The organism is Clostridium sediminicola (assembly GCF_050402865.1).
GTDB lineage: Bacteria > Bacillota > Clostridia > Clostridiales > Clostridiaceae > Clostridium_AF > Clostridium_AF sediminicola.
The window spans coordinates 346,030-403,700 of record NZ_BAABMF010000003.1 but is presented as its reverse complement, the minus strand read 5'-3'; the positions used below and the strand labels follow the sequence as shown (position 1 = coordinate 403,700).

Below are 57,671 nucleotides of genomic sequence, written 5' to 3'. Positions count from 1 at the left end.
AACTATAGAAAAAAATAAAGTTAAATGGAATGAGAAAAATTGTATTAATTGTGACAATTGTTTAAAAACTTGTGATATTAATAGTTCACCAAAAGCCAAGATATTAGAATTAAATGAAGTGATTCAAGAAATAAAAAAAATAAAACCTTTTATTTCTGGGATAACTGTATCAGGTGGAGAATGTACTTTGCAAATTCCTTTTTTGATTGAATTATTTAAAGAAGTAAAAGGATTAGGACTAACTACCTATATAGATACTAATGGATCGATACCATTATGGGAAGAGAAAGAATTGATTTCTGTAACGGACATGTTTATGGTTGACCTAAAATCATTTAATTTAAAAGAACATAAAATGCTTACGGGGATGAGTAACGAGATAGTTATTAAAAATATTAAGTATCTAGCATCTATAAATAAACTATATGAAGTAAGGACAGTTATTGTACCAAAAGTGCTAGACAATAGTTTTAATGTTGGAGAAATTAGCAAATTAATAGTTTCTTTAGATTCTAATATAAGATATAAAATTATTAAATATAGATCAATGGGAGTTAGAATAGAATTAATTAATAGCTATACCCCTTCAGATGAAATGATGAACGAGTTAAGATGTATCGCTCATGATAATGGATGTGAAAATATAGTATTAGTATAAAAATAAAAAGATACATACACATTAGGTATGTATCTTTTTATTTTTAAGGATGTTCATTTACTAATTATAATTTTGAAAATGCAATTTTAACAGAAATTTTTTCAAGGAGAGTTCCAAAAACTGTTCTTCCTCCTATAGTATCAGTTCCAGATAATTTTCGGCAGAGCTCAGATATTTCAATAGAATCAATAGTATATTTTTTAGTGTCAGTATAACAACAGCTAATTTTATCTTCGAAAGGGATATCATCAACTATCTCTTTATCATTGTTGTTAAAATCTTTATACTTTATTTTCTTCTCAATTATACCTTTTATTATGGTCTCTTTATCTTTATCAGTTGAGAAAATGATTTTTGGTTTAGTTTTAAATTTATGCTCTATATTAGTAATTTCTATTGCTGGAGGAGTTAAGTATAAAATATGGTTTATTTCCGTTTTACAACAATTTTTATTATTCATAAAAATTCACCTCATTTAGTATAAATATATTTATAAATTTCGTACTTTTATATATTTTATAATATTCTAAATATAGAGATGGTGATAGTATTATATTAATTTGTAGCTAAATTTTTTATAAGTTTTATAAAAAGATTATGGTATAATTGATAAGAAAGATATGTATGAATTATAATGAGGTGAAATTATGCAATATAAAGAATATGGAAAAACAGGCAAAAAGGTTTCAGTTATAGGATTTGGAGGTATGCGTTTCAGAAAAGAGGATTATAATGAATCTTTAGAAAAATCAGCTGAAGTAGTAAGATATGCAAGTAGTTTAGGTATCAACTATTTTGATACTGCACCTATGTATTGCCATGATAAAAGTGAAGAAATTATGGGGGCTGCATTTAAGAAAATGCCTAATCCATTTTATGTATCAACAAAAAGTAATGTAAATAGTGAACCAACTGCAGATGATTTAAGAAGAAGAGTTGAAAAATCACTAATGAGATTAGGTGTAGATAAAATAAATTTTATGCATATGTGGTGTATTCTAAATTTAGACCATTATAAAAAAGTTATTGCGAAAGGTGGTCCTTACGAAGGAGCGCTGAAATTAAAAGAAGAAGGACTTATTGACCATATTACATTTTCAACTCATGCTAGTGGTGAAGAAATAGAAGCTATGGTTAAAGATGGAAGATGGGAAGGGGTAACTCTTGGATACAATGCTACTAATTTTGCATTTAGACAAAAAGGAATCAAAGCGGCTTATGAGCAAGGGTTAGGAGTTGTTACAATGAATCCTCTTGGTGGAGGAATAATCCCTCAAAATCCTGATTTTTATTCTTTTATCAAAGAGAATGAAGAAGACACTTTAGCACAAGCAGCATTAAAATTCAATGTTTCTCATAAAGAAATTACTATAGCGTTAGCTGGTATGGGAACTATAGAAGAAGTAAAAGAGAATGTAAAAGCTGGAGATTCAATAAAAGTATTTACTGAAGAAAAGTTAAGATTAATGGAGAACCATTTGAATAATTCTTTGGATTCTCTCTGCACAGGTTGTGGTTACTGCAAAGGATGTCCAGTAGGAATTGATATTCCTAAATATATGGACGCATATAATATGTTTATTTTGAAGAAAGAAGATAAAAGCATAGAGGACAGGTTAAAATGGCATTGGGGATTAAAGATAAATGGGGCTGCTGATTGTATCGCTTGTGGTAAATGTGAAAAACTGTGTACTCAACACTTACCAATTATTGAAAGGTTAAAACATATAGCTAATATTAAAAAAGATGTGTAAATTCTCACATCTTTTTATTTTCTTAATAAATAATTAATAATTCTAATATATAATGTATTTAAAAATGGTATATTGGAAAAAGTATGTAACTTTCAATTAAGTAAAGTGAGGTTATCCCATGGTAAACAATAATAACAGAAGCTTAAAACATAGAATAGATAAAATGATTTCAGTAGTAAATTTTTCTAGTTTATTACTAATGTTAATTGCATTTATGATTGCACTAGGAATAATTTTTAAAATTTCAAGTGGTATTATTGTAGAATATGCTGCCTATCAAATGAAGTATAAAATAGAAAGAGAATTAAATATAGCAAAGGCAAAGGGGATATATTTAGATAATAGTAATAGTAGAGATATTTATTTTAAGAACTTATTTAAAAGGGTTGGTTTTTCATTTGAATTTTTTGGTGATAAAAAGCATGATTTTAGTATTAATGAAAATAGTGAATTTAAATTAATTGAGAAAGAATTACCAACTCTGAGTATTCATTATAAAATTTCAAAAAATGGAGAGCTTATATATGACTCTGGAATTTCAAATAAAAAGGATAATTTTAAATATAAAACTGTAGATGAAAATAGATTTATAAAAAATATAAATACTACGGTGAAAACTATAATTTATAATGAAGATGAGTCAGAACTAGTAACACTAGAAGTTAAGCTAAATTCTTCCATAATTTATGGAGGATATATAGGGTTATTAACTATATGCATATTTTTATTTATATTAACATTATTAATAACCAAATTAGTATTTTTTAGATTAAGTGGTGCCATTATAAAACCATTGTCAGATTTAGATAAAAAGATGCAAGATTTAGCTAATGGAAATATAGAAGCAGCAATAAAAACTGAAATAAAATTTGATAAACCTGTATATGAAGTAGAGAGTTTGGCAAATAGCACAAATAAGATAATGTCTAGAATGAACGAATACATAGAAAGATTAGGAAATCAAAACAAAGAATTGGAATTTCAAAATTTAACTTTGCACGAAAATGAAAAAGTTTTAAAAGATACTAATAAAACCTTAGATAATAAAAATTCTCAGTTAACTAATATTTTAGATAATGTTGAACAAGGGATATTAAGTTTTAAAAAAGATTTAGTTATTCATCGTGAATACAGCTCTGTATGTAAAAAAATCTTTAATGAGTGTATTGGTGCTCAAAAATTATCTTCTATAATTTATCCTGAAAATGATACTATGCAGGAATTTATTGATGATTTATTAGGAAAAATTTTTACTATAGATAAAGAACAGCAAGGAATATATTTGACGTTATTACCAGAAGAAATATTAATAAACAATGAAATCTTAAGTTTATCATATAAAGTTGTTAAAGATGAGAATGATGAAGACATTATAATGACTATAATTACAGATATAACTGAAAAAAAATTATTGCAAAAGGAAAGAGATAAGGAACACGATACTTTGAAAATGGTAGTTAAAACAATACTAAATAGAGATGATTTTAGAGAACTTGTATTTGATTTTGAGAATTTTGCCTCCAAATCATTTGATAGGATACCAAAAGAAAAATATGAAGAAACTCTTAGAGAAATTCATACATTTAAGGGTAATTTCAGTCAGTACGAAATGGTCAATCTTATTTCAAAATTAGACGAGTTAGAAAGTAAATTATACGAAAAAAATGGTTTGTTTTATATAAAAGATATTGATAATAAACAACTAAAAGCTTGGTTAATGGAGGATTTAGGGATTATCGAAGCTTATGCAGGTGAGAACTTTATAAAGGATGAGGAATTTTGTTATGTAAAGAAAGAGCAACTTTTGGAAATTGAAAAAAAAGTTAAAGAAACATTATCTACGAAAGAATGTAGAGTAATTTTACCTCTTATTAAAAGTCTAAGGTATAAATCACTGAAAGATCTTTTGAGAACCTATACAGATTATATTATTAAACTAAGTGAGAGGTTAGGTAAGAATGTAGCACCATTAGTTATTGAAGGTGATGATGTATTAGTTGATAGTAATTATTATCAGGATGTGTTAAAATCTATGGTACATATATTTAGAAATTGTGTTGATCATGGGTTAGAATGTGAAGATACGAGATTAGAGATGGGCAAAGATTTGTTAGGAAACATAAGGTGCAATATTACTGATTTAGGTGATAGTTTTTTAATAGAGATTTCTGATGATGGTAAAGGGATTGATTTAAAAGAGATAAAAGAAAGAGTTTTAAAAATTGGCTTATATAATGATGAAGAATTCAATAAGTTAAAACAAAGTCAAAAATTAGAACTCATATATGAACATGGAATAACTACTAAAAAAAATGCAACATATGTATCAGGTAGAGGGGTTGGAATGGCAGCAGTAAAACAATGCATAGAAAATATTAATGGGAAAATAAAAGTTGAAAGTACTGAAAATGAAGGTACAAGATTTATTATTACTCTTCCAAAAGTTTATGATAAAGAAAATGTCACTGTTACTGCTGAAGACTTTATGAAAGAAGTAATGAAAAAAAGTAAAGAAATAATACTAGGTCAAACTGGGATAGAATTTGATTTGAGCGAAATAGAAACAAAGAATATGGTAACATTAGATAAAATTACAGCTTTGATAAGTTTAAAAGGCAATTTTAATTCTATAATGATGGTAAGTGTTAATGAATGCATGGCTAAAGAGTTTGTTAAGGGATTTATATTTGATAGAATTGAAGAAGATGATATAGTAGAATATATAGATGACGTAATTGGAGAAATTTCAAATACTATTTTAGGATCATCTTTTGGTAAATTTAATAACACAAATAGTAAATTCAGTATTGGATTGCCAGCAGTTTTATCTAATAGTGATGGCTATGTTAAATATGCTCAATCAGAAATATTATCATTTAAATTAAATTATAAGAAATATCAATTTAATATCCATATGTTATTAATAAATGATGAAGTTACTGGAAATAATGAAGTGGAGGATTTATAAATGGCTAAAATATTGATAGTAGATGATTCTACTGTAATGAGAAAAAATTTATACTCAATTTTTACAAAGAATGGTCATGATGTTGTGGGCGAAGCAAAGGATGGGGTACAAGCTTTGGCATTACATCAAGAGTTAAAACCAGATTTGATTACTATGGATATTACAATGCCGAAAATGAATGGTGTAGAGGCTGTTAAGAAGATTATAAACAATGACAAAAATGCCATGATAGTAATAATTAGTGCACTTAATCAAAAACAAATGGTATTTCAAGCTTTAAATAATGGAGCAAAGCATTATGTTACAAAGCCTATAGAACCAAGCAAGTTATTGGGTGTTATTAATGAAGTTCTTGATGATAGTATGTTTGTTGATGAAATAAAATTAAATAAAAAAGAGGAATCTTTAGAAACAAAGAACGGATTTGTAATTGAAAATATAAATGGAAAATTTATAGTAAAATTCAATGAATATTTAAATAATAAGAATTTAAACCAGCTACATTTAGCGATTAAAGGATTATTGTTTATTAAACCTCTTTATGTAACTTTTGACTTTGAAAAAGCTAATGAAATACCTAAAGATATTATGGATAATATTAATGAATTGAGCAATAGCATTTTAGAAGCTGGCGGATTTGTGGAAATATCACAGATATAATCATACTAATTTAATAGAGCAGGAGGATCCATAAATGAGCGATTGTATATTTTTGATGACTCTAAATAATAAGAGAGAATCAAAAATAAGAGAATATACATTTAATAGATATCAGGTTTATTCTATTGATAAGAATAGTCTAATGATGGAATTATATAAAAGAAGTCCAAGAGCGTTAATTGTAGATTTAGATAGTTATGAAGATAGTACTTTAGAAATGATACAGTCTACTGTGTCTATTGATTATTTGCCAGTGATATACATATATGATAGATTTAATGATATTAACGACTTATTGAAACACGAAATAGTTGTACATATAAACGAACTTGAAGGTACACTAGTAGCTTTACTTAAGCAGTCAAGTATATTTAAGAGTAAATATGATAATGTAATGGAAAGTTACAATGCTATAGATCTAATTAATGGAGAATTCAAATCATTTTTTAAGGATTATGTTTATGAGGAAGATGATACTAACAAAATGATTAAAAAATCTTTGGATTTAGTTTTTGCTAATAACCTATTTTTAAATAATAAACCTGAAATTATATGGGTATTAACTGCTCAAAATAATGGCTATGACACAATTAAATTTCAAATGAGTAATGGTGAATATACAGAAAAACTATGTTTCAAAATAGATAAAAATGATTTTTTTAACTTCGATATTTATGGAAGCAATGGTTTTAGTAGAAATTATAACATAAATGAATTATCGGATATAAGTATCAATGATAGAAATTTTCCAAATGCTATAAAAAGAAATATTTCAGAAATAAAAAATTTTACAGGATTTACAATTGGGAAAATTATTCTTATCGGTATGAACTATGATAATCCTGTTTCAAATTATGACATAGGAATTATAAAGGCATTAGCAATTAATTTTGATTTGTTAGAAAGTATTAAATCTCAAATGAATGAACTTGAGGGAGCATTTGAGTACACAACAAATGCTTTAGCTAGAGCAGCAGAAGTTAATGATGATATAACTGGGCAACATATTAAACGAGTTAATACTTTTGCAAAACGGATAGCTGAAGGATTGGGTATGAATAAAGAATTTGTAAAACATATTTATAATTCATCACAAATGCATGATGTAGGTAAAATTTATGTGGAAAAAGAGATATTAACAAAACCAGGAAAGCTTTCAAAAGAAGAATTTGAAAAAATAAAAATGCATACAGTATTTGGTGAGAAGATAGTTGGAGATTCAGAATACCTAAAAATGTCAGCTGAAATTGCTAGAAGTCATCATGAGAGATATGATGGAACTGGGTACCCTGATGGAAAAAAAGGTGAAGAAATTCCTATAGCTGCTCGTATAGTTTTTTTGGCGGATATATATGATGCATTGAGAAGTGAACGGAGTTATAAACCACCTTTTTCTCATGAAAAAGCTTACCAAATCATAACTAAAGGCGATGGTAGAGTTAATCCGGAGCACTTTGATCCTAATGTGCTAGAAACATTCAAGAAAGCACATTTAGACTTTAAATATATTTATGAAGAATTAGGTGATTAAAATTAATTTTTCAAGGGAGATAACGATGAACTGGAAAATCAAAAAATTCAATGAATTAACTACTATAGAGCTTTATAACGTACTTAAAGAAAGAATTAATATTTTTGTGGTTGAACAAGATTGTCCTTATTCAGAATGTGATGATAAAGATTTAGAAGGGTATCACATCTATTGTGAGGATAAGGGAGAAATTATAGCTTATGCTCGTATTCTACCAAGAGGAATTGCTTACAAAGAACTGTCTATGGGGAGAATATTAGTAAGAAAAGATCATCGAGGTGAAAATCTTGGATATGATTTGATGAAGAGAGCTTTAATATATATTGAAACTGAACTTGATGAAACTGAAGTAAAAATATCAGCTCAAAAATATGCTGAAGGTTTTTATAATAGGCTAGGATTTAAAACAATTTCAGAAGTATATTTAGAAGATGAAATACCTCATATAAAAATGTTATATAAAAAGCAACCACCTAAGCAATAAAATTGCCCTTAGGTGGTTCTTTATTTTATGGACGTTGAAGCATAGAATGTAATAAAAAAGTATTGTGTTTTAAACAAAAAAGGAGGTTCTTATGCAAATAGGGGTTATTATGGGAGGAGATTCTACCGAAAGAGATATTTCTTTAATGACTGGGGAAGAAATTATAAAGAATTTAGATAAGAGTAAATATGAGGTTTTACCTATTCCGATAAATACTAGGTTTCAATTAATTGATCAGGTAAGAGATTTGAGTTTTGCATTTATTGCTTTGCATGGGGAATTTGGAGAGGATGGAAGAATACAAGCTATTTTAGAAACAATGAATGTACCATATACAGGATGTGGGGTTCTTTCAAGTGCTTTATGTATGAATAAAATCATGAGTAAAAAATTATTTAGGTATAGTGGAATAAAAACTCCAAAATGGATAAATATTAGCTTGGAAAATTTTAAATCTTATAAAAACAAAGATTCTTTTATAAAAGATAATGGGTTAGTAGGACTTAGGTATCCAGTTGTAATAAAGCCCAATAAGGGTGGGTCTAGTATAGGAATTTTTATTGGTAAAAATAAAAAAGAATTATTGAATTATATTTCTTTAGCATTTGAATACGATAAAGATGTCATTGTTGAAGAGTTTATTAATGGTGAAGAAATTACAGTCAGCATGTTAAATGGGGAAATGCTACCGATAATTGAAATTAAGCCTAAAGCTAATTTTTTTAATTATGAATCTAAATATGATAATGATGGTGCAGAAGAAAAAATTATTGAATTACCAAATGATTTAAATAATAAGGTTAAAAATATATCAAAAACTCTATGGGAACAATTTGATTTGCATGTATATGCAAGAATTGATATGATAATTTGTGAGGAAGAGGTTAATGTGCTAGAAATCAACACATTACCTGGTTTGACGCAAAACAGTCTAATACCTAAAAGTGCAAAAGCAGCTGGTCTCGATTTTCAACAATTATTGGATAAGATCATAGAATACTCTTTACAGATAAATAGATAAAATTTTAGAAATTGAGGTACCGTATGATATTTAATTTAAAAATAAATAATAAAGAAAAAAAATATTTGCAAATTTATACTCAAATTAAAAACATGATAATTAGCAATATGCTTGTAGTAAATAGTAAACTTCCATCCACAAGGGAACTCTCTAAAATTTTATGTGTAAGTAGAAATTGTGTTATGTCTGCTTATGAATTATTGGAGGATGAAGGATTAATATACACGATTAAAGGAAAAGGCTCCTATGTTAATGTAGTAAACAAAGGTAATGAAAAAGCATCTTTATGGGAAATATCTTGGAAAACAAAATTAACAGATTATGCTGAAATGGCAGAAAAGCTTGATATTATGAAAAATGAATCGATATATAAAAAAGGGATGATATCTTTTAAGACTATTGCTCCGGACGAAACGTTGTTCGATATAGAAGAACTAAAAAAATCTTTTTCTAATGTAGTATCTTTGGAAAGAGGTAAACTGCTTAATTACGGATATGCTCAAGGATATAAAAAACTTATAGATTTCTTGCTAAGATATATGAAATCTAAAGGAGTTAATACAGCAGATAAAAGTATACTTATTACTAATGGTTTTACTGAAGGATTTGATATGGTATTAACTACAATTTTAAAAGAAGGGGATAAAATTTTATGTGAAAATCCTACTCATAATACAGCATTAAAAATTATGAAATTGCATAAATTAAATACTTTAGGTATTGATTCGATACCTGATGGGCTAGATATTAGCGATTTAGAACAAAAAATAAATAGTAATGATATCAAAGCTAGTTTTTTTATACCCTCCTATCATAATCCTACAGGTCAAGTAATGCCGTATGATAAGAGAAAAAAACTTTATAAAATACTAAAACAGAATAATATACCAATAATTGAAGATGGTTTCAATGAAGAATTACAAATGAAAAGTGATCATATCGCACCTTTAGCAGCTATTAGTGATAAAGATAATTCTGTTATATACATTGGAAGTTTATCAAAAATTTTATTTCCAGGAATTAGAATAGGGTGGATTTTAGCTGATAAAGAACTAATAAATATTATGGAAAGTGTGAAAAGAAGTAGAAATATCCATACATCATCTTTAGATCAAGCTATACTTTATGATTATCTCGAAAACGGCAACTTTGAAAAATATGTAAAGAAAATTAGGAATATTTATAGTGAGAAATATAAACTTATCATGAAGTTAGTGAAAGAACATATTCCATACAAATGTATAACTGGAGATGGAGGCCTTTATATTTTTATTAAACTAAAAGGTATTTCTTCACGAGAATTATTAGCTAAGTGTATGAATAAAGGAGTGATTTTTACACCGGGAGATATTTTTTACACAGACTCACTAGATAATAAAAAAGCTGGATGGGATACCTTAAGGCTTGGATTTTCAAGATTAACTATAGAAGAGATTGAAAGAGGAATAAAAATTATAGGTAAGTGTATACACGAAGAATAAGTGTTAATAAACAATAAACCAGCACTCTATTTAGTACTGGTTCTTTTATAAATTCTAATTTTAGGGGGATAGAATTTTAATTGTTAATTGAATTATAATACTGTAGTGTGACATCTATGTGTTAAAAATGTTTCTAAATTGTTAACAAAAATAAGTGTTATTGTCATATTTCATTTTATTGATTATTTCTTATAACGGTTAATACTTCATTCATTTTTTCATAAGTCATCATTCCTTGGATAGAACCCAATAAAATACCTTCCTCATCAACAAAGTAAGACGTAGGGTAAGCTGATACAAGGTAAGTACTTGCTAACTTTGCATCTTTATCAAGAAGTACTGGGAAAGTATACCCACCTTTTTTTATGTATTTCTCAACGGTATTTTTACTTTCCTTTACATCTACTGCAAGTACAATTAAATCATCATTCTCATTGTTGAATTTTTCTAAATCAGGCATTTCTTTATCGCAATATTTACACCAAGTTGCCCAGAAATTTATAAGTACTATCTTTCCTCTATAATCTTTTAAAGATGTAGCTTTTCCAGATAAATTCTCAAGAGTAAAGTTTGGAGCTTCCTCTCCAACTTTAAGTTCTACACTAGAATCTATTTGTACTTTTACTTCTTCAGTAGAGTTATTAGTTTTTTTACTGTTCTGGATAGTATTATTGCCAGAAGAGGAGCAACTTGTTGTAAAGGTAACTAAAGTTAATAAAATAATTAAAATTGGTAATAGACTAGATTTTTTTTTATTCATTTTTGCATACCTCCTAATTAAGTTTAAATATTTAAATAAGTAATCTACTAATATTTACAATTTTATCAAAAAATACTAATATTCCAAAAAGTATCATTATAACCCCACTGATTTTATGAATATATGATGTATACTTGCCTGATTTAGAAATTATTATACTGAATGAATTAATAAATACTGCTGTAAGTATAAATGGAATAGCCATACCAATAGAGTACATTAACAATAATGAAATTCCTTTTGATAATGTAGCAGTAGCACCCGCATAAACTAAAATAGATGCTAAAACTGGTCCAAAACAAGGTGACCAACCAGCTGCAAATGCCATACCCATAATAATTGAACCAAACCAATTATTGATTCTTTCGTTTACTTTGAAACGTTTTTCCATGTTTAAAAACTTCAATTTAATTACACCTAACATATTTAGTCCAAAAAATATAATTAATAGGCCGCTGATTTTTGTAAAAACTATTTTATTTCTTATAAGTATTTTTCCAAGGAAACTAGCGGAAGTTCCCATTATCATAAAAATCAAGGTAAATCCAATAACAAATCCTAAAGCTCTTGATAATGCTAGAAGTTTTTTCTTTTTAAGTTCATTTTCGATACTAACATTAGTAATATACATTATATATACAGGCATTAATGGTAGTAAACATGGTGAAAAAAATGATAGGAAGCCAGCTCCTAATGCAATTGAGTATGAAACATCGTTTAAGCCCATAGTTTTTCCTCCTAATATGTTGGGAATTTATTGTGACGCTTTATTTATACATTAATTATTTACTATAAATTAAAAGTCAACAAGAAAATACCTTTGCGGGGTATAAGTAAATAATAACTATTCTCATGTGATTTGTCAATGAAAAAATATTATTTGATTGCTATAAAAACTCTAACATGGTAATTGAACTAGGTTGTTCCAAGGAATGATATAACATGTATCATATATGTTATAATAAATATAATAATAAATGAAGGAGTGATTTTGATGAGCAAAAAAAGTAAATTCAAAAAAGGCTTTTCTTTTACAGTCAGTGTTGACCCTCTCAATACTCGAAAATTTGATACTGACGAAATTGGAAGAGGAGTAGGTATTCATAAAGCAAAGAAAGGAAAGGGATCATATGTTAGAAAAGCTAAGCATCAAAAGCCATACGAGCATTAGAATAATTCTAAAAAACAAGGTATTGGATAAAAATAACTATAAGCAGAGGTTATGTAAGGTTTGTGACGGACATACATCTGCTTATTATTTTATAAATGATTATTAAATCTAAATCCAATTAAAGATAGAGTTTTGTACCAATTCTTCTATCATATTCTGACCAAGTTCCTTGAGGAACATCTTTTTTTATTTGAGTGATTTTATTCATTGTAGCATCTATATAATCTGCATAATGAACAATGTACGATTCTTCCATATTTAAATTTCTTGGAGAGCCATACTCCATTTTTCCATGATGTTGAATAATGCATCCTTTTATTCTTTCTATAAAATTTTCGCTATATAAATCTGGCTGAGCTTTAAACGCTTCTTCAACCATAGAAACAGCGATAACTATGTGTCCTTCAATTTCTCCACGCAAAGTATAAGAGAATGGGCCATCAACAAAGAGTTCTTCAATTTTACCTATGTCATGAAGCTTAGCACCAAGTACTGCAATTTCTCTATTGTTAGATTTATATCTATCCGCTAAAATTGTTGATAAATACATTACATTTAATGTATGCTCAGCCAAACCACCCCTATAGTTATGATGCTGACTTACACCACCAATACCTTTTTTGAATTTCATTAAAAAATCTGGATTCTTAAAAAAATAGTCATTTAGAGTTTTACATTCTTTACTGTTAATTTCTCTATTTGTAATATAATCAATCTCATTCATAATTTCTACTAGAGGTCTTTCAATACAGGGTAGATAATCTTCTACATCATATTCTAATATTTTTTTATAGGTCTCAACAACAAAAATCCTATCCCAAATACCTACTAGGGTGAGCACATCACCTACTATTAATTCATCTTTTTCATCTACTATTTCGCATTTTATATCTCCAGTTTTATCTCCAAAGTATGCTATGGTTTTTTCGTTTTCTCTAAAAACTTTTTTCATTAACATTAATGAAATATTTCTTTTCTCACCTTTCTTAATATCTTTAGAAAATAAATTCTTCATAATAATCATACCTCCATATATAGAGCTTTTTTGTTAAACTCTAAATTAACTTTATTTTTTGATATACTCACTCGAATATTCATTAATTTCAATTGAATATATTGGCATTTAATAATTTTCAGTAAATAGTAAATAATAGTAATTATAAAACTTAAGGTGGTGACTTATATGGATGAAGCTTTAGTTGTTTGTTTTAGGGGAATCATAGGATTTTTCACACTTTTAATTTTTGCAAGGGCATTAGGAAAGCAACAATTAGGTGAAATTTCTTATTTTGATTATATACTAGGGATTACCATAGGTTCATTTGCCGCTAATCTTACTATTGATTTAAGTAGTGCAGCATGGCCACATTGGATTGGCTTATTTACATGGACTGTTATGGGTATTTTAATGCAGTTTATTTCCTTAAAATCAAAGAAGGCAGCTGACTATATTAACGATCATCCAATAATTGTTATACATAACGGAAAAGTATTGGCAAAGAATTTAAAAGAAGTTAAGTTTACTTTTAGTGAGCTTTTAGAGCAACTTAGAATTAAGGATATATTTGATATAAATGAAGTTAAATTTGCAATAATTGAGGCAAACGGGCAAGTTTCAATTTTAAAACAAGAGGATTTTAAAAACATTATTCTTTCCATGAACATACCCAAAAATGATTGTAGTATTAATAATGGTTTAATTTTTAGTGGGATAGTTATCAATGATAATTTATCTAAGGTTAATATTGATGAACAATGGCTTTTAAATAACTTAAAGAAGCAGAAAGTAAATAACTATTCTGAAGTGTTTTATGCATTTATGGATTCTAATAACAAATTAAAGCTAAGTTTGTATAAAGATAATATTATTAGTAACAAAAATATATTTAAGTGAAGATCAAGGTGATTTCAAATGAAAATAATAAAGCAGTTTTTAATACCATCCTTAATTTTAATTTTATTTGTATTGGCAATGAATTCAGGACAAATTTTAAAAAGATCTTTTAATAATAAAGATGATGTAAATATGGCTTTAGATAATATTGAGAATGATCTAAAAAATGAACAATGGCAACAAGCTCAAGATAATTTACAAAACCTAAACATTGCATGGGTAAAAGTACTAAAGAGGATTCAATTCAGTGTAGAAAAAGATGAAGTTGATAAAATTAACGTGAATATATCAAGAATTCAAGGTGCAATTATCGCTCGAGATAAAACAGCAGCTATTATAGAATTGAGTGAAATGAAAGGTCATTGGGATAATTTAGGTAATTAATTCAAAAAACTTTTATTATTGTGATATTTACTGTGGTTTAACGGTTCTGTATTATGCTAGAATATTATTTAAGATGACTAATTGATTGGATGTGGGGATATGAAAAGATGCGAATGGTGTTTAGGTAGTGAACTTTACATTAAATATCACGATGAGGAGTGGGGAAAACCAATTTATGATGACCAGATTCATTTTGAATTTATGGTATTAGAATCTGCCCAAGCAGGATTAAGCTGGTCAACGATTTTGAATAAAAGGGAAAATTACAAAATAGCTTATGATAATTTTAACCCCGAAATAGTAAAAGAATACGATGAAAAAAAAATAGAAGAATTAATCAATAATAAGGGAATAGTTAGAAATCGTAAAAAGATTGAATCATCTATAAATAATGCAAAAGTGTTTATTGAAATTCAGAAGGAATTCGGAAGTTTTACTAATTATATCTGGGGATTTACAGATTTTAAGCCTGTGATAAACTCATGGACAAACCTTAAAGAATTACCGGCTAAAACAGAATTAAGTCAGAGAATAGCTAAAGACCTTAAGAAAAGAGGTTGTAAATTCTTAGGACCAACGATAATTTATTCCCATTTGCAAGCAACAGGAATAGTTAATGATCATTTGGTTAATTGTCTTAGATATAATGAAGTACAAAAATACTATAAAAGTAAAAAAGAAATTTCAAAATAACTAAAAAAAGGACTATAAGTTTTACTAAATGAAAACCTATAGTCCTTTTTATTGTAAGAAATGGACTAATTCCATTTTTCAATGATTTTCTAGTTATATTTGCCTTTATTTTTTATGGAACATTGGAACAGTACTGCCTGCATAAGGCATAATAATAATTTTTGAATCGTTATTTTTATTATCTAGTCCAGCTTTTTTTAGGGCAGATCCAAATGAATTTACAGCTTGCATTCCCATAGGTTCAACCTTTTCTGGGCTAATAGATGATAATAATATAACGTTATTATCTTTTATAGCTTCAATTGCAGCATAAAATATATAACCAGGTATATTAAAGTTGTTACGTAGTTCATTATCTAGATCACCTCTTTTTAGAGGTTCAACCCAGTTGAAAAATGCATCGGCACCTGCACCGTCTCTACATTCAGCAAGTAATATCAATGTTCCACCGTTTTTTAAAGCTCTAACAGCATTAAATAGCGATTTTGTTGATTGATATAAATTGATATCTTTAGGGTAACCACCACAACTAGCTATTACTACATCAGCTTTTTCATTAATAGTAACTCCAAAATTTTCATCAGTCCACTTGCAACCTTCTTCCCAAGCAGTAAGCCAATTTCCAGCAACAAGTTTAATTATTTCACCTTTAGTATTAACAATACTATTTACAAGGAATTCTGGATTAATCATTTTTGCAGCCTCTATCATGTCCAAACTAAGTGGATTTCCTTTTAAAACACCTGCTCCTATTAGTGGATTTGAATGAGGATTTTTAGGGTCTAAAGAATGTAAATGGTTTTGATTAATTGTTTTACGTCCAGCAACTCCAGGTAGTATTGATTTTCTACCGCCACCAAAACCAGCCATAAGATGGTGAACAATTCCTCCCGTTAATATAACTTTTCTATCCACGACAAGTTTATTAATTTCTACATCTGTTCCTCTTGAAGTTTGACCAATAAATACAAGGTTCTCATCACAATTATGTTCTATAATTTCAATCCTGTTATAGATATCGGTGCCAACAATTTTACTTAATTCATTATTAGTTTGACTACGATGAGTTCCATTAGCAATAATAATTATAATATCAGCATCAGAAATACCATTTTTATTTAGTCTAGCTACAATATGAGGTAAAAACTTAGAAGTTTGAATCCATGCTCTTGTTATATCACTTACTACTATTGCTACTTTATCTTTTTTTAAAAATATTTCATCAAATGATTTGGAATCTATAGGGTTATCTAGTAAATAATTTATTTCTTTTTCAATATCTTTTATTAGTTCAACTTCTTTTGATTCTAAAACTTGTATAACATTATTTTCATTTAGACTCATTTCAATTTTTTCTTCGCCATATTTAACAGTATACAATTTTTCCATAAGAAGCCCTCCTTTTTTATTTTCTAACTAATAGATGTTTTGTTATTCAGCTAATTCAGAAACGTTACTAACAGGTATAGAATCAATTAAAAAAGTTAATAAAAATACAGAAACACAAACTATCCATTCAAGATATATAACATGTGGTAAAATCCTAATAGCAGGTACAAATTGCCATAACACTAATACTATTATACCAGCTATAGTTGTATTAAAAGCAGAACTTTTTTTACATAAGTTCGGAGCAAATAATGTAAATAATACTGTGACTGTAAAAGCAGTTGTTAAACTTAGTCCTATCAATAATGTTTTTAAAATTCCAACTACATTAAATGCTAGTATGAAAGTAAATCCACCAAGAGCTAAGATAGATAGTTTATTAACTAAATTTAATTGCTTATCGTCGACGGTTGGGTTAATAAATCTTTTATATATATCTTGTGATAATAAAGTAGCAGACCCTAAGAGTAAACTACAAGCAGTTGAAACGTCAGCTGCCCATAAAGCGGCAAGTGTTATACCGGACAATATTGGGTTTAAAGATAAAATGATTTGTGGAAGAGCTAGAGTTGCATTAATATCTGGAAATGCAGCTTTAGCAGCTATCCCCATAAGTGCTGATAAAAACCCTATAGGTATCATTAATAAACCACCTATTATAAAGCCATTTTTTGCTGATTTTAAATCTTTAGCACTACATGCTATTTGAACAGTACCTTGAAGAGAAAGAGTTTGGGTCATCATAACAGCAAACCATCCCAAAATAACTACCATTCCAAGCCCCTTTGTAAGACTGAAATATGGTACAGTATCAGGAAGTTTAGTAGTTATAGTAGATAAGCCGCCTCCTTTAAATACAATAACTATAGTAGAAATAATAATCCCTACGTATATTAAAGTAACATTTAAAACATTTGTAAGTCCAGCAGTCATCATCCCACCAATTGAAGTAATGCCAATAAATACTACAGCACTAAATATAATTCCCGTTTTAAATGTGAAAATATTAGGAAGTAATGATGCTAGCATGGCGCCACCTGCAACATATTGAAGTGAAGTAATGACAATTTGAATAATAATTTGGCCAACAACACAAGCAATTCTACTTTTTTTATCATAAAACTTTTCAAAAAGTTCAGGAACTGTAGCAACATTTAGTTTTCTATATTTACTAGCTGCAACAAACCCCATTAAAATTGCTCCAGCAGCCCACGCTACATTGTACCATCCAGCAGCAAGCCCTACCCCAAAAGCTCGCTCTGAAACTCCTATAGTTGATGCACCACCAACAGCTAATCCCGTGATTGTAACAGCAACCAAAGGAGTAGTTAATTTTCTACCAGCCAAGATAAAATTGTCACTGCCTTTACCAGCTAATTTTTTTGCATAAAAACTTATAGCAAATAAAGCAATAACATAAATAATTACGATTAATAGTTGAATATTCATTTAATAGCCCCCTTAACAAATAAGTATAATTATGCATAATTATACATAAAAACAAGTTGGATAGCAACCATTATTATAGAAATGTTGTTTAAAGTAACGAAATAGTTTATTATATATAAAGAAGATGATTAAATCGTAAGATTGTAGAAAAAAATAGAAATGGAGGTAATGTATTAATTATGTACATACCTATTGAATATAAAGACTTAAAAAAAACTGATGATTATTTACTTGTTGATGTGCGAACTCCATCAGAGTATGAAGAAGCTACTATTAAAGGTGCAATTAACATACCTATTTTCAATGATGAGGAAAGAGAACTAATAGGTACAATATATGTACAGGAAAGTGTGGAAAAGGCAAAAAAAATAGGGATTGAATTCGCAGCAAAGCAATTGCCTACAATTTATCAAAAAATAATTGAAATAAAAAAAAGTCGCCAGAAAATAATATTCTTTTGTGCACGTGGAGGAATGAGAAGTGGTGTATTGACGTCAATTATCTCTGAAATGGGTATTGATGCTACAAGATTAAAAGGCGGATATAAAGCTTATAGAAACTTTGTTTTATCACAGTTACCTAAATTGAATGAAGACACAGATTATATTGTACTTCATGGTAATACTGGAGTTGGTAAAACAGAAATACTGAAAAAATTAAAAATTAAGGGATATAATGTTTTAGATCTTGAAGGTGATGCAAATCATAGAGGATCTTTGTTAGGTCATGTTGGACTAGGTAAAACAAATAGCCAGAAACAATTTGAGACAAATGTGTTTGATGCTTTAAGTAATATAAAAGGAAATTATGTGTTTGTTGAGGCTGAGAGTAGTAGAATTGGAAGTGTAAGTGTTCCTAAATATATATTAGATAAAATGAAATTAGGGAAGCATATTTATTTAGAGGCAGATATTGACTTTAGGACAAAGGTAATTCTAAATGAGTATACAAGGGATACAAATACAAATTGTGAAATTATTAAGTGCCTAGAAAAATTAAATAAATATATTTCTAATGAAAATATTGAAAGATATAAAATGATGATTAACAGTAATAATTATGAAGATGTCTCAAAAGAATTAATGGTAAATTATTATGATCCACTTTATATGAAAAGTGCGAAAAGATACCAATATGATATGGAAATTCAAGTAAATAGTTTTGATGATACGATTAAAAGAATTGAAGAGTATTTCAAAAATCTTTAAAGGAGTTAAATATGAATATTCAAATTTTCGGAATAAAAAAATGTTTTGATACTAAAAAAGCGCAAAGATATTTTAAAGAGAGACGAATTAAATTTCAATTTATTGATTTAAATGAAAAAGCATTAAGTAAAGGAGAATTACAAAGCGTTAAGGCTGCAGTGGGATTAAATAATTTGATTAATACTAAAGCTAAAGAATTTGAAAAATCTAATTTACAACATATAAGAAGCGAGGGTGTTAAAGAAGAGATACTTTTAAACAATCCTAAATTATATAAAACACCTATAGTTCGTAATGGTAAAAAGGCTACAGTTGGTTATGAGCCTGAAGTTTGGAAAGAATGGGAATAAATATTTTGAGTATTTTTTGACCATATAGTAAATAATATATTTAGATATAGTAGAGTATTCATTGAAAATAAGGGGCTGTTAAATAAAATGTATACTGGTATGGTTAAATGGTTTGATAATGATAGAGGATATGGTTTTATTTCTGCAAATGATGGAAGAGATGTTTATGTTCATCATGCTCAAGTTAAAGAAAAAACCAACGATAAAGATTTACATGAAGGAGAAGAAGTATCTTTTGATGTAGTAGAAAAAGAAAAGGGACCTATGGCAATAAATGTACAAAAACTGTGATTATCTTTAGTCACAGTTTTTTAGTATAGTTTTATTAATTAAAATGAGAAAAATAATCATGATATACATAAATTGGTTGATGACATTACTAATATATGCTAAAATTTAGTTTGGTTATTCTTGAAAAAGATCTAAAATATAGTAGTGATTAATGTATATTTATATTTGAGTCATTTAATAAATTTGTAGATATAAGAATTAGGGGGATTTATGAGTAATAAGAATGTGCAAAACAAAATGGGAACGATGTCAATACCGAAATTAATGATTACAATGTCACTACCAGCTATATTTGCAATGTTAGTTCAAGCCACATATAATGTTGTGGATAGTATGTTTGTTGCTAGAGTTAGTAAGGATGCGTTAACGGCAGTATCACTTGCTTTTCCAATACAATTAATTATCATTGCTCTTTTTGTTGGTTTGGGGATAGGGATTAATTCACTTATATCAAGAAAATTAGGAGAAAATGATACTGAAGCAGCATCAAATGTAGCCGAGCATGGATTTTTATTATCTGTTATCTTGTATTTAATATTATTAATAATAGGAATTTTCTTTGCAGCTAAATTCTTTCCGCTTTTTACTGAAAATAAAAATGTTATTAATTTAGGAACTCATTATATTAAAATTATTATGATTTTTTCTTTTGGTAGAATATTAGCTCAAGCAGGAATGAGTATTCTTCAAGGAACAGGAGATATGATGAATCCAATGAAAGCTCAGTTAATTGGAGCTATTACAAATATTATTTTAGATCCAATATTTATATTCGGATATTTTGGTATCCCTGCAATGGGAGTAAAAGGTGCGGCTATTGCTACAGTATTAGGACAAATTTTGTCAATGATATATATAATAGTTGTAGTTTTTACCAAAGAACATCATGTGAAATTAAATATGAAGAATTTTAAATACGATAGTAATATTTTTAAAGGTATTGTCTTAGTAGGATTACCAGCAGCAATAATGCAAGCAATTGCATCTGTTATGCTTACAGGTTTAAATCTTATTTTAGCTAGTTTTGGAGATACTCCATTAACGGTTCTCGGAGTTTACTATAAACTTCAATCATTTGTCTTTATGCCTATTTTTGGTTTAGCGCAAGGTACTATGCCAATTATTGGATTCAACTATGGATCAAAAAATAAAGAACGATTAGCTGGTGCACTGAAGCTTGGCGCAATTGCTGCATTCTTGTATATGTTTCTAGGATTAATAGTTTTTCAGGTTATACCAGTACAACTATTAGTATTATTCAAGAGTTCTGATGAAATGATAAAAATTGGAGTAAAAGCTTTAAGAACTATTAGTTTATGTTTTCCTTTTGCAGCAATTTCAATTATGTGTAGTACCGCTTTTCAAGGAATGGGAAAAGCTCATGTTAGTATGATTGTTTCAATCTTACGACAATTAGTGGTATTACTTCCAGTAGCATTTATTCTTTCAAAGGCATTTGGATTAGACGGTGTATGGTATGCGTTTTTAATTTCAGAGTTGGTTAGTTTTACAGTAGTATTAATTATCTTTAAAAGCATGTATAAAAATCAAATGTCAGAGTGGTAAGAATAAAAGTTTATACATTTGGAAGAATTTATTTTTATCAATTACTGTAAAATACAACTCTTATCTGATAAAATTATAGTTAACAAGTAAATTAAAAGTTTATTACCTTTGTAATTGCAAGATTATTTAAATTACTTTAACTGACATAACCGTAGTATATTATTTAATAATTCAATCGTTGAATAGGAGGTATATCTATGGAGAAGAAAGTATCTAAATTAGTAAGAGTTATTGGAAAAAATATAATTGAGAAAATGGATGAAATAGATAAAGTAAATGAAGTATTATATGAATACATTGATTATTTAGATAATGTGTATGCAAAAGACTTTACAACAACAACTTATGAAATTCATGAAAAATTACCTTATTATTGTGTAAAAAGCGAAATGTTTATTAAATATTACAAACTTGAATATCTTTCTGCTCTTGTAAAGATGTCTCTACAAAAAGGAATTGATATTGATGATAATGTAATAAATTTTATTGAACATGAATTTTTTGAAATTGAAAATTTATTATATAGATGTATTGAGGGATCAGCTAGAGTATGGCTTATAAGAGAATTATATTATCTTGAGAATAATCTTATAATCAAAGGTAGGCATACCTCAAAGGAAATTCACGAATTTTTATATAACTTATATAAAGGAACACGAAAACGCTTTAAAACCAGTTTATATGATGACACAGTAAATTTTGAAAATAAGACAGATATTTATTTGTATATTAGAACTAGATATAACTTTAGAAAAATCATAAAATCGGGAATGCCAATAAGAGCAAAAATTAATTTATTGGTTAATTTAAGCCACAATAATGGAATTTTGGCTGATAAAATGATGCGTGATTGTAGTGCTGAAAAACTTTTAAGTGATTTAAGTAAGGGATATTTTATAAAAGAAATAGAACGAGAATTTTTTCTTCTTACTAAAATACGTTTTGATTATATGGGAACGAAGATTCATGAAAATGAAAAAATTAAGTTTTGATTATTAATTTGTTATTCTGAAAAATACATATTGATTAAACTATATATAATAAAACAGCTTGCGTATCAACCTTTTAGGGTAAACGTAAGCTGTTTTATTATATTGAAAAGATAAATTATTAGATAAATAATAATTTGACATCAAAGCAAATTAAAGAGTATTGATGAATAAATATTAAAATAAGAATTCAATAGCAAAAGGGTGAATATATGAAATTTTTAATTAATGTTATAAAACTTTTATATGACCGGTGGGATTTTTTTGCGGAATTATTTCTACAGCATATTATTTTATCGTTAACTGCAATTTTAATCATTAGTATTATAGGTATAGGACTTGGAATTTACATTACTAGAAAAGAAAAAATGGCAAATATGGTTCTAGCAATAGCCAATATGGTATATACTATACCGTCAATTGCTTTATTCGGGTTCTTAGTTTCAATTACAGGAATAGGTAATAAAAGTGCTTTGATTGCAATAGTTTTATATGGAGTATTACCTATTATAAGAAATACCTATGTAGGTATCAATGAGGTTGATTCACAAATAATTGAATCTGCTATCGGAATGGGAAGTACAGATAGGCAATTGTTACTTAAAGTTCAACTACCGATGGCACTACCTGTAATAATAGCTGGTTTTAGGACAATGGTTGTAATGACAATTGCTTTATGTGGAATTGCTTCATTTATTGGAGCTGGTGGTTTGGGGGTTTCTATTTGGCGAGGTATTACAACAAATTTTGCGGAAATGACTTTTGCAGGGAGTATCCTGGTGGCATTGCTTGCAATAATATCAGATTTGATTTTAGGATTATTTGAAAAAAAAATCAGAGTTAAAATTTTAGGAAATGAAAAGAATGGAGTTGTGATGGATGTTTAGAAAAATATCAATAATGTTAATTGCTTTAATTATGTCAATTTCACTATTTAGCTGTAATAAGAATAACAACAAACTTGTAATTGCTTCAAAACCGCATTCAGAACAATATATTTTAGCTGAAATAATTACTCAACTTATTGAAGCGAATACTGATATTAAAGTAGAGCAAAAGCTTGGAATTGGAGGTGGAACTTCAAATATTCACCCTGCTATGGTAAAGGGAGAAATAGATATTTATCCTGAATATACCGGGACAGGATTGTTGTTTGTTTTAAAGCAAGAGTTAATTAGTGACCCAAATTTGTTATATGAAAAGGTAAAGAAAGATTATTTGGAAGAATATGGTATAGAATGGCTTGATTTATATGGATTTAATAATACTTTTGCAATAGCTGTAAAAAAATCTGTTGCTGAAGAATATGATTTGGAAACATATTCTGATTTAGCTAAAGTAAGTGAAAATTTGACTTTAGGTGCTGAATATGATTTTTATGAAAGAGAAGATGGAATGCCAGGGTTATCCAAAATGTATGGATTTAAATTTAAAGATAAAAAAGAAATTGATATTGGTTTGAAGTATGATGCTATCGGATCAGATGAAGTAGACATTATAAATGTATTTTCTACTGATGGTTTGTTGAAAAAATACAATTTAAAAGTATTAAAAGATGATAAAAACTTTTTTCCTGCTTACCAGGCAGCAACATTAATAAGAAAAGAAACTTTAGAAAAATATCCTGAATTAAAAGAAATATTAAATAAATTATCAAATCAGATTAGTGACGATGAAATGATTCGAATGAATTATTTAGTAGAAAAAGAAAATAAAGATCCTAAGGATGTTGCAAAAGAATTTCTTGAAAAGAAAGGATTGCTTTAATGGAGATTATAAAATTTGAAAATGTAACCAAAACTTATGGGAATGAAAAGCCTGTAATCAATAATTTGAATCTTTCCATTAATAGAGGTGAATTTGTAACATTAATAGGACCGTCAGGCTGTGGTAAAACTACAATATTAAAATTAATTAATGGATTGATAAAACCACAAAGTGGGAATATTTTTGTTAAGGGTAAAGAAATAAATAAATGGAATACAATTGAGTTAAGAAGAAGTGTAGGATATGTAATTCAACATATAGGTCTGTTCCCTCATATGACTGTTGGAGAAAATATTAGCTATGTTTTAAATATAAAAAATACGCCTAGAAGCATTAGAGAAGAAAAAGCAAAAGAACTTATAAAACTTGTTAGATTAGAAGCGGAACATCTGCATAAATATCCTAGAGAATTAAGTGGAGGACAGAGGCAAAGAGTTGGTGTAGCAAGAGCTCTTGCAGCGGATCCAGATATTATTTTGATGGATGAACCTTTAGGTGCTGTAGATGAGATATCTAGAAGAGCTTTACAAGATGAGTTATTAAGAATATACAATAAACTAAAGAAGACAATTATATTTGTGACTCATGACATTGGCGAAGCTACAAAATTAGGAACAAAGATAATACTATTTAATAATGGCAAAATTGAACAAGAGGGTTCAAAAGAAGAAATGCTCTTTTCTCCAAAAACAGATTTTGTTAAAGAATTTTTTGGTCAGAAGAATTTTGCAGCCTATTTAAATATTTCACATGTATATGAAATGTGTAAAGAAATAACTGAAAAAGAAAAAAAATATTTTGCTAATAGAAATGTACCATTTTTGAATATGAATTCTACATTAATGGAAGGGATTAGAGTCATGTTTGATTATGGGGTAGAGAGAATTGCTGTAAAAGACAAAAATGGAGTTATTATCGGTGAATTCTCTTTAGTATCAGCATACGAGAAAATCAATAACTTTAATAAAAATGCATCTTAACAATAAAACCATCATCCGTAAATCGATGATGGTTTTATTCTATCTTTTAAGGCTTATTTAATTTGAATGATAATTTCACCTTCAATTGCTGGTATTATAAATTCAACACCTGTAGTTATCTTATTATAAGTTATTTCCTTATCATTAAAAGTGATTTTTCTTATATTTTGATTATTAACTTTTATTTTGAAATTCTCATAGTAATTCTCGTAGCCAGTATGGGGAGTATCTATTTTGATAACTAAGTTCTTATCATAAATCATATTGAACCTGTATAAATTATATTCTCCTTCTTTATAATTATAGCTGCTATTATCATCTTGGTAGTGAGTGTATTCTCCATATCCTGGATAAACATCTAAGATTAAATCTTTGATTTCTTTTTCTCCAATATAATTTAGTTCTGGGTAATTTGGAATAATACTACCTTCCTTTATATAAATTGGACAGGTATCTAGTTTGGCATTTTTAATAATATGTTCCTGTCCTTTTATATTTTCTCCAGTCCAATAGTCTATCCAATTACCTTTTGGTAAATATAACGCTCTGAAATTTTTTCCTTGTTCTACAATTGGTGCCACTAGAATATTTTCGCCAAATAGGAATTCATCATTTAGCTCATGTACATTCTTGTCATTAGTATAGTGTAGAACTAAAGGTCTCATAGGAGGTAAACCAGTGGATTCGCATTGTTTCATTAAATCATATAGATAAGGGATAAACTTATATCTAAGTTTTACATATTTTCTATAGATTTTCAAAGTTTCTTCATCAAAAGCCCAAGGTTCTTGATCTCTAGTAACAACTGCTGAATGGTTTCTAAATAAAGGGGAGAAACAACCTAATTGTACCCATCTAGAAAGAAGTTCTGCTGTACAGTCTGATATAAAACCACCTACATCAGTACCTGAAAATGCCATTCCGCTTATTCCGAGATTTAAAAGCATTGGGACTGCCATTCTTAAATGCTCCCAAGAACTCTGGTTATCTCCTGTCCATACTGTGGAGTATTTCTGTGAGCCTGAATAACAAGCTCTAGTAATAACAAAAGGACGTTTATTTGTATATTTCTTTATTCCTTCAAAGGTAGCTTTTGACATAAGATGACCGTATACATTGTGTACTTCTCTGTGGTCAGTCTCCCTTCCTTCATTTTTGAATTGAACATCATCTGGTAAAGGACCGTTAAAACTTGCAGGTTCATTCATATCGTTCCAAATTCCTGAAACACCTGAATCAATCATGAGTGACTGCTTATCTGCCCACCAATTTCTAACTGAGTTATCTGAGAAATCTGGGAAAGCTGAATCGCCAGGCCAAACTTTGTTAATATAGGTTACTCCATCTTTGTCAGTAGCAAAAAACTTATTTTTCATACCTTCATCATAAACAGAATATCCCTTAGCTTTTTTTACACCGGGGTCGATTATAGTAACAACTTTAAAGCCGTTATTATAAAGGTCATTTGTAATTTCTTTTGGATTAGGGAATTTATTTTTATCCCAAGTAAATACTTTAAAATTATCCATATAATCTATGTCTAAATGTAGTACATCACAAGGAATATCCATTGCTCTAAAATTATTAGCAATCTCCATAAGTCTTTCTTTTGAATCATAAGTATATCTACTTTGTTGGTACCCTAATGTCCACATTTGAGGTAAAGGAGTTTTTCCAGTTAAATCAGTATATCTAGTAACAACTTTATTAAATTCTGGTCCTGCGATAAAATAATAATCTAAATTTCCATCATCAGCTCCAAAATAATAGTAATTTGAATTCTCTTTTCCCATATCAAAGTAGGTTTTAAAGGTATTATCAAAGAATATACCGAAAGCATTATTTTCTCTTAATGTTATAAAAAACGGGATAGATTTATATAGAGTTTTATGACTTTCAACGTGAGGACTAGCATCATCAGTATTCCACATAGTATATTCATAGCCTTTTTTATTTAGATGACCAGTTTTTTCACCAAGACCATAAAATTTTTCATCATTATACATCTTTTTAATTATTTCAATCTTATGAGAAGTACTTCTATCTTCAGATTTATGTCCTTCTTGTTCAAATAAATAAGAGTCACCTCTTCTAATAAATGGTTTCCTGTTATCTCTATAGTCTTCACATAAAATGTCTCCAACTTTATTATAAAAATCTACTTTAAAATTGTCATATATTCGTATAATCAATTCATTTGTACATAATTCTAAATATTCATTGCATTGTTTAAAATCAATTGTACATTTTTCACGAGTTAAATCTTCGATTGCTCTTGAATAGTGTTCTTTATATTTTAAAGGAGAAAAGACATTTACTACATAAGGATTTATAACATCAATTATTCCTAAGCCATTTTCAAAGTTAACACTAAGTTTAGTGTTTTCTCTAGTGTAATTTACTATTTTTCCAAACATTTTTAACCTCCAGTTTAAAGTTTATATCTAGTTATTTATAATTTTTTATCTTATAATAACATTATAAACGCTTAAACTCTAGAAAACTTTCTCTATTTTCACCTATAATAACACTATTATGACAATATTTTAACTAGAAAGGAAAGGTTCTTATGAATCAGAGAATTATTGATTTAGAAGAAAATAAGGTGCATGGATCACCAATGTTACCACTTTTTATATATTTAGATATGCATTTAAAAGAGCAAGAAGAAATATACTGCCATTGGCATAAAGAAGTAGAAATAATTTATGTAGAAAAAGGTTCAATTGATTTTAGTATAGAGATGAAAAAAATAAGTATTACTGAGGGGCAATGTGTATTTATTAATAGAGAATCTCTACATTACGGAAAAGTTGTAGGTATTGAAGAATCTATTCATCATGCAATTGTATTCAATTTAGATTTTCTAAGTAGTGCAATTTATGATTATTGCCAAAGTAAATATTTAGATCCAATCATAAATGGAAAAGCCTTATTCCCGTATACAGTAAACAATTATATTGAATGGGGTGGAGAGGTTATAGAAGAAATAAAATCAATTATAAAATGCTATAGAGAGTTGAAAGCAGGATGGGAAATTGGGATAAAAGCTTCTTTATTAAGAATAGTTTCAATTTTAGCAGGTAATGATGGATTTGTAATTAAAAGTACTACAAATGAAGATGTTAAAGAATATAAAATAAATTTAATAAAAAAAATTATTAATTATATACACCAAAATTACAAAAGTAAAATTTACATTGATTCACTAGCTAAGGTTGCTAATATGAATACACAGTATTTTTGTAGATTTTTTAAAACTCAAACAGGAAAAACGCCTATAGATTATATAAATCAATATAGAATAGAACAGGCTACGAAGATTTTGCAAAATGAAGACAGAAAAATTATGGATGTTTGTTATGAAGTAGGATTTGAGAATTTTAGTTATTTTATAAGAAAATTTAAGGAGTATAAAAATTGTACACCTGCAAAGTTTAGAAAATTAAATAGTTGATTCATGGACAAAATCACTAAAACTAGCACAAAATTGTTATCAAATTGAAATAATTATTGTTGAAAGGTATAATTAATAATCATAAGTATAGACATTCTAAACTATGAAATAGTAAATTATATTAAAAGAGGTAATAATGAATGAAGATGATATATAAAAGCTTTATAATAATACTAACAATTTTATTAGTGCTATCTGTGGGTATTTCTATAACCTATTCCAGGATATTAGATAAGTTTATTATACAATCCCAAGGAGAGGTGATTCCTAAAGAAAATCCTAATTATCATTTTAGTGTTATATTGAATAATAAAGAAGAGCAGTATTGGAAAGACATAAAAAGTGGAATTGAGGAAGCTTCCTTAGAATTTCTATCAGCTGTTGAAATAAATTTTACTGAGGATAATAGTGATTATGAAGATACACTAAAGTATATGGATATAGCTATTAATTCAGATGTAGATGGGATTATAACCAAAGGTTTTAGTGGGGATGAATTCATAAAACTTGTAGAGAAAGCTGACAATAAAGGAATTCCTGTTATAACTATAGATACTGATGCCCCACTTAGTAAAAGAAAGGTGTTTGTAGGAACTAACGGGTTTGAGATTGGAACTAAAGAAGGAAAACTGTTAGTTGATGCTACAAAAGGTACTGCTAGTGTTGCTTTTATACAAGATAAGAGCAAAGGAGAAAATCAAAATAAAACACAAATAGATGGTTTTAAAGACGCTGTTAAAAATAAGGAAATAGAAATAAGAATGTTGGAAAATTCTAGTTTAGATATTCTTAGCGTAAAAAAAATAGCCCAACGAATTATTATTGATCATCCAGAAGTTAATGTTATAGTTTGCTCAGATGCTAACGATACTATGGGAGTTGCACAAGTTATTGTAGATTATAACAAAGTTGGGGATGTAAAAATTATTGGATATGATAGTTTAGATGAAATTTTTAATTATGTTGCAAAAGGTGTAATATATGGAACAGTGATTCCAGATCCAAAGATGATTGGATATGAAAGTATAAAATCAGCATATGAAATAATGGAGAATGGAAGAACCTCTTCTTATGTTCATACAGATGTAGACATTGTTACAGGAAAGACGTTAAATGAATATAAAGAAAATATTGCAAAAGGAAAGGAAAATAAGAATGATTAAACCTTTCATAAATATTTTTAAAATTAATACTATACGAAAAAAAATGCTGATTTTTTCTTTGATGTTAACATTTATTATGTTGGTCACATCAGTTTACACTTTTTATAATGCTAGTAACTTTATGAATAAAATGGATCACATGTTTACCAATAATGAAATTTTTAGAAGTTTATCAAATAAAATTGAAATAATGGATGAAGATTTATTAAATTATCTTTCAACAAAAAATACAAATAGCCTTGATTCTTATTATAAAAATAGAGATTTGCTATCTAAAGAATTAAATAACCTTAGTAGAGATGTATCTTATGATAAAAATTCTCTTTTATTAAAGGATATAGCAAATATGGTTGATGAGTATCTCATTGTTGCTGATTCAGCAATAAATGCTAAGAGAGCAAGAAATATTACTAAATATAATCAGTATTATGAAGAAGCAAATAAAATTTCAGGTTATATTGAATTTTATATTAATAAATTAAATTTAAGTCAGTTTAATGATAATACTACTAAGTATTTTCAAATGTCGACTACACTAAAAAAGCTTCAGATTTTAAATATGCTAATTATAGTATTGATGTTCTTAATAAGTATTGTATTAATTTTTTGGTTTACAAGAAAAGTATCAGTTCCTATAGTAAGACTTGCTAATAACGCTGAAGAAATTTCTAAAGGTAATTTTCAGGTAGAGGATATCTATGTGGAGACTCATGATGAAATAAAGATTTTAGCCGATACTTTTAACAAGATGAAGAACAATATACATGAGTACATTGAAGAAATGAAAAGCCAAGTAGAGATGGAAGCAAAGCTTAAAGATGAAAAAATGGAAAATTTAAAGATGAAAAATATGCTGAAAAATGCGCAAATAAGAGCTCTTCAATCCCAAATAAACCCTCATTTTCTATTTAACACATTAAATGCGGGAGTACAACTTGCAATGATGGAGGATGCAGAAAGAACGGGAATTTTTCTGGAAAAAATGTCTAGTCTGTTTAGGTATAATCTAAAAAAGATGGATGAACCAGTAACATTAAAAGAAGAATTAGATAATCTCAAAACATATGTTTATTTATTAGAAACTAGATTTGGCGATATGATTCAATTTAACTTTGATGTTGAAGAAGGTGAAGTTGATGTTGAGATGCCAGTTATGATAATTCAACCAATTATTGAAAATGCATGTATTCATGGTATTGGAGATTTAGAGAGTGGAGGAATTATTAATTTAATTGTTAGAAAACATGAAGAATTTGTATCTGTAATAATTGAGGATAACGGAAAAGGAATGGATGAAAATACAAGGTTTAATATATTGAATGGTGTTAAAAATGATTATCAAAAAAAGAAAAAGAAAATTGGACATACGACGGGAATTGGATTAACTAATGTAATACAAAGACTCAGGGTGTTTTTTGACAGTGTAGATATAATAGAAATCGAATCTAAGATAAATATTGGTACAAAAATAATACTTAAATTACCATTTAATATAACGGAAGAAGCTATAGAGGAAGGAGATATATGATGTATAGTTTAATGGTTGCTGATGATGAAAAAATAGTTATTGATGCGGTTAAATATATTATTGATAAAAATTTTAATGATATAAATATTATTGAAACTGCAAGAAGCGGAAGAGAAGCAATTGAAAAGGCAGAATTTAATAAGCCTGAGATTGTATTAATGGATATTAGAATGCCCGGAATAAATGGTATTGATGCTATACGTGAGATAAAAAAAAGGAACCCTAATACATTATTTATTATTATTTCTGCCTATGAACAATTTCAATTTGCAAAAGAAGCTGTTAAATTAGGGGTAATAGAGTACCTTTTGAAACCATTAAGTAAGAAAAATTTGATAAGTGCAATAGAAAAAGCTACTGACATTGTAGAGAAAGATAGGCAAAAACGTAAACATGAACTTGATAATATTGAAAAATTTGAAAATCTATTGCCATTTTTAGAACATGCATTTATATACTCTATTTTATTAGGGGAAGACTATTCAAATGGATTAGAGAAATATAAAAAAGTCTTAGAATTGGACGAGGAAGGTGGTTATATAATTGTTATAAGTTTAGAGGATAGAGAATTTTCTTATGCGGAAGAAAAATTTTATCAGTTTTTTAGAAATATAATGAAATATAAAGGAAAATCGTTAATAGGACCTCTTATGATAAATAGGATTGTTTTATTTATACCTACCTTAGTGAAAGATGAATATTCTCAACGTCTTGAAGCAATGGAAATAGGTAAATACATTTATAAAAAAATTAATGAATATAATGAGAAATTTAAAACACTTATTGGAATAGGAAGCTACAAAAAGTTTGAAAATATAACATTTTCTTATGAAGAGGCACTTAAAGCGATGCATATTGGTAAAAACAAAGATGTTGTTCATATAAAAGATGTAATGAATATGGATGCAACTTCCTTTGAATATCCTAAAGACCAAGAAAAAAAGTTGATGGATAAATGTATCACAGGAGATAGTGAGGAAGCTTTGTTTTCATTTAAAAAATTGTATCAGTGGATAATTTCAAAGGATGACAATTTTGAACAGGGTAGAAATAAGATAATGGAAGTAATGGTAATGCTTCATAGATCTATTTTTGATAGTGTATTGCCAGAAACAGAAATTAAAAAATTCGATAACTTTTTAGGAAATATGTTAGCATTAAAAGACTTTCCTTCTTTAGAAATATGGTGTAGAGAACGAATAATTCATATTTGTAATATTATTAATAATAGCCAAGAGAAAAAAATAAATAAAGTAATACTGATTGCTAAACAATTTATTGAAGATAACTATTCTAGAGAAATAACGTTAGAAGAAGTATCTAAGATGGCTTGTGTTAGTCCTCATTATTTTAGTAGATTGTTTAAAGAAGAAACTAAACAGAACTTTATTGAGTATTTAACTTTAATGCGGATAGATAAAGCTAAAGAACTAATGAAAAAAGGAAGAATGAGTATTAAAGAGATTTGTTATGAAATAGGATATAGTGATCCTAATTATTTTAGCAGACTTTTTAAGAAAGTTGAGAAAATGACACCTACGGAATATATAAAGAATTTATAATAATTAGTGGGGGTAATTATGTTTAATGAAAAAAGGAAACGTTTAAATGTATTAGTTGCTATAGTAATCATAGCTATTATCTGTAGTATTATATTTAGTATGAAAAAAGTGAAAAACAATATTTCAAAAAATGATAACAAAGTTATTATTGGGCTTTCTATAGATTCATTAGCTATTGAAAGATGGCAAAGAGACAGGGATATTTTTGTTGCTAAGGCAAAAGAATTGGGAGCTGATGTGATTGTTCAGAATTCAAACGGTAATAGCGATGAGCAATTAAAGCAGGTAAATTATTTAATGGATCAGAATATTGATGTTTTAGTTGTAATCCCTAATGATGCAGATGCGCTGACTTCCATTGTAAAGACTGCAAAAAATAAAGGTATAAAGGTAATTTCTTATGATAGACTGGTTAAAAATGCTGATGTAGATTTGTATATATCATTTGACAATGTAAAAGTTGGGGAATTAATGGCTAAATCTTTAGTTAAAAAGGCACCAGAAGGGAATTATATTATTATTAATGGATCAGAAGAAGATTATAATACTTATTTTATGAATAAAGGATTTAAAAACGTTCTAGACCCTTATATTAATAAAGGAAAAATTGCAATTGTGAAGGAAGTATGGGCATCTGGATGGAGAGAAGAAGTTGCATATAAAGCTGTGGAAGAAGCACTTTCAAGTGGAACAAAAATAGATGCTATTTTATGTGGAAATGATAGGTTAGCAGAATCAGCTATTGAAGCTCTTGCCGAAAAGAGGCTAGCAGGAAAGGTATTTGTTGCTGGTCAAGATGCTACACTTTCAGCTTGTCAAAGAATTGTTGAAGATTCACAACATATGACAGTATATAAACCAATCCAAAAACTTGCTCAAAAAGCTGCAGAGATTTCAGTTGGAGTTGCCAATAGTAAAATTTTGGATGTAAATGATAACTTAGAAAATGGACAGCACACAGTGTTATATCATAAGGAAGATGTTTATGCTGTTACTAAAGAAAATATGATGGAAGTAATAATAGAAGGTAAATTTCATAATGAAGAAGATGTTTATATGAGAAAGTAAAATTAAGTAGCACATTATTGTTATAAACAAAATGTAAGAGAATCTTTGCTAATAAAGGGCAGAGATTTTTTTTAAAGTTTTTTATGTTTGATTTTGTCAATAAAGTACTATATCAAATTTTTGTTATGTTAAAGTAGTTAATTTTAGCAAGAATCGTAGCAATTCAATCTAGAGATATTTTATGTAAACCATTGTATTATATAGTTACAACGTTTACAGAAACAGAAAAGTTTCCGTAAAACTTAATTTGACAGTTGTTTAACTACCTGTCAATAAAAAAATATAGGGGGAATTAAGAATGAAAAAAACAAAAATTTTAGCATTTATGATGACAGCAGTTATGTCGGTTGCATTATTAGGTGGATGTGCTTCTAAGAATACAGCACCTGCTGATGATAGTGCAAAAGCTGATGATAAGATAGTTGTTGGATTATCTTTACCGACACAACAAGAAGAAAGATGGGTTAGAGACAAAGTTCAAATGGAATCAGAAGCTGAAAGACTTGGAATAGATTTGAAAGTTCAAGTTAGTAACAATGATGTTGCACAACAAGCATCTCAAGTAGAAAACTTGATAGCTCAAGGTATTGATGTATTAATTCTTGCACCCCAAGATGCTAGTGCTGCTGCAGCAAGTGTTGAAAAAGCACATGAAGCAGGAATTAAAGTTATTTCTTATGATAGATTAATCATGGATACTGATATAGATTTATACCTTTCATTTGATAATGTGAAAGTTGGAGAATTACAAGGTGAATATATTACTAAACAAGTACCTAAAGGAAAGTACATTGTTATGTCAGGAGCTCCTACAGATAACAATGCAAAATTATTTAAAGAAGGAGCTATGAAATTTATTCAACCTTTAGTTGATAGTGGAGATATTACTATAGTTGCTGATCAAGCTGTAAATGATTGGAATCCAGAAAATGCTTTGAAAATAGTTGAAAATGCTTTAACTGCAAATGATAATGATATACAAGCTATCTTAGCACCTAATGATGGTACAGCTGGTGGAGCTATTGTTGCATTGACTGCTCAAGGATTGGATAGTAAAGTGCCAATAACTGGTCAAGATTCAGAACTTGCTGCTGCTCAAAGAATAGTTGAAGGAACACAATCAATGACAATATTTAAAGATACTAGAGAATTAGGAACAGCTGCTATTGAAGCTGCAGTAAAAATTGCTAAAGGTGAAGCTTTAGAAACTAATGGTGCTGTTGTTAACAATAATAAAATGGATGTACAATCTTTGTTATTAACTCCTTATGTTGTAGATAAAAATAATATTGATGAAAAATTAATTGAAAGTGGATACTTAAATAAAGATGACGTTTATAAAAAATAAACTGTCCAAATAGAGGTGAGAGGAATAGTAAATACTGTTCCTCTACCCACATATATGGAGTTTATATGAGAGGTGAAATTAAAAAGTGTATGAAAATATTTTAGAAATGAAAAATATTACAAAAGAATTTCCAGGTGTAAAAGCTTTGGATAATGTAAATTTCAAAGTAAAGAAAGGCGAAATACATGCACTTGTTGGGGAAAATGGAGCGGGAAAATCTACTTTGATGAAGATTTTAAGTGGTGTACATCCAACATCAAGCTGTAGTGGAGAAATTATAGTAAAAGGGAAAAAACAAAAATTTGATGGAATAAAAGATTCAGAAAAAGTTGGGATTGCAATTATTTATCAAGAGTTAGCTTTGATAAAGCAGATGAATATTGCAGAAAATATTTATTTAGGAAATGAATTTGTTGAAAGAGGTAGCATCAATTGGGATAAGACTTTTATGCAAACACAAAAGGTACTAAAAGAAGTTAAATTAAATGATAGCCCCGATACAAAAATTGTACAACTTGGAATTGGTAAACAACAGTTAATTGAGATTGCTAAAGCTATTTCAAAAGAAGCTGATATATTGATATTAGATGAACCAACTGCTGCTTTAAATGAAACTGACAGTGAGAATTTACTTCAAATTATTAAAGAACTTAGAGAAAAAGGTGTTACATGTATTTATATTTCTCATAAACTTAATGAGGTTATAGAAATTGCTGATTCTGTAACTGTCTTAAGAGATGGTAATACTATTTGTACTAGAGATATGCATGGTGATGAAAAATTATCAGAGGATGATATAATTTCTCTGATGGTAGGTAGAAAATTAACCCAAAGATTCCCTCGAAAAGAGCATACTCCTAAGGACGTTGTTCTTGAAGTTAAAGATTGGAATGTATATAATCCTGAACTTCCAGATAAGAAAATCTTAGATAATATAAGTTTCAAAGCAAGAAAAGGGGAAATACTTGGTATTTCAGGACTTATGGGTGCTGGTAGAACAGAACTAATAATGAGTATTATAGGTGCATATGGTGTTAATATCTCTGGAGAGATAAAAATAGATGGTAAAAAAGTTAAAATTAAAAATCCTAAAGAAGCTATAAAAAACAAAATATGTTATCTTAGTGAGGATAGAAAAGGAAAAGGTCTTGTTTTAACAACTGACATTAAAAAGAATATTTCAATGGCAAGCTTAGAAAAAATTACAAACATTAGTGGAATTAATGAAAATGAAGAAATCAAAATAGCAAATAAATATGTAGAACAAATTAGAATAAAGACACCTTCCATAGAGCAAAAGGTTAAGAATTTAAGTGGAGGAAACCAACAGAAAGTTGCTTTAGCAAAATGGTTAATGGCAGAACCTAAGGTATTGATATTAGATGAGCCTACAAGGGGAATTGACGTAGGTGCAAAGTTTGAAATATATAATATTATGAATGATTTAGTTGATCAAGGCGTCTGCATCATAATGATATCTTCGGAACTTCCAGAAATAATGGGTATGAGCGATCGAATTCTTGTAATGCATGAAGGTAAGATTACAGGAAACATTGAATGGAAGGATGCTACACAGGAAAAGGTAATGTTTTATGCTACGGGAGGTAAATAATATGGTAGAGTTAAATGCTAAAACAAATAAGAGTAATTCAGCATCACTATTAGGTTTTGTAAAGAATCAACTTAAAACAAATATTAAACAATATACAATGTTTATTGCATTGATAGTAATAGGACTTATATTTACAGGATTAACAAGTGGAACATTTTTAACATCAAGAAATTTATCCAATTTATTGTTACAAACGGCTACTATTGCTGTTCTAGCTTGTGGTATGGTATTTGTTATAGTAGGTGGACATATTGATCTTTCAGTAGGTTCAGTTGCAGGGTTTACAGGTGCTATTGCTGCAGTATTACAGGTCAAGATGGGTTGGGGAACTGTTCCAACAATACTAGTAACAATGGGAGTTGGTTTGTTAGTTGGAATATGGCAAGGATATTGGATAGCATATAAAGAAGTTCCAGCATTTATAGTAACTCTCGCAGGAATGTTGATTTTCAGAGGTGCTGTAACTGGAGTAACAAATGGTGCTACAATAGCTCCAATGAATGATAGCTTTAAAGCTATTGGACAATCATATATACCAAGACTATTTTTACAAGATGCAGCTTTTCATGATACAACATTAATAATTGGAATAGTTTCAATAATTTTATATGTTGTCTTCGAAATGAGAAAGAGAAAAACTAGAGAAGAGTACGGTTTTGATATTCTTCCAATGAATATCCAAGTAGCAAAAATGATTATGGTTTCAACATTAATAGGAGCATTTTTCATGATAATGGTATTATATATGGGAATTCCATATTCTATAGTACTTGTTATAGGTTTAGTTTTCTTATATTCCTATTTATCAAATAAAACAACTTTAGGAAGGCATATATATGCTTTGGGTGGAAACAAAGAAGCAGCTAAACTTTCTGGTATAAATATCAAGCAAAGAACAATGATGATATTTGTTTCTATGGGAATTCTATCATCCATTGCAGGTATTGTATTTACGGCAAGACTTAATTCTGCAACAGCTTCAGCTGGAAACTTATTTGAACTAGATGCTATAGCAGCTTGCTTTATTGGTGGAACCTCTGCTATGGGTGGTGAAGGAACTGTAATAGGTGCAATTATTGGTGCCTTAGTTATGGCTACAATAAATAATGGAATGAGTTTAATGAATGTGCCTACAACTTATCAATTTATGGTTAAAGGTTTAATTCTTCTTTTAGCTGTTTGGATAGATATAACATCTAGAAAGAAAAATGCATAATTAAAAATTCATTTGTTTACTTAACAAAAGAACTACCAGAAACTTTGGGTAGTTCTTTTGAGATTAATTTTAATAAAATGTTAATTTTCCAATTTTCGATAGATTTGATATAATAGCCTTATTGATTACAACTTGATAGGAGAATTCTCATGGATAAGAAGGCTATAAAATTCGCAATTAAAAATGGATTTTTGCATATTTTCAGTGCAAACTTTATTAATAAAATTATTCAATTTGGTACAACTATTATTTTGGTTAGGATATTATCTAAATCAGAATATGGAAGTTATACATATGCAATAAATATTCTCAGTATGTTTTTGCTCATAAAGGGTATGGGAGTTACTCCAGGAATATTACAGTATTGTAGTGAAACTGAAGATAGAGAGAAAAAACTTAGATTTTTTAAATATGGAACAAAAATAGGTGTGCTTGCAAATGGAATTATTGCTTTAGCTATATTTATTTATACACAGTTTTTTGTATTGCCAATAGAAGGGAGTACAGAGATACTTCGAATGCTTTTTTTATGTCCTCTTATTTCTATTATATTTGAGTGTTTTAATGTGTTTTATCGTGCTGACTATAAAAATAAAGAATTTTCAATTTTATCAGTTACTAATGGGTTTGTTTTATTCTTAGGTACTATAACATTGGGTATGTATTTTGGAGTAAATGGTGTAGTTTTTGCAAGATATTTTGCTTTTATTATTTCTGTATTAGTTGCAGTATACTTCTTCAAAGAATATTTAAATGAATACAAAAGTGTCCAGGAACCACCAAGGCAGAGTAAAAATAAATTTTTGAAATATTCTATTACATGTGCATTTACTAATGCTATATCACAAATGTTATTCTTAATAGATACTTTTTTGGTTGGATTGGTACTTAAGGATGAAACAGTTGTTGCAGCATATAAATCAGCCACACTGGTACCTTTTAATATGTTGTTTATACCTACTTCAGTTATAGTATTTGTATATCCTTACTTCGCAAAAAATTATAATAATAAAAAATGGATTCGTGAAAAATTATTTGCACTAGAAAAATACTTGTTAATATTTAATATACTAATATCTTCAATTTTAATTATTTTTGCTAAACCATTTATACTTATTTTATTTGGTGAAAATTATCTTGATTCAATAGTTCCTTTTAGGATACTTATGTTTGGGTATATTATAGCTGGTTCTTTTAGAGCACCTGCAGGAAATATACTTGCAAGCATAAAGAAAGTGAAAGTTAATTTCTATAATGCAATAATTACTGGTATAGCAAATGTTATATTGGATATAGCGCTTATTTATAGATATGGATCAAATGGTGCTGCAATAGCAACTGTATTAGTGTTTTTTATTACTTCAGTTATTTCAAACGGATATTTATATAGGTATTTAAATGATTAGGAATAAACAGTAACAGTAACTTAAAATTAAAAGATAGACCTAAAAGATTCTACTAAGAATTTTTTAGGTCTAGAATGCGTATACATAGTAGAGTGAATTATTTTTTGGAGGTATTTATGTCACATTTAATTGACAGAGAATATAAGGATGAAACACCTTTGAATACTATTAATAATATACGCAAAATTCTTTCTGATATTGGACTTTTAACAATTGAAAGTAATTGGAAAAATTCTGCAAATGGGTTCTATTCAGTTTCGGTATCTATTGAAGGAACAAGCATTTCTTCAAATGGAAAAGGTACTACTGCTGAATTTGCATTAGCAAGTGCTTATGGAGAACTGATGGAAAGACTACAAAATATGGCATATTTTAGGTTATCCAATGATATGAGCGATGAGGATAATAAGTATGGAGGTTTCTACTATGCACCGGATGAAAAGTTTTTTTCTGTTTCCGATTTTTTAAATTGTGGAGAAGAATGGATTGACGCACAAAAGGATAATATTGGAAGTAAACGTGAATGCACATCTTTGATGAAAAAATGGTTAGGAGTATCATATGAAAAAGTACCTTGTGATTTTGTTACACTTCCATACTATAATTTGATTACTAGTAAAATATCTCATATACCTATAAAGATGATTTCTAAAATGTATATGTCTAATGGAATGTGTGCTGGAAATACTTCAGAAGAAGCTCTGGTTCAAGGGATTTCTGAAATTTTTGAAAGAGTGGTAAATAAAGCTATTGTCAATGATAAAATAGTACCTCCTACTATTCCAGAGGAGTATCTAGCTAAATTTAAAGGAGTATATCTTAAAATAAAACAAATTGAGTCAAAAGGAAATTTTAAAGTTATTGTTAAAGATTGTTCACTCGAAAAAAATTACCCTGTAGTAGCTGTTATTTTTATTAATAAAGATTCTCAAAGTTATTTTATAAAGTTTGGTGCGCACCCAGTTTTTAAAATTGCTATAGATAGAACTCTAAATGAACTATTGCAAGGCCAAGACATTAATCAAATGATGGGAATGAAAAAGTTTCATTATAAAAAGAATATTAAAGATCCAGCTAAGAACTTAATGAAAATACTAGAAAATGGATCAGGACATTATCCATCAGAATTATTTACTTCTGATTTTAGCTATAAATTTACTCCATTCAAAAGAATAAAATGTAATACAAATAAAGAAATTTTCAAATATTTGGTTAATCTCCTTAAAGAAATGGGATATTCAATTATGGTAAGAGATGTATCTTTTTTGGGAGTACCAGCTTATCATGTAATTGTTCCTAATTTTAGTGAAATAGAAAAAATAAATGATATGGAATCTATCATAAGCTACTCAGATTATAATATTGTGAAGAGATATATTAGAAATTTATATAAAATTGATGATGATGGTATAAATGAATTGTTATGCTTTATTAATGGATTTAAATATGGTAAATCAGCTTCAGCAGTAGGATTATTAAATATACCAATGAAAAATTTATTTCCATGGTATTATATGAATATAGATTTATTTAGGTGTGTATTATACTTTAAAATAAAAGATTATGGCAATGCAAAAAAATCAATATCAAAATATATCAATTATGTAGGGTCTATGAATTATGATGATAATAGCATATTATACTATGAATGTATCAGAGATTACATTGGGTGTAAAATTGATAAACTACCAAAAAATAAAGTGAAAAATTTATTAAATAAATTTTATCCAGAACAGATGGTTGAGATTGTTGACAACCAGTTTAATAATCCTCAAATAATATTTGAAAAATTTGGAGAATTAAAATGTTGGAATTGTGGTAAGTGTGATGTAAAAGAATGTTGTGGTTATTATTTAAAATCAAATGTTTTTAGAACGTTAAAAGATCAACAGCAAAAAAATACTATTGATCAGAAGAAACTTAAAAATATTATTAAAAAATAAAACAATGTTCCTTAAATGGGAACATTGTTTTATTTAAGTTACTAATCATCTTCATAATCGGAATCGTCACTGTCATCCTCTTTATATGGATACATAGATTTCATTGAATGCATACTGCACATAGGAGCCATTCCTTGCATTGACTGCATTGCATGCATACCTTGCATTGGGCTCATAGCATTCATGCACATACAATTCATTGAATTCATAGCATTCATGCACATACAATTCATAGCATTCATTGAATTCATGCACATAGAATTCATTGACTGCATTGACTGCATTGACTGCATTGAATCCATGGATTTCATAGATTTCATAGACTTCATAGAATCCATTTTTTTCATACAATCCATAGATTTCATTGAATATGTCTTCACTTACTTCACCTCAATAAATTATTTAATCACATTAGTTATAGTATGTTGAGTGAATAAAATTGTTACTTAGAAGTGTAAGTTCTTCATAATTTCTTGACAATTTAATAATAAAATATAATCAAAGAAAAGCCAATACAAGATAAAGAGGTGATTTAATTGGGTATTATTTTTATTATATTATTAGGATTCTTTATTTGGTATTTAATTAAAGATGAAAAAATATGTCTTAATTCAAATACAAATATCAACAAGATAGAAGATCCTTCTATCTCAATTTTAAAGATGAAACTAGCTAAAGGTGAAATAGACATTGAGGAATTTGAAATAAAAAAAAGAATGATTGAAAACTAAAAATATTAAGAGAGGATGGATAGCATGTTGGGAAGTATGGGATATTTAAAAACAGCAGCAGTAAGGGGATATTCAACACTTAAAGGTGGTTTTCATAGAGGTGGATTTGAGGACTGTTTTTCAGGTGGAAATTATTTCATGAAAGGAAATAATCCGATGTTTTATTTTCATGGTCTAGTATTAGCGGCATTAGTTGTTGTGATAATAATCTTATTAATAAAAAAGTCAAAAAAGAAAAAATCAACATTTGAATCTCAAATGTCAAAACAGTCAATTTTTAATGATAAGGACTTAGCAATTCAAATTTTAAATAAAAGATATGCAAATGGTGAAATTGATGATGAGGAGTATATCACTAGAAAACAAAATTTAACATATGATTTTAGTTTAAATAATTTAGCTGAAGGTAAAAATGAGGAAGATAATAACGACGATTAATAAAATAGAAGAAAAGAGAGCTTTCAATAACGGGAAGCTCTTTTTGGTTATAAATCTATATGATATTATAGATTTAGGCTTTGTTTTAATAAGTTATTGATTTTGTGAGCAATATTTATAAATTGCGAATTTTTAAATTAATATAAACATTTTTTTAAAACACAGCCTAAATTTAAAGAGGTGATGATAATACATTATGATAAAAAATATATTAGTAGTTGATGATGAAAAGAAGATAGTGCAAACTATAGAAGCTTATCTTACAAAAGAAGGTTATGGAGTATTTAAAGCTTATGATGGTGCTGAAGCTCTTAAAATATTTTATGAGGAAAATATACACTTGTTAGTTTTAGACTTGATGTTACCTGAAATTTCAGGGGAAGAGATATGTATGAAGATTAGGAACACTTCTGAAGTACCAATTATTATGTTGACAGCAAAAACAGATGAAGAAAATAAAATTGAAGGATTATCTATAGGTGCAGACGATTATGTTACAAAACCATTTTCTACAAGAGAGCTGGTTAGTAGGGTGAATGCATTGATAAGGAGAAGCTACAGAGGGGAAACTCCTTTAGCTGATATACTCCAATTCAATGAAGGAGACCTTGAGATTGATATAAAAAAGCAAATAGTAAAGAAAAATGGAGAAATCATTAAATTAACTACATATGAATTTAAATTACTTAAAGCTTTAGTAACTTATCCAGGGCGTATATTTAATAGGGAAGAACTAATGGAAAAAGTAATGGAAGGTTACTCAGAAAGTTTTGATAGAAGTGTAGATACTCATATAAGAAATATAAGAAAGAAGATTGAAGATAACCCCAAAAACCCAAAATATATTAAAACGATTTATGGATCAGGATATAAGTTTGGAGGTGAGAAATGAAAAAAACTATTTCAAATAAAATTAGATTAATTTTGGTTTTATTTGTTATTACTATTGTTATAATATCAAGTTTGATATCAAATACTATAATTGACAACAAATTTAATAATTATTTAAAAAAACAACATGAAGAGAATATTAATAAAGTGAAAATACTTATACAGAATTATTATGAACATGATCATAGCAATTCTATAAAATTAACAAGGGAACTTACAAAGCTTGCTGAATTAGAAAAATTGTATATTGAAATAATCAATATGAATGGAAATACAGTTTTTTCATCAGGAAAAGAAGATATTATTCATAAAAACACTAAGAACAAGATGGATGGACATATGATACGTCAAAGAGGGCTTAATACCTCTGATTACCAGGAAAATTATTATGATATTGTCATTGAAGGGAAAAAGGAAGCACGACTAACTATAGGGTATTTTGGTTCATTTAATGTATCTAATGAGGATTTGATTTTCAAGGGCGCTATGAATTTTTCTTTTATAATATCAGCTATTATAGCTTTAATAATTGCAATACTTTTTAGTACTATAATATCAAAAAAATTATCAAAACCACTAACTAGTTTGACAAATACTGCAAATGAAATAAAAACTGGTAACTATAAAATACGATCAAAGGTAAATACTAAAACTAAAGAAATAGATGATTTATCAGATTCAATAAATTATCTTGCAGACAATTTATATAAACAAGAAGACTTGAGAAAACGTCTTACTTCTGATTTGGTTCACGAGATTAAAACTCCTTTAACAATTATCAATAATCATATTGATGCTTTTTTAGATGGTATTTGGGAAGCTGATTCTGAAAAGTTGAATAGTTGTAAGGAAGAAGTTATACGTCTATCTAAAATGGTTGATAGCTTGAAAAATATTTATATGTTAGAAGAATCAAAGTTAAACTTAAATAAGTCTGAATTTAATTTATCTCAGTATATTATAAAGATAATTAGAACATTTAAACCTATTTATTTAAAGAAGAATATTGAGTTAAAGTACGATATTGAAGAAGATATTATAGTTTTTATGGATATGGATAAAATTAAGCAAATAATATATAATCTTTTATCGAATGCCAATAGATATACAGATTATGAAGGCGAAGTAACTATTAGTTTAGAGAAAAGAGATTCTAGTATTATATTAAAAGTTAAGGATAATGGAATAGGTATTTCAGAGAAAGATATGAAGAATATATTTGAAAGATTTTATAGAACTGATTTATCTAGAAATAGGGAAACTGGTGGTGCAGGGATTGGTCTAACAATAGTAAAAACATTGACTGAGGCTCATGAAGGAAAAATTAGTGTACAAAGTGAAGAAGGGAAGGGGAGTACTTTTATACTTCTTTTTCCAAATGATAAATAAAATCTAAAATTTATAAAAATTAAAACAAAGCAGTTGCTTTGTTTTAATTTTTAGGGTCTCCATTTAAAATAATTTTTTATTTTTATATAAACAAAAATTCCAGCAGCTGCACCAGAGAAAAAAATAACAATTGATGCTAAGAAAAATTCAGATAAAGGCATAAAAAGCCTAGTTCCCATAATACACCTTCTATTTAAAAGCTATATTATATAATATTATATAATATAAGAAAAGATAAGTATATTTTATAATAAAGAGTGGAAAATAAAATATATGGCTTCGAAATGATTAATATTAAGAAATAGAATAGTGCAATAATTATCAATAGATAGTTGTTGTTAATTGAGGAGGGATTTAAAATGAAAAAATACATTTGTACAGTTTGTGGTTATATATATGATCCTGAAGCAGGAGATCCAGATAATGGGGTTAAAGCAGGAACTGCCTTTGCAGATGTTTCTGAAGATTGGGTTTGTCCTCTGTGTGGAGTAGGTAAGGATTTATTTGAAGTAGAAGAATAAAAAAAGAGCTTTCACTGGAAAGCTCTTTTTTCTCTATTGTCCGAACAAGTATTTAGCAAATGGAGAACCGGAATCAATAATAATTTTTGTTTTTTCTTTTAAAGTTTTTTTGTAAGTTTGTAAGGTTCTGTAAAATTCATAGAAATCAGGATCTTGATTGTATGCTTGATTATATATATTTGTTGCTTCAGCGTCTCCTTCACCTTTGATTGTTTCTGCTTCAGCATAGGCTTTTGCTTCAATTATTTTTGCTTCTTTATTTGCTTCTGATTTGATTTTTTGCGCTTCTTCTTTACCTTCAGAACGATATTCTTTTGCTTTTTGTTCTCTTTCAGTTTTCATTCTATTGAATATATTCTCACTATTTTCTATTGGTAAATCAGTTCTTTTAATTTTGATGTCTACAACTTCAATACCGTAATGAGAAATTGTATCATTTATATCAGCTACACATTCTTCTAGCATTTTAGTTGTATAATTTTTATCTGCAATAAGCACATGTGCTACAGTTTGTCCGATTTTTTCATTTAATTTTGAATATAAAATGTCATCAATTCTTGTGTGGGCATTGGTTTCATTTCCCATAGAAATCCTAAAAAGCAAAGGGTTAATAATTTTCCATTGGGCGTTATTGTCTAAAATTAACTTTTTCTTATCTTTTGTAGTAACTTCTCTTGGATCAGTATCGTAAGTTAGCAACTTTGAACTATATTTTGTTATACTATCTACGATAGGAAGTTTAAAGAATAATCCTTTTCCTTCAACAATAGATATATTTTTAAATTTTGGATTATCTTTAATCGAAGAAACTAATTCAGGTGTCTTTTCATTTACGATTACTTTAGTTATCTTACCAAACCTAGTTATTGTGGCTTGATTGTATTCTTCTACAGTAAAAGTACATGAACTCAATAAAATTATCCCTATGAATACAATAATCACTGTAAAAATTGAAGATTTTTTTATTTTAAAATCCATTTTTATTTTTTGAGATTCATTATTTAATTTCACTTTTTTTGGTTTTATAAACATAAGTATTCCTCCCTTTAATTAGTAGCTGGTATAGTAGGTGTTTCGCTTAATGGAAGTAGATTAACAGTATTACCATCTTCATCTACTATATATTTTTCTATACCAGGAAGAATTTCTTCTAAGGTTTCTAAATACATACGAGTTCTTGTAACCTTTTTACCACCAACGTATTTTTGAAGAATTTGAGTGAAATTTGCCACATCACCTTTTGCTTGTTCAATTCTTTCTTCTTTATAACCCAAAGCATCATTTATCATAGCAGCTGCATTTCCTCTTGCATTAGGTATTACTTCATTTTTATAACTATTGGCTTCATTTATATAACTATTTTTGTCTTCACGGGCAGATGCAACATCCTTAAAAGCAGCATCCACTTCATGAGGAGGGTTTACATCTTGAAGTTGAATTGCTGTTATTGCTACTCCTAGACCATATTTATCACATGTAATTTGAAGATCGTCTTTAATTTCTTGTTGAATTCCAAATTTGTTGTCTGTTAAAACTTCATCTAATAGATGAGAAGCAACTACTCTTCTAATTGTAGATTGTGTAACTATTGATAATGTATCAATTTGATCATCAACATTGAAATAATAGTCTTTTGCACTTTTAATTTTATACTGAACGATTGTTTCAACATTTACTAGGTTTTCATCACCAGTTAACATTAAACCTTCATCAATATTCGATGTGTAAGAAGGAGTGTTTTTCATATCACCTTGTCTTGTTGTTGTAAATCCAAATTCTAATCTTTTAGCTTCATTTAAATTAGCTTTTAATACTTTATCAACTAGTGGAAGATGCCATTTTAAACCGTCCTCATTAACTGTTTCTACATACTTCCCGAATCTTAAGATTACTGCTTCTTCACCAGTTTTTACGGTGTAAATTCCTGTTAGTGCTAGTATAATTAATATTATAATAATGAAACTGGATGTTACAGTTTTTAAAATTTTACCTACCATAAAATCTCCTCCTAAAATAAATTAATCAATCCCCATTGATAAAACATTTGTTATCATTATACTAATTAAAGATATAGAATACAAATATAAATTATGGATGTTTTTACTTATAGAGTAATAAAAGAAAGAAACAAAAAAAACAGGCTCAATAATTATGAGTCTGTTTTTTTACTTTTTAAGCATAAAAAGGTTCTTTGACTATTATTAGGCCTATTAAACCTTTTCCTGTGTGAACGCCTAAAGCGGGACTTATACAACCAAAATTTAATGAAGTTATGTTGGAAAGAGATTTGAATTTTTCAAACAAAAGATTTCCCTCTTCTTCAGAACCACCGTGCATAATCCATATTCTACATTTAGATGTTTTCAGTGATTCTTCAGCAATTGATAGTAATCTCTTCAGGGCTTGTTTTTTACCTCGTATTTTATCGTAGGTATAGTAAACTCCTTCTTTATTTATAGAAATAATTGGTTTTATATTTAGCATTGATCCTATAGTTCCAGAAACTTTACCAATTCTACCACCTTTTATTAAGTATTTTAGAGTATCTACTACATAATAAACTGTGGCTCTATCACGCATTTCAGGAAGTTGAGATACAATCTCATTATAGGATCTACCATTCTTAATCATTTCACCACATCCAATTACTAACGCTCCTGTGCCTAAGGTAAGTGATTTTGAATCAAACACAGTTGTGGTTATATTTGGATGATTTTCAGAAACTAATTTTACTGTGTTATATGTTCCAGATAGATTGGAACTTAACTGTATAGCAATTATGTGCGTGTAACCATTTTCTTCAAGTTTAGTAAAAAGATCATCGACTTCTTGAACAGAAGGTAATGATGTAGAAGGTATTTCCTCTTCTAATTTTTCGTATACTTCGTCAGCAGTAATAGTAATTCCATCCAAATATTCTTTGTTTTTATAGATAATTTTTAATGGTAGAACATTAACGTTATATTCTTTTATTATGTCATAATTTAAATCAGCTGCACTATCTGCAATAAGAGCAATTTTTTCCAAAATTACAACCTCCTTCATACTTATACAACGAATACCAAATGGAGTAATGTATATAAGTCATCACCTGGTATTCGAAACTACATAAAAGTTATATATATATTATCATACAAATATTGAGGAATCAAGGGATGAAGATGAAAAAATATACTTTAAATTCTTTTATATGGATTAAAATACATTACTAACATATATATTAATTTACTTATAATTACAATTTAATATGCAATTTTAAGAATAATTAAAAGTATTTGGAGAAAAATAACGCAGTTAAAGTAAATTAATAAATAATAATTTTATTGGACAATATAATTAAACTAAAATATAATAATACTGAATGGTTAGAAAAATTTAGAGAAAATTAGTTAGAAGGTGTATTTTATGAAAGAATTATCAAGAAATGACGCTTGCTGGTGTGGAAGCGGAAAAAAATATAAACGATGTCACTTAGAAATGGATACCTTAATTAATCAATTGGATAAAAAAGGTAAGATAGTTCCTGATAAAGAGTTGATATTGAATGATGATCAAATTGAAGGTGTAAGAAAAGCTGGCCATATAACTGCTATGATTTTGGATAAAGTTGGCGATATGGTAAAAGCGGGGGTTACGACAGAAGAGATTAATACATTTGTACACAATTACACTATAGAATTGGGAGCAATACCTGCTCCACTAAATTATATGGGATTTCCTAAAAGTGTATGTACTTCAATAAATGAAGTTGTTTGTCACGGTATTCCCGAAGAAAGAAAACTAAAAGATGGAGATATAGTAAATATAGATGTTACCAGCATTTATGATGGATATTATGGTGATGCTAGTAGAATGTATATTGTTGGTGAAGCGTCAAAAGAAGCTAAAAAACTAGTTGAAGTTGCCAAAGAATGTCTTGAAATAGGTATGGAGCAAGTTAAACCATTTGCTACTGTTGGAGATATCGGCTATGCTATTAACAAACATGCTAAGAAATTTGGATATTCAGTTGTTAGAGAATATGGAGGACACGGGATAGGTAGGAAATTTCATGAAGAACCTTTTGTAGATCACGTAGGAAAAGCATCTACTGGTATGGTGTTGTTACCAGGAATGATTTTTACAATTGAGCCTATGATAAATGAAGGAACATTTAGATGTAAAGTCTTAGATGATGGATGGACAGCAGTGACAGCTGATGGAAAACTTACAGCGCAATGGGAACATACGTTAGTGGTTACTAAAGACGGATATGAAATTTTAACTAAATAAGTACACACTACTTTAGTTAAGAGTTAAGAGTTAAGAGTTAAGGTGTCTTCAACTCTTAACTTTTAACTCTTTAATTGTATTTTAGAGGGCGGACAAATACTTAGTTTCTACATCGTCCCAATTGACAAGATTCCACCAGTTTTTTATATACTCAGCTCTTTTGTTTTGATATTTTAAGTAATAGGCGTGTTCCCAAACATCTAAAACTAATAGAGGGATAGACCCTATTATATTTAAATTTTGATGTTTTTCAACGCCGATTATCTGAAGTCTTTGGAGATTTTTTGACCATACTAGTACTGCCCAACCAGAGCCTTCAATTGTGGTAGCTACTTCTGAAAATTGATTTTTGAAATTTATAAAAGAACCAAAATCTCTATCAATTCTACATGCTAATTCGCCTATAGGTTTCCTTTTTCCTCCTGGAATCATATTTTCCCAATATATTGTATGGAGTATATCTCCAGATGCATTAAATGATAAATCTCTTTCTAAATGTTTTATCAAAGAATAATCTCTTTTGTTTCTTGCTTCATTTAATTGTTCTTCAGCTTTATTCAAACCATTAACATATCCTAAATGATGTTTGTCGTGATGAATTTTAATAGTTTCTTCATCAATATAGGGTTCTAATCCGTTGTAATTATATGGTAATTTTGGTAAAGTATATTTCATATTATCACCTCACTTTATTTTTATGTTCATAATATTTTTTTATACTGGAGAATTTTAATCAATAGATTGGGAAAAATAAATTTATTAGTTAAATATAAAGGAGGAAAAATGTTATGAAAAAAAATATTAAGATAGTTTTATCTTTACTTTTGGTGTTTCTTTCAATAATTTCAATTGCAGCATGTGATCAGAAAAAAAACAAGAATGATACAACAGAGAAGACTAACAATATGGAAAAAAATGAAGGAGATAAAGAAACTGGAGAAAAAGAGGAAGCAGATTATGAAACTATGATAATTCGAAACCAACAATTTAGCGATTCTTTAACACAAATGGATGAAATTAAAGAAGCAAAAGTTATGACTTATGGTGAAACATCAATAGCTGGGGTTACTTTAGAAGAAGGCCAAGAATTAAATGATGAATTAAAAGAAAAAATTATGAATGAGATAAAGGATACGGATGAGAGTATAACTGAAGTTAAAGTTACAAATGATGAAGGTGTTATAGGTGAATTGACTGAAGCAGAAGACAAAATAAAATCTGGGGAAGCTTCTGAAAATTTGGAAGAGAACATTAAAGGAATTTATGAAAAAATAGAATAGAAAAAGTTAATAAAATGTAGAAAATAAAAAAATAAGGTGGATAATTGTCAAAAATATTATATAATGTTTATAGGGGCTACTTTCATTTATAAAGGAGACTAAAATGAATAGCAAAAAGAAGATAGCTTTATTAATTTCTATTGTTTTGATATTATCTGCATTTTCTGGATGTAATAAAGGAAGCAATACTAGTAATAAAGGCAATAATACTGGTATTACAGATGATAAGAATCAAAATGAGATTAAAAATGAAACACCAAAAGATGAAGAAAGTGATGAGTCTGAAAAAATTGAAGAAAATGAACAGAAGGATGAAAGTAAACAAGGGAAAGAAGTTTATATCAATGCAAATCCTTTAATATTAAGAGAAGGCCCTACATCTAACACAAAAAGAATAGGGAAGATATTAAAGAGTGAAGCTGTAGTGGTAGAAGCAGAAATTACAAATGATACAGGGGAAGTTTGGTATAAAATCAACTTTGATGGAAATGAAGGATATATATCTTCAAAGTACACAGTTGATAATAAATTCGAATTAATCCCAAAAGAATATCAAGATTTAGATTATAGTCCTCAAGAAAAAATTGTTTATGAGGATAATAAACCAGTAAAAGTAAAAGGAGTCTATGTAACTAGATTCTCTACTGTAAGTAAAAATTTTGATTACTTATTAGATATTGCAGATAAATCTGGTATAAATACATTTGTAATTGACGTAAAAGATGATAGAGGTCATATGTTGTTCTACTCTGAAGCAGCTAGCAAAATTGCGCCAAAAGCCAATGAGGGTATAGTTCTAAATGATATAAAAGGTTTTATTCAAAAGTTAAAGGAACATAATATCTATACAATTGCTAGAATAGTTTCTTTCAAAGATCCTATATATGCTGAAGCACATCCGGATAGAGCTATTATAAATAGAAATGATGGTTCAGTGTTTACTAAAAGTGATGGCTTATCATGGGTATCTGCTTATGACAGACAATTATGGGATTATAATGTATCTGTCGCAAAAGAAGCTGCAATTGCTGGTTTTAATGAAATTCAGTTTGATTATGTTCGTTTCCCTGCATCAAATGGGGGAAAATTGGACAAGGAACTAGATTATAGAAATTCTAAGAATGAATCAAAACCTAAAGCTATCCAAGAATATTTGAAATATGCTAAAAAAGAACTATCACCGCATCATGTGTATATAGGTGCAGATATTTATGGATTAGTTGCTTCCGTTACAAATGATATGTCCCTTGGTCAGTACTGGGAAGCAATAAGCAATGTTGTTGATTACGTTTGTCCGATGATGTATCCTTCTCATTATGCAAATGGAACCTATGATATACCAATACCGGATGCAAATCCAGGTGATACTGTGTATTATAGTACAAAAGACTCAGTTAGAAGAAATGGAAATGTAGATACTCCAGCAATTATTAGACCATGGATACAAGACTTTACAGCCCCTTGGGTTAAAGGTTATATAAAATATGGCCCTGATGAATTATTAGCTCAAATTGAAGCGCTTGAAAAAAATGGTGTAGATGAATATTTGCTATGGAATGCCTCAAATAAATACTCATATACGGCAGTAAAATAGTTAAAGCAGACTACTTTTAGTCTGCTTTTGTTATTCTAAAAAATGAATAATAGGGCAAAATAAAGTTAATTATATTTATAAAGAGGTTTGTTTTAAAATAAAAATTTGTTTTGTTAATTAAAATATGGCAAAAAATAGAAAACTGTTGAATTATTTGTAGAATAATAAGATAATTAAATAAAGAAGAAATAACTATTTTAATGAAAGGAAAAAGATGCCATGAGAGATTATGTTATAGTAACAGATTCTTGCTGTGATTTACCTAAGGATTATATTGAGGAAAATAATATTCCTTTTGTTAGCTTGACTTTTTCGTATAATGGGAATGAATTTATTGATGATTTTGGTAAAAGTTTTGATCAAAAAGAATTTTTCCGGGATATGAAAAGAGGGGCTTTACCAAAAACGTCTCAACCTAATGCAGAACAGTTTTTGTTGAAGTTTAGAGAAATAATAGCTAGTGGCAAAGATGTATTGTATATTGGAGTATCATCCCAATTAAGTGGCACAATGAATAGTGCAAGAATTGCAGAAGATATGATTAAAAATGAATTATCAGAAAACAGAATATATCTTTTTGATTCACTAAGTGCTTCACTAGGTCAAGGACTTTTAGTTATGAGTGCCATAGAGATGCAAGAAAGTGGAGCTACTTATGAAGAAGTAATTGATTATTTAGAAATGAATGTGCAAAATTTAAATATATATATAACAGTAGATGATTTAGCTCACCTTAAAAGAGGTGGTAGAATATCAAATGCAGCGGCAACAGTAGGAATGATGTTACATTTAAAACCAGTTTTAACTATAAATCATGAAGGTAGAGTAATTCCTATATTGAAAATTAGAGGAAGAAAAAAAACAATTAAGAGATTAGCTGAAATAATTAAAGAAAGAATAATTGATTCTGAAGAACAAAGAATTGCTATTTGCCATGGTGATTGTATAGAAGAAGCTATTAAATTAAGGGATATTATTTTGGAAGAAAACAATATAAAAGAAGTTTTAATAAATACTATAGGTCCAGTTGTAGGGACTCATGGAGGACCTGGGGCTTTAGCTGTATTTTTTATGGGAAAAGAAAGACAACAAAATATAATAATAAAATAGAAATATACAAAGCTAGAAATACTATTCTGGCTTTTTTTGTGATAATTCATAGTTTATATGAATTTTTAATAGTAAATTATTAATTAATTGGAGTTTTTTAATAGGATATATGTTAAAATTGTTATGCTACTATATAGATAATTATAGAAATAAAAAATATGGTGTTTAATTTTTGATAAAAGGGAGGAGAATTTAAATAGTTTTCATAATAGTACTATTTATAATCTTAATTGATAGGATAACAAAAGTAAAAGCAAAAAACATTTTACAAAATTGTAGGATAGAAATTTTTTCAGGAAAGATACAATTTTTTCTTGTGAGAAATAATGGTGCGTTTATGAATATTCTTAGTAACAATAGAAGATTGCTACTTTTTTCTTCAATTATGGGGATAATATTGATGATTGCATATTTTGTTCTGTATGAAGTAGATAATTATAATGTGGTAGTTAAAGTAGGGTATTCTTTTTTCATTGGGGGAGGAATAGCTAACACTATTGATAGAATAAAAGATGGTTATGTTACTGATTTTATATATTTTAATATAAAAAGATTTCCAGTATTCAATATTGCTGATTTTTTTATTTTTGGTGGATTTATATTAATATTAATCCAAAGCATTTAGTAAAAAGAAATATACTAATAAAGAGAAGGAGATAGATATGATAGAGATTGGTAAAAAACAAAAAATGACAATTACTTATTTTAAAGATTTTGGTGCATTTCTAGATGGAGGAACTGAAGAAAAGGAAGATAATATTTTGCTTCCAAAGAACCAGTTAACGGATGATTTGAAAGAAGGAGACGAAGTAGAAGTATTTATTTACAAAGATTCTGAAGATAGACTAATTGCTACAAGAGAAATGCCGTATATTCAAGTTGAAGAGATTGCACAACTTCAAGTGAAAGAAATTACAAGAATTGGTGCATTCCTTGATATGGGATTGAAAAAGGATTTATTTTTGCCATATAAAGAACAAAAATATAGTGTTCAGGCAGGCGATAAGTTACTAGTTGCTATGTATGTAGATAAAACTAGTAGACTTTCAGCAACAATGTTTCTTGAAAATTTTCTAAGAAGTGATAGTGAATATAAAGTTGATGATATGGTAAAGGGAATAGTTTATTCAGTAAATCCTACATTAGGCGCATTGGTTGCAGTTGATAATAAATATAGAGCTTTAATACAGGATATTCAATTTGCTGGAAAAATTAAAGTTGGCGAAAAGGTAGAAGCTAGGGTAGTTAGAATAACAGAAGAGGGGAATTTGGATCTTTCTTTTAGAAAAGTAGCTTATAAGCAAATGGATGATGATGCAGCATATATTCTAGAAGTTATGGAAAATATATATAACGGCAATATGCCTCTTAATGATAAGAGTAAACCAGAGGAAATAAAATCAAGATTAAAAATGAGTAAAAATGCTTTTAAAAGAGCTGTAGGTAGGCTTTTAAAAGAGGGGAAAATTGAAATTTTAAATGATGGCATCAGAATTAAGAATAAAGCAGGAAGATAGTTTCTATCTTTCTGCTTTATGAATGGGGAAAGTTTCAACTATGAATGTTGAAGCTATCCAATGCTAATAGTTTGTGTGCTTTTAATAAATTTATGATAGTAATTAATGGTATATGCAATAATGAAAAATATTATTAAAGTGAGGATGGTTTTGGTGAATAGAGGGATTGCTGTTATACTTGCAATAATATGTGGTATTTGTGCAGGTATTCAACCACCAATAAATGCAGGTTTGGGTAAAGTCATAAATTCAAAAAATGCAACGCTTGTAAGTTTGGCAGGAAGTATTATTTTAATTTTGTTTATTGTGTTGACTACAGGAAACATCAAAGACGTTACAAAAATCACTAGTGTTTCGCCTTTGTATTGGATTGGTGGAATATTCGGAGTAATAGTCATTTTCACTTCCCTCACTGTAATTCCAGTACTTGGGGCAACAGCGACGTATTCAGTAATAGTATCTTTTCAATTAGTGGTAGGCGCAGTTATTAATCAATTTGGATTATTTGGTGTAACAAGATCACCAATAACACTTACAAAAGTTTTGGGAATAGGATTCTTAATACTGGGAGTTAAATTTATTTTAAGTTAAAAAGGATAATGCTTGTTACAAAGCATTATCCTTTCATTTATTTATTTTTATTAAAATTTATAGTTGAAGTAGTATATCTATATTTAATTCTTGAATGAGTGAATTGGAGCAGGAATATGACCACCACGTTTTACAAAATCATCAGATTTAAAAGGACTTACTTTCATAATTGGAGCCCTTCCGAGTAATCCACCAAACTCAACCATCTCACCAATATCTTTTCCAGGAACAGGAATGACTCTAACCGCGGTTGTTTTATTATTGATAACACCGATAGCTGCTTCATCAGCTATTATTCCTGAGATTGTTTCTGCAGTAGTATTACCAGGAATAGCAATCATATCTAATCCAACAGAACATACACAAGTCATAGCTTCTAGTTTTTCAAGATTAATTGAATTGTTTAATACAGCGTTTATCATACCTATATCTTCACTTACAGGGATAAATGCACCACTTAATCCACCTACTTGAGCGGCTGCCATTACTCCACCTTTTTTTACTGCATCATTTAGTAAAGCCAATGCAGCGGTAGTACCTGGTGCACCACAACTTTCAATTCCCATTTCTTCAAGTATATGAGCTACACTATCGCCAATAGCTGGAGTAGGAGCAAGTGATAAATCAAGTATCCCAAATGGAATTCCTAATCTTTTTGATGCCTCAGTTCCAACTAGCTGACCCATTCTAGTGATTTTAAACGCAGTTTTCTTGATAGTTTCAGCTACTATATCAAAAGGTTGACCTTTACATTGCTCTAGAGCTCTTTGTACAGTACCTGGACCAGAAACACCGACATTCAATATACATTCAGCTTCTTCAACACCGTGAAAAGCACCAGCCATAAATGGATTATCGGAAACAGCATTTGCAAATACTACTAACTTGGCGCAACCAAGACCATCAGCGTCTTTGGTGATTTCTGCAGTTTGTTTAATGATTTTCCCCATTTCATAAACAGCATCCATATTTATTCCAGTTCTAGTACTTCCAATATTAACTGAAGAACAAACTTTTTCAGTAACACTTAAGGCTTCAGGAATTGAAGCAATTAATTTTCTGTCTCCATTGGAATAACCTTTTTGAACTAAAGCAGAAAAGCCACCAATAAAATTAACACCTACAGCTGTAGCTGCCTTATCTAGGGTTTTGGCGAATTCTACGTAATTAGCATCACCGCATGATTCAGCTACCATAGAGATAGGGGTTACAGAAATTCTTTTATGTATTATTGGGATTCCATATTCCTTCTCAATTTCTTCACCAATCTTAACTAAATTTTCAGCATTTTTTGTAATTTTATCGTAAATTCTATCCCTTGATGCTTTTCCATCAAATGAAGCACAATCTTTCAAGGATATACCCATTGTTATTGTTCTAATGTCTAATTTTTCTTTCTCTATCATTTGTATAGTTTCTAAAATTTTGTTTTGATTAATCACTGTACCACCACCTTTAAAGATTATGCATTGAGTTAAATATATCTTCTCTTTGTACTTTTACAGATACTCCGATTTTTTTGCCAGCATTATCTAGTGATTCTTGGATTTCACTAAAGGAAGATGTAGCTTTACTAAAATCAGTTA

Annotated in this window: 57 protein-coding genes (2 of these 57 only partly in view); 42 read left to right on the top strand and 15 right to left on the bottom strand. The window is 28.4% G+C overall.

Annotated features, from left to right (window positions below):
- Positions 1–658 carry the 3' portion of a YjjW family glycine radical enzyme activase gene (locus tag ACQ3F0_RS08660; protein WP_428864826.1) on the top strand. The gene continues 179 nt to the left of window position 1, outside the view, so the window shows 658 of its 837 coding nt (coding positions 180–837); its start codon lies off the left edge, out of view; it ends in the stop codon at positions 656–658.
- Between the two features lie 64 nt (positions 659–722).
- Here ACQ3F0_RS08660 and ACQ3F0_RS08655 read toward each other — a convergent pair whose 3' ends face one another.
- Positions 723–1,118: a hypothetical protein gene (locus ACQ3F0_RS08655; RefSeq protein ID WP_428864825.1), complete on the bottom strand. Its 396-nt coding sequence runs from the start codon at positions 1,116–1,118 to the stop codon at positions 723–725.
- Positions 1,119–1,305: 187 nt separating this feature from the next.
- Here ACQ3F0_RS08655 and ACQ3F0_RS08650 point away from each other — a divergent pair, with 187 nt between their 5' ends.
- The 7 genes from ACQ3F0_RS08650 to pdxR all read left to right on the top strand — a co-directional run bounded on the left by ACQ3F0_RS08650 (position 1,306) and on the right by pdxR (position 10,557).
- Positions 1,306–2,412 carry an aldo/keto reductase gene (locus ACQ3F0_RS08650; RefSeq protein WP_428864824.1) on the top strand — a complete coding sequence of 369 codons (1,107 nt, stop codon included), beginning with the start codon at positions 1,306–1,308 and terminating at the stop codon, positions 2,410–2,412.
- 118 nt (positions 2,413–2,530) lie between these two features.
- Complete coding sequence (locus ACQ3F0_RS08645) at positions 2,531–5,380, top strand: ATP-binding protein (RefSeq protein ID WP_428864823.1); 2,850 nt, start codon at positions 2,531–2,533, stop codon at positions 5,378–5,380.
- Complete coding sequence (locus ACQ3F0_RS08640) at positions 5,381–6,040, top strand: response regulator (RefSeq protein WP_428864822.1); 660 nt, start codon at positions 5,381–5,383, stop codon at positions 6,038–6,040.
- A 34-nt stretch (positions 6,041–6,074) separates the two neighbouring features.
- The gene (locus ACQ3F0_RS08635; RefSeq protein WP_428864821.1) at positions 6,075–7,571 is read left to right on the top strand and encodes an HD-GYP domain-containing protein; all 1,497 of its coding nucleotides are present in this window, start codon (positions 6,075–6,077) and stop codon (positions 7,569–7,571) included.
- 25 nt (positions 7,572–7,596) lie between these two features.
- Positions 7,597–8,055: a GNAT family N-acetyltransferase gene (locus ACQ3F0_RS08630; RefSeq protein WP_428864820.1), complete on the top strand. Its 459-nt coding sequence runs from the start codon at positions 7,597–7,599 to the stop codon at positions 8,053–8,055.
- A 91-nt stretch (positions 8,056–8,146) separates the two neighbouring features.
- The gene (locus ACQ3F0_RS08625) at positions 8,147–9,076 is read left to right on the top strand and encodes a D-alanine--D-alanine ligase (protein WP_428864819.1); all 930 of its coding nucleotides are present in this window, start codon (positions 8,147–8,149) and stop codon (positions 9,074–9,076) included.
- Between the two features lie 23 nt (positions 9,077–9,099).
- On the top strand, positions 9,100–10,557 hold the full coding sequence (gene pdxR, locus ACQ3F0_RS08620) for a MocR-like pyridoxine biosynthesis transcription factor PdxR (protein ID WP_428864818.1): 1,458 nt from the start codon (positions 9,100–9,102) through the stop codon (positions 10,555–10,557).
- A 175-nt stretch (positions 10,558–10,732) separates the two neighbouring features.
- On the opposite strand, the gene ACQ3F0_RS08615 is transcribed toward pdxR, so the two are convergent.
- Positions 10,733–11,317 carry a TlpA family protein disulfide reductase gene (locus tag ACQ3F0_RS08615; protein WP_428864817.1) on the bottom strand — a complete coding sequence of 195 codons (585 nt, stop codon included), beginning with the start codon at positions 11,315–11,317 and terminating at the stop codon, positions 10,733–10,735.
- 31 nt (positions 11,318–11,348) lie between these two features.
- Positions 11,349–12,044: a cytochrome c biogenesis CcdA family protein gene (locus ACQ3F0_RS08610; protein ID WP_428864816.1), complete on the bottom strand. Its 696-nt coding sequence runs from the start codon at positions 12,042–12,044 to the stop codon at positions 11,349–11,351.
- A 267-nt stretch (positions 12,045–12,311) separates the two neighbouring features.
- Between ACQ3F0_RS08610 and ACQ3F0_RS08605 the strand changes: the two genes are divergently transcribed.
- A complete protein-coding gene (locus tag ACQ3F0_RS08605) occupies positions 12,312–12,488 on the top strand; it encodes a hypothetical protein (protein ID WP_428864815.1) in 177 nt (58 codons plus the stop codon).
- A 118-nt stretch (positions 12,489–12,606) separates the two neighbouring features.
- On the opposite strand, the gene ACQ3F0_RS08600 is transcribed toward ACQ3F0_RS08605, so the two are convergent.
- The gene (locus ACQ3F0_RS08600) at positions 12,607–13,503 is read right to left on the bottom strand and encodes an HD domain-containing protein (protein WP_428864814.1); all 897 of its coding nucleotides are present in this window, start codon (positions 13,501–13,503) and stop codon (positions 12,607–12,609) included.
- A 168-nt stretch (positions 13,504–13,671) separates the two neighbouring features.
- Between ACQ3F0_RS08600 and ACQ3F0_RS08595 the strand changes: the two genes are divergently transcribed.
- The 3 genes from ACQ3F0_RS08595 (at position 13,672) to ACQ3F0_RS08585 (ending at position 15,459) form a co-directional block, all read left to right on the top strand.
- On the top strand, positions 13,672–14,382 hold the full coding sequence (locus tag ACQ3F0_RS08595; protein WP_428864813.1) for a DUF421 domain-containing protein: 711 nt from the start codon (positions 13,672–13,674) through the stop codon (positions 14,380–14,382).
- Between the two features lie 18 nt (positions 14,383–14,400).
- Positions 14,401–14,766 carry a DUF4363 family protein gene (locus tag ACQ3F0_RS08590; RefSeq protein ID WP_428864812.1) on the top strand — a complete coding sequence of 122 codons (366 nt, stop codon included), beginning with the start codon at positions 14,401–14,403 and terminating at the stop codon, positions 14,764–14,766.
- Positions 14,767–14,865: 99 nt separating this feature from the next.
- The gene (locus ACQ3F0_RS08585; protein ID WP_428864811.1) at positions 14,866–15,459 is read left to right on the top strand and encodes a DNA-3-methyladenine glycosylase I; all 594 of its coding nucleotides are present in this window, start codon (positions 14,866–14,868) and stop codon (positions 15,457–15,459) included.
- A gap of 105 nt (positions 15,460–15,564) precedes the next feature.
- Here ACQ3F0_RS08585 and larAH10 read toward each other — a convergent pair whose 3' ends face one another.
- A complete protein-coding gene (gene larAH10, locus ACQ3F0_RS08580; RefSeq protein WP_428864810.1) occupies positions 15,565–16,848 on the bottom strand; it encodes an NPN-dependent 2-hydroxyacid racemase, LarAH10 family in 1,284 nt (427 codons plus the stop codon).
- Positions 16,849–16,890: 42 nt separating this feature from the next.
- Positions 16,891–18,297, bottom strand: a complete 1,407-nt coding sequence (locus ACQ3F0_RS08575) for a sodium:solute symporter family protein (RefSeq protein ID WP_428864809.1) — start codon at positions 18,295–18,297, stop codon at positions 16,891–16,893.
- A gap of 179 nt (positions 18,298–18,476) precedes the next feature.
- On the opposite strand from ACQ3F0_RS08575, the gene mnmH reads away from it, so the two are divergent.
- The 8 genes from mnmH to ACQ3F0_RS08535 all read left to right on the top strand — a co-directional run bounded on the left by mnmH (position 18,477) and on the right by ACQ3F0_RS08535 (position 25,448).
- Positions 18,477–19,505: a tRNA 2-selenouridine(34) synthase MnmH gene (gene mnmH / locus ACQ3F0_RS08570; protein ID WP_428864808.1), complete on the top strand. Its 1,029-nt coding sequence runs from the start codon at positions 18,477–18,479 to the stop codon at positions 19,503–19,505.
- Positions 19,506–19,516: 11 nt separating this feature from the next.
- Positions 19,517–19,855 carry an arsenate reductase family protein gene (locus ACQ3F0_RS08565; protein ID WP_428864807.1) on the top strand — a complete coding sequence of 113 codons (339 nt, stop codon included), beginning with the start codon at positions 19,517–19,519 and terminating at the stop codon, positions 19,853–19,855.
- Between the two features lie 87 nt (positions 19,856–19,942).
- Positions 19,943–20,146, top strand: coding sequence for a cold-shock protein (locus tag ACQ3F0_RS08560; protein ID WP_428864806.1), 204 nt, complete (start codon positions 19,943–19,945; stop codon positions 20,144–20,146).
- 210 nt (positions 20,147–20,356) lie between these two features.
- Positions 20,357–21,712, top strand: coding sequence for an MATE family efflux transporter (locus ACQ3F0_RS08555; protein ID WP_428864805.1), 1,356 nt, complete (start codon positions 20,357–20,359; stop codon positions 21,710–21,712).
- 197 nt (positions 21,713–21,909) lie between these two features.
- Complete coding sequence (locus tag ACQ3F0_RS08550) at positions 21,910–22,704, top strand: hypothetical protein (protein ID WP_428864804.1); 795 nt, start codon at positions 21,910–21,912, stop codon at positions 22,702–22,704.
- Between the two features lie 209 nt (positions 22,705–22,913).
- Positions 22,914–23,588 (top strand): ABC transporter permease, encoded by a 675-nt coding sequence (locus tag ACQ3F0_RS08545; RefSeq protein WP_428864803.1) that lies wholly within the window; start codon positions 22,914–22,916, stop codon positions 23,586–23,588.
- Positions 23,581–24,468, top strand: coding sequence for a glycine betaine ABC transporter substrate-binding protein (locus ACQ3F0_RS08540; protein ID WP_428864802.1), 888 nt, complete (start codon positions 23,581–23,583; stop codon positions 24,466–24,468). Before ACQ3F0_RS08545 ends, ACQ3F0_RS08540 begins: the two co-directional genes overlap by 8 nt.
- On the top strand, positions 24,468–25,448 hold the full coding sequence (locus tag ACQ3F0_RS08535) for an ABC transporter ATP-binding protein (protein WP_428864801.1): 981 nt from the start codon (positions 24,468–24,470) through the stop codon (positions 25,446–25,448). The genes ACQ3F0_RS08540 and ACQ3F0_RS08535 overlap by 1 nt, the downstream gene beginning before the upstream one ends.
- Before the next feature lie 53 nt (positions 25,449–25,501).
- Here ACQ3F0_RS08535 and ACQ3F0_RS08530 read toward each other — a convergent pair whose 3' ends face one another.
- Positions 25,502–27,865: a glycoside hydrolase family 31 protein gene (locus tag ACQ3F0_RS08530; protein WP_428864800.1), complete on the bottom strand. Its 2,364-nt coding sequence runs from the start codon at positions 27,863–27,865 to the stop codon at positions 25,502–25,504.
- A gap of 152 nt (positions 27,866–28,017) precedes the next feature.
- Here ACQ3F0_RS08530 and ACQ3F0_RS08525 point away from each other — a divergent pair, with 152 nt between their 5' ends.
- The 10 genes from ACQ3F0_RS08525 to ACQ3F0_RS08480 all read left to right on the top strand — a co-directional run bounded on the left by ACQ3F0_RS08525 (position 28,018) and on the right by ACQ3F0_RS08480 (position 41,751).
- Entirely contained in the window at positions 28,018–28,905 is an 888-nt protein-coding gene (locus ACQ3F0_RS08525; protein WP_428864799.1) for an AraC family transcriptional regulator, read from the top strand.
- 140 nt (positions 28,906–29,045) lie between these two features.
- The gene (locus ACQ3F0_RS08520) at positions 29,046–30,068 is read left to right on the top strand and encodes a substrate-binding domain-containing protein (RefSeq protein ID WP_428864798.1); all 1,023 of its coding nucleotides are present in this window, start codon (positions 29,046–29,048) and stop codon (positions 30,066–30,068) included.
- Positions 30,019–31,596, top strand: coding sequence for a sensor histidine kinase (locus tag ACQ3F0_RS08515; RefSeq protein ID WP_428864797.1), 1,578 nt, complete (start codon positions 30,019–30,021; stop codon positions 31,594–31,596). Before ACQ3F0_RS08520 ends, ACQ3F0_RS08515 begins: the two co-directional genes overlap by 50 nt.
- On the top strand, positions 31,593–33,158 hold the full coding sequence (locus ACQ3F0_RS08510) for a response regulator transcription factor (protein ID WP_428864796.1): 1,566 nt from the start codon (positions 31,593–31,595) through the stop codon (positions 33,156–33,158). Before ACQ3F0_RS08515 ends, ACQ3F0_RS08510 begins: the two co-directional genes overlap by 4 nt.
- 18 nt (positions 33,159–33,176) lie before the next feature.
- Entirely contained in the window at positions 33,177–34,226 is a 1,050-nt protein-coding gene (locus tag ACQ3F0_RS08505) for a D-xylose ABC transporter substrate-binding protein (RefSeq protein ID WP_428864795.1), read from the top strand.
- A 298-nt stretch (positions 34,227–34,524) separates the two neighbouring features.
- Positions 34,525–35,574, top strand: a complete 1,050-nt coding sequence (locus ACQ3F0_RS08500; RefSeq protein WP_428864794.1) for a sugar ABC transporter substrate-binding protein — start codon at positions 34,525–34,527, stop codon at positions 35,572–35,574.
- A gap of 85 nt (positions 35,575–35,659) precedes the next feature.
- Positions 35,660–37,186 (top strand): xylose ABC transporter ATP-binding protein, encoded by a 1,527-nt coding sequence (locus ACQ3F0_RS08495; RefSeq protein ID WP_428864793.1) that lies wholly within the window; start codon positions 35,660–35,662, stop codon positions 37,184–37,186.
- 1 nt (position 37,187) lies between these two features.
- The gene (gene mmsB, locus ACQ3F0_RS08490; protein WP_428864792.1) at positions 37,188–38,402 is read left to right on the top strand and encodes a multiple monosaccharide ABC transporter permease; all 1,215 of its coding nucleotides are present in this window, start codon (positions 37,188–37,190) and stop codon (positions 38,400–38,402) included.
- Between the two features lie 149 nt (positions 38,403–38,551).
- Positions 38,552–39,808: an oligosaccharide flippase family protein gene (locus ACQ3F0_RS08485; RefSeq protein WP_428864791.1), complete on the top strand. Its 1,257-nt coding sequence runs from the start codon at positions 38,552–38,554 to the stop codon at positions 39,806–39,808.
- Between the two features lie 116 nt (positions 39,809–39,924).
- Entirely contained in the window at positions 39,925–41,751 is a 1,827-nt protein-coding gene (locus ACQ3F0_RS08480) for a YcaO-like family protein (RefSeq protein ID WP_428864790.1), read from the top strand.
- A 41-nt stretch (positions 41,752–41,792) separates the two neighbouring features.
- On the opposite strand, the gene ACQ3F0_RS08475 is transcribed toward ACQ3F0_RS08480, so the two are convergent.
- Positions 41,793–42,131: a hypothetical protein gene (locus ACQ3F0_RS08475; RefSeq protein WP_428864789.1), complete on the bottom strand. Its 339-nt coding sequence runs from the start codon at positions 42,129–42,131 to the stop codon at positions 41,793–41,795.
- A 156-nt stretch (positions 42,132–42,287) separates the two neighbouring features.
- On the opposite strand from ACQ3F0_RS08475, the gene ACQ3F0_RS08470 reads away from it, so the two are divergent.
- The 4 genes from ACQ3F0_RS08470 to ACQ3F0_RS08455 all read left to right on the top strand — a co-directional run bounded on the left by ACQ3F0_RS08470 (position 42,288) and on the right by ACQ3F0_RS08455 (position 45,200).
- Positions 42,288–42,482, top strand: coding sequence for an SHOCT domain-containing protein (locus tag ACQ3F0_RS08470; RefSeq protein WP_428864788.1), 195 nt, complete (start codon positions 42,288–42,290; stop codon positions 42,480–42,482).
- A gap of 24 nt (positions 42,483–42,506) precedes the next feature.
- On the top strand, positions 42,507–42,920 hold the full coding sequence (locus ACQ3F0_RS08465; protein WP_428864787.1) for an SHOCT domain-containing protein: 414 nt from the start codon (positions 42,507–42,509) through the stop codon (positions 42,918–42,920).
- Between the two features lie 196 nt (positions 42,921–43,116).
- On the top strand, positions 43,117–43,812 hold the full coding sequence (locus ACQ3F0_RS08460) for a response regulator transcription factor (RefSeq protein WP_428864786.1): 696 nt from the start codon (positions 43,117–43,119) through the stop codon (positions 43,810–43,812).
- Positions 43,809–45,200: a HAMP domain-containing sensor histidine kinase gene (locus ACQ3F0_RS08455; RefSeq protein WP_428864785.1), complete on the top strand. Its 1,392-nt coding sequence runs from the start codon at positions 43,809–43,811 to the stop codon at positions 45,198–45,200. The genes ACQ3F0_RS08460 and ACQ3F0_RS08455 overlap by 4 nt, the downstream gene beginning before the upstream one ends.
- Positions 45,201–45,250: 50 nt before the next feature.
- Here the strand turns inward: ACQ3F0_RS08455 and ACQ3F0_RS08450 are convergent, their stop codons facing one another.
- Positions 45,251–45,379: a hypothetical protein gene (locus ACQ3F0_RS08450; protein WP_428864784.1), complete on the bottom strand. Its 129-nt coding sequence runs from the start codon at positions 45,377–45,379 to the stop codon at positions 45,251–45,253.
- 180 nt (positions 45,380–45,559) lie between these two features.
- On the opposite strand from ACQ3F0_RS08450, the gene rd reads away from it, so the two are divergent.
- Complete coding sequence (rd, locus tag ACQ3F0_RS08445; RefSeq protein WP_428864783.1) at positions 45,560–45,721, top strand: rubredoxin; 162 nt, start codon at positions 45,560–45,562, stop codon at positions 45,719–45,721.
- A gap of 33 nt (positions 45,722–45,754) precedes the next feature.
- Here the strand turns inward: rd and hflC are convergent, their stop codons facing one another.
- The 3 genes from hflC to ACQ3F0_RS08430 all read right to left on the bottom strand — a co-directional run bounded on the left by hflC (position 45,755) and on the right by ACQ3F0_RS08430 (position 48,748).
- A complete protein-coding gene (gene hflC / locus ACQ3F0_RS08440; protein WP_428864782.1) occupies positions 45,755–46,753 on the bottom strand; it encodes a protease modulator HflC in 999 nt (332 codons plus the stop codon).
- A gap of 14 nt (positions 46,754–46,767) precedes the next feature.
- Entirely contained in the window at positions 46,768–47,718 is a 951-nt protein-coding gene (gene hflK, locus ACQ3F0_RS08435) for an FtsH protease activity modulator HflK (protein WP_428864781.1), read from the bottom strand.
- 175 nt (positions 47,719–47,893) lie between these two features.
- Complete coding sequence (locus tag ACQ3F0_RS08430; RefSeq protein WP_428864780.1) at positions 47,894–48,748, bottom strand: DegV family protein; 855 nt, start codon at positions 48,746–48,748, stop codon at positions 47,894–47,896.
- 378 nt (positions 48,749–49,126) lie between these two features.
- Here ACQ3F0_RS08430 and ACQ3F0_RS08425 point away from each other — a divergent pair, with 378 nt between their 5' ends.
- A complete protein-coding gene (locus ACQ3F0_RS08425; RefSeq protein WP_428864779.1) occupies positions 49,127–49,993 on the top strand; it encodes a methionyl aminopeptidase in 867 nt (288 codons plus the stop codon).
- 81 nt (positions 49,994–50,074) lie between these two features.
- Here ACQ3F0_RS08425 and ACQ3F0_RS08420 read toward each other — a convergent pair whose 3' ends face one another.
- Positions 50,075–50,668, bottom strand: coding sequence for a superoxide dismutase (locus ACQ3F0_RS08420; RefSeq protein ID WP_428864778.1), 594 nt, complete (start codon positions 50,666–50,668; stop codon positions 50,075–50,077).
- A gap of 113 nt (positions 50,669–50,781) precedes the next feature.
- Between ACQ3F0_RS08420 and ACQ3F0_RS08415 the strand changes: the two genes are divergently transcribed.
- From ACQ3F0_RS08415 to ACQ3F0_RS08390, 6 genes are all read left to right on the top strand, one after another.
- Entirely contained in the window at positions 50,782–51,273 is a 492-nt protein-coding gene (locus ACQ3F0_RS08415) for a YhcN/YlaJ family sporulation lipoprotein (protein WP_428864777.1), read from the top strand.
- 103 nt (positions 51,274–51,376) lie between these two features.
- Positions 51,377–52,867, top strand: a complete 1,491-nt coding sequence (locus ACQ3F0_RS08410; RefSeq protein WP_428864776.1) for a putative glycoside hydrolase — start codon at positions 51,377–51,379, stop codon at positions 52,865–52,867.
- A gap of 219 nt (positions 52,868–53,086) precedes the next feature.
- On the top strand, positions 53,087–53,977 hold the full coding sequence (locus tag ACQ3F0_RS08405) for a DegV family protein (RefSeq protein ID WP_428864774.1): 891 nt from the start codon (positions 53,087–53,089) through the stop codon (positions 53,975–53,977).
- Positions 53,978–54,173: 196 nt separating this feature from the next.
- The gene (locus ACQ3F0_RS08400) at positions 54,174–54,602 is read left to right on the top strand and encodes a signal peptidase II (protein ID WP_428864882.1); all 429 of its coding nucleotides are present in this window, start codon (positions 54,174–54,176) and stop codon (positions 54,600–54,602) included.
- Positions 54,603–54,639: 37 nt separating this feature from the next.
- Positions 54,640–55,494 carry a CvfB family protein gene (locus tag ACQ3F0_RS08395; RefSeq protein WP_428864772.1) on the top strand — a complete coding sequence of 285 codons (855 nt, stop codon included), beginning with the start codon at positions 54,640–54,642 and terminating at the stop codon, positions 55,492–55,494.
- Positions 55,495–55,647: 153 nt separating this feature from the next.
- Entirely contained in the window at positions 55,648–56,085 is a 438-nt protein-coding gene (locus ACQ3F0_RS08390; RefSeq protein ID WP_428864770.1) for a DMT family transporter, read from the top strand.
- Positions 56,086–56,168: 83 nt separating this feature from the next.
- Here ACQ3F0_RS08390 and ACQ3F0_RS08385 read toward each other — a convergent pair whose 3' ends face one another.
- Together ACQ3F0_RS08385 and ACQ3F0_RS08380 are read right to left on the bottom strand one after the other, a co-directional pair.
- The gene (locus ACQ3F0_RS08385; RefSeq protein ID WP_428864881.1) at positions 56,169–57,524 is read right to left on the bottom strand and encodes a PFL family protein; all 1,356 of its coding nucleotides are present in this window, start codon (positions 57,522–57,524) and stop codon (positions 56,169–56,171) included.
- A gap of 16 nt (positions 57,525–57,540) precedes the next feature.
- On the bottom strand, positions 57,541–57,671 hold the 3' end of the coding sequence (locus tag ACQ3F0_RS08380; RefSeq protein ID WP_428864768.1) for an ACT domain-containing protein. It continues 139 nt past the right edge of the window; the window shows 131 of its 270 coding nt (coding positions 140–270); the start codon falls outside the window, past its right edge; it ends in the stop codon at positions 57,541–57,543.

Bases quoted from the DNA above. Each gene is read 5' to 3' on its own strand.
- ACQ3F0_RS08655 (WP_428864825.1), bottom strand. From the start codon at position 1,118: ATGAATAATAAAAATTGTTGTAAAACGGAAATAAACCATATTTTATAC.
- ACQ3F0_RS08650 (WP_428864824.1), top strand. From the start codon at position 1,306: ATGCAATATAAAGAATATGGAAAAACAGGCAAAAAGGTTTCAGTTATA.
- ACQ3F0_RS08645 (WP_428864823.1), top strand. From the start codon at position 2,531: ATGGTAAACAATAATAACAGAAGCTTAAAACATAGAATAGATAAAATG.
- ACQ3F0_RS08640 (WP_428864822.1), top strand. From the start codon at position 5,381: ATGGCTAAAATATTGATAGTAGATGATTCTACTGTAATGAGAAAAAAT.
- ACQ3F0_RS08635 (WP_428864821.1), top strand. From the start codon at position 6,075: ATGAGCGATTGTATATTTTTGATGACTCTAAATAATAAGAGAGAATCA.
- ACQ3F0_RS08630 (WP_428864820.1), top strand. From the start codon at position 7,597: ATGAACTGGAAAATCAAAAAATTCAATGAATTAACTACTATAGAGCTT.
- ACQ3F0_RS08625 (WP_428864819.1), top strand. From the start codon at position 8,147: ATGCAAATAGGGGTTATTATGGGAGGAGATTCTACCGAAAGAGATATT.
- pdxR (WP_428864818.1), top strand. From the start codon at position 9,100: ATGATATTTAATTTAAAAATAAATAATAAAGAAAAAAAATATTTGCAA.
- ACQ3F0_RS08615 (WP_428864817.1), bottom strand. From the start codon at position 11,317: ATGAATAAAAAAAAATCTAGTCTATTACCAATTTTAATTATTTTATTA.
- ACQ3F0_RS08610 (WP_428864816.1), bottom strand. From the start codon at position 12,044: ATGGGCTTAAACGATGTTTCATACTCAATTGCATTAGGAGCTGGCTTC.
- ACQ3F0_RS08605 (WP_428864815.1), top strand. From the start codon at position 12,312: ATGAGCAAAAAAAGTAAATTCAAAAAAGGCTTTTCTTTTACAGTCAGT.
- ACQ3F0_RS08600 (WP_428864814.1), bottom strand. From the start codon at position 13,503: ATGAAGAATTTATTTTCTAAAGATATTAAGAAAGGTGAGAAAAGAAAT.
- ACQ3F0_RS08595 (WP_428864813.1), top strand. From the start codon at position 13,672: ATGGATGAAGCTTTAGTTGTTTGTTTTAGGGGAATCATAGGATTTTTC.
- ACQ3F0_RS08590 (WP_428864812.1), top strand. From the start codon at position 14,401: ATGAAAATAATAAAGCAGTTTTTAATACCATCCTTAATTTTAATTTTA.
- ACQ3F0_RS08585 (WP_428864811.1), top strand. From the start codon at position 14,866: ATGAAAAGATGCGAATGGTGTTTAGGTAGTGAACTTTACATTAAATAT.
- larAH10 (WP_428864810.1), bottom strand. From the start codon at position 16,848: ATGGAAAAATTGTATACTGTTAAATATGGCGAAGAAAAAATTGAAATG.
- ACQ3F0_RS08575 (WP_428864809.1), bottom strand. From the start codon at position 18,297: ATGAATATTCAACTATTAATCGTAATTATTTATGTTATTGCTTTATTT.
- mnmH (WP_428864808.1), top strand. From the start codon at position 18,477: ATGTACATACCTATTGAATATAAAGACTTAAAAAAAACTGATGATTAT.
- ACQ3F0_RS08565 (WP_428864807.1), top strand. From the start codon at position 19,517: ATGAATATTCAAATTTTCGGAATAAAAAAATGTTTTGATACTAAAAAA.
- ACQ3F0_RS08560 (WP_428864806.1), top strand. From the start codon at position 19,943: ATGTATACTGGTATGGTTAAATGGTTTGATAATGATAGAGGATATGGT.
- ACQ3F0_RS08555 (WP_428864805.1), top strand. From the start codon at position 20,357: ATGAGTAATAAGAATGTGCAAAACAAAATGGGAACGATGTCAATACCG.
- ACQ3F0_RS08550 (WP_428864804.1), top strand. From the start codon at position 21,910: ATGGAGAAGAAAGTATCTAAATTAGTAAGAGTTATTGGAAAAAATATA.
- ACQ3F0_RS08545 (WP_428864803.1), top strand. From the start codon at position 22,914: ATGAAATTTTTAATTAATGTTATAAAACTTTTATATGACCGGTGGGAT.
- ACQ3F0_RS08540 (WP_428864802.1), top strand. From the start codon at position 23,581: ATGTTTAGAAAAATATCAATAATGTTAATTGCTTTAATTATGTCAATT.
- ACQ3F0_RS08535 (WP_428864801.1), top strand. From the start codon at position 24,468: ATGGAGATTATAAAATTTGAAAATGTAACCAAAACTTATGGGAATGAA.
- ACQ3F0_RS08530 (WP_428864800.1), bottom strand. From the start codon at position 27,865: ATGTTTGGAAAAATAGTAAATTACACTAGAGAAAACACTAAACTTAGT.
- ACQ3F0_RS08525 (WP_428864799.1), top strand. From the start codon at position 28,018: ATGAATCAGAGAATTATTGATTTAGAAGAAAATAAGGTGCATGGATCA.
- ACQ3F0_RS08520 (WP_428864798.1), top strand. From the start codon at position 29,046: ATGAAGATGATATATAAAAGCTTTATAATAATACTAACAATTTTATTA.
- ACQ3F0_RS08515 (WP_428864797.1), top strand. From the start codon at position 30,019: ATGAATATAAAGAAAATATTGCAAAAGGAAAGGAAAATAAGAATGATT.
- ACQ3F0_RS08510 (WP_428864796.1), top strand. From the start codon at position 31,593: ATGATGTATAGTTTAATGGTTGCTGATGATGAAAAAATAGTTATTGAT.
- ACQ3F0_RS08505 (WP_428864795.1), top strand. From the start codon at position 33,177: ATGTTTAATGAAAAAAGGAAACGTTTAAATGTATTAGTTGCTATAGTA.
- ACQ3F0_RS08500 (WP_428864794.1), top strand. From the start codon at position 34,525: ATGAAAAAAACAAAAATTTTAGCATTTATGATGACAGCAGTTATGTCG.
- mmsB (WP_428864792.1), top strand. From the start codon at position 37,188: ATGGTAGAGTTAAATGCTAAAACAAATAAGAGTAATTCAGCATCACTA.
- ACQ3F0_RS08485 (WP_428864791.1), top strand. From the start codon at position 38,552: ATGGATAAGAAGGCTATAAAATTCGCAATTAAAAATGGATTTTTGCAT.
- ACQ3F0_RS08480 (WP_428864790.1), top strand. From the start codon at position 39,925: ATGTCACATTTAATTGACAGAGAATATAAGGATGAAACACCTTTGAAT.
- ACQ3F0_RS08465 (WP_428864787.1), top strand. From the start codon at position 42,507: ATGTTGGGAAGTATGGGATATTTAAAAACAGCAGCAGTAAGGGGATAT.
- ACQ3F0_RS08460 (WP_428864786.1), top strand. From the start codon at position 43,117: ATGATAAAAAATATATTAGTAGTTGATGATGAAAAGAAGATAGTGCAA.
- ACQ3F0_RS08455 (WP_428864785.1), top strand. From the start codon at position 43,809: ATGAAAAAAACTATTTCAAATAAAATTAGATTAATTTTGGTTTTATTT.
- ACQ3F0_RS08450 (WP_428864784.1), bottom strand. From the start codon at position 45,379: ATGGGAACTAGGCTTTTTATGCCTTTATCTGAATTTTTCTTAGCATCA.
- rd (WP_428864783.1), top strand. From the start codon at position 45,560: ATGAAAAAATACATTTGTACAGTTTGTGGTTATATATATGATCCTGAA.
- hflC (WP_428864782.1), bottom strand. From the start codon at position 46,753: ATGTTTATAAAACCAAAAAAAGTGAAATTAAATAATGAATCTCAAAAA.
- hflK (WP_428864781.1), bottom strand. From the start codon at position 47,718: ATGGTAGGTAAAATTTTAAAAACTGTAACATCCAGTTTCATTATTATA.
- ACQ3F0_RS08425 (WP_428864779.1), top strand. From the start codon at position 49,127: ATGAAAGAATTATCAAGAAATGACGCTTGCTGGTGTGGAAGCGGAAAA.
- ACQ3F0_RS08420 (WP_428864778.1), bottom strand. From the start codon at position 50,668: ATGAAATATACTTTACCAAAATTACCATATAATTACAACGGATTAGAA.
- ACQ3F0_RS08415 (WP_428864777.1), top strand. From the start codon at position 50,782: ATGAAAAAAAATATTAAGATAGTTTTATCTTTACTTTTGGTGTTTCTT.
- ACQ3F0_RS08410 (WP_428864776.1), top strand. From the start codon at position 51,377: ATGAATAGCAAAAAGAAGATAGCTTTATTAATTTCTATTGTTTTGATA.
- ACQ3F0_RS08405 (WP_428864774.1), top strand. From the start codon at position 53,087: ATGAGAGATTATGTTATAGTAACAGATTCTTGCTGTGATTTACCTAAG.
- ACQ3F0_RS08395 (WP_428864772.1), top strand. From the start codon at position 54,640: ATGATAGAGATTGGTAAAAAACAAAAAATGACAATTACTTATTTTAAA.